Origin of the sequence: Curtobacterium sp. MMLR14_006 (genome assembly GCF_001864985.1) — a bacterium.
GTDB lineage: Bacteria > Actinomycetota > Actinomycetes > Actinomycetales > Microbacteriaceae > Curtobacterium.
Window position 1 is genome coordinate 232,336 of sequence record NZ_MJGU01000023.1, and the last position, 54,778, is coordinate 287,113.

General features: G+C 73.3%; 61 protein-coding genes (1 of these 61 cut by a window edge). 32 read left to right on the top strand and 29 right to left on the bottom strand.

The window, feature by feature from the left end:
• Positions 1–73 precede the first annotated feature (73 nt).
• Entirely contained in the window at positions 74–1,801 is a 1,728-nt protein-coding gene (locus BIU94_RS12880; protein WP_071260894.1) for a glycerol-3-phosphate dehydrogenase/oxidase, read from the bottom strand.
• A 212-nt stretch (positions 1,802–2,013) separates the two neighbouring features.
• On the opposite strand from BIU94_RS12880, the gene BIU94_RS12885 reads away from it, so the two are divergent.
• The 3 genes from BIU94_RS12885 to ald all read left to right on the top strand — a co-directional run bounded on the left by BIU94_RS12885 (position 2,014) and on the right by ald (position 5,200).
• Positions 2,014–2,955, top strand: coding sequence for a sugar-binding transcriptional regulator (locus BIU94_RS12885; RefSeq protein ID WP_139195969.1), 942 nt, complete (start codon positions 2,014–2,016; stop codon positions 2,953–2,955).
• A 60-nt stretch (positions 2,956–3,015) separates the two neighbouring features.
• A complete protein-coding gene (locus BIU94_RS12890; RefSeq protein WP_071260899.1) occupies positions 3,016–3,975 on the top strand; it encodes a helix-turn-helix transcriptional regulator in 960 nt (319 codons plus the stop codon).
• Positions 3,976–4,099: 124 nt separating this feature from the next.
• Positions 4,100–5,200, top strand: a complete 1,101-nt coding sequence (gene ald, locus BIU94_RS12895) for an alanine dehydrogenase (RefSeq protein WP_071260902.1) — start codon at positions 4,100–4,102, stop codon at positions 5,198–5,200.
• 206 nt (positions 5,201–5,406) lie between these two features.
• Here the strand turns inward: ald and BIU94_RS12900 are convergent, their stop codons facing one another.
• A complete protein-coding gene (locus BIU94_RS12900) occupies positions 5,407–6,237 on the bottom strand; it encodes a tryptophan-rich sensory protein (protein WP_071260921.1) in 831 nt (276 codons plus the stop codon).
• A gap of 167 nt (positions 6,238–6,404) precedes the next feature.
• On the opposite strand from BIU94_RS12900, the gene BIU94_RS12905 reads away from it, so the two are divergent.
• From BIU94_RS12905 to BIU94_RS12940, 8 genes are all read left to right on the top strand, one after another.
• Positions 6,405–7,388 carry a magnesium and cobalt transport protein CorA gene (locus BIU94_RS12905; protein ID WP_071260924.1) on the top strand — a complete coding sequence of 328 codons (984 nt, stop codon included), beginning with the start codon at positions 6,405–6,407 and terminating at the stop codon, positions 7,386–7,388.
• A 74-nt stretch (positions 7,389–7,462) separates the two neighbouring features.
• Positions 7,463–9,574 (top strand): alpha-galactosidase, encoded by a 2,112-nt coding sequence (locus tag BIU94_RS12910; RefSeq protein WP_071260926.1) that lies wholly within the window; start codon positions 7,463–7,465, stop codon positions 9,572–9,574.
• Between the two features lie 139 nt (positions 9,575–9,713).
• A complete protein-coding gene (locus tag BIU94_RS12915) occupies positions 9,714–10,997 on the top strand; it encodes a chloride channel protein (RefSeq protein WP_071260930.1) in 1,284 nt (427 codons plus the stop codon).
• Positions 10,998–11,092: 95 nt separating this feature from the next.
• A complete protein-coding gene (locus tag BIU94_RS12920; protein ID WP_071260932.1) occupies positions 11,093–11,305 on the top strand; it encodes an Rv0909 family putative TA system antitoxin in 213 nt (70 codons plus the stop codon).
• Between the two features lie 136 nt (positions 11,306–11,441).
• Positions 11,442–12,734, top strand: coding sequence for an aminotransferase class V-fold PLP-dependent enzyme (locus BIU94_RS12925; RefSeq protein WP_071260934.1), 1,293 nt, complete (start codon positions 11,442–11,444; stop codon positions 12,732–12,734).
• On the top strand, positions 12,731–13,180 hold the full coding sequence (sufU, locus tag BIU94_RS12930) for a Fe-S cluster assembly sulfur transfer protein SufU (protein WP_071260936.1): 450 nt from the start codon (positions 12,731–12,733) through the stop codon (positions 13,178–13,180). The genes BIU94_RS12925 and sufU overlap by 4 nt, the downstream gene beginning before the upstream one ends.
• 135 nt (positions 13,181–13,315) lie before the next feature.
• Entirely contained in the window at positions 13,316–13,783 is a 468-nt protein-coding gene (locus tag BIU94_RS12935) for an N-acetyltransferase (protein WP_083404814.1), read from the top strand.
• A gap of 193 nt (positions 13,784–13,976) precedes the next feature.
• On the top strand, positions 13,977–14,480 hold the full coding sequence (locus tag BIU94_RS12940) for a GNAT family N-acetyltransferase (RefSeq protein WP_071260938.1): 504 nt from the start codon (positions 13,977–13,979) through the stop codon (positions 14,478–14,480).
• Here the strand turns inward: BIU94_RS12940 and BIU94_RS12945 are convergent.
• Positions 14,473–15,285, bottom strand: a complete 813-nt coding sequence (locus BIU94_RS12945; protein ID WP_071260939.1) for a hypothetical protein — start codon at positions 15,283–15,285, stop codon at positions 14,473–14,475. The genes BIU94_RS12940 and BIU94_RS12945 overlap by 8 nt on opposite strands.
• An 18-nt stretch (positions 15,286–15,303) precedes the next feature.
• Positions 15,304–16,356: a zinc-binding alcohol dehydrogenase family protein gene (locus tag BIU94_RS12950; RefSeq protein WP_071260941.1), complete on the bottom strand. Its 1,053-nt coding sequence runs from the start codon at positions 16,354–16,356 to the stop codon at positions 15,304–15,306.
• 92 nt (positions 16,357–16,448) lie between these two features.
• Here BIU94_RS12950 and BIU94_RS12955 point away from each other — a divergent pair, with 92 nt between their 5' ends.
• Positions 16,449–17,024, top strand: a complete 576-nt coding sequence (locus BIU94_RS12955; protein ID WP_071260943.1) for a TetR family transcriptional regulator — start codon at positions 16,449–16,451, stop codon at positions 17,022–17,024.
• On the opposite strand, the gene BIU94_RS12960 is transcribed toward BIU94_RS12955, so the two are convergent.
• Positions 16,978–17,433 (bottom strand): GNAT family N-acetyltransferase, encoded by a 456-nt coding sequence (locus BIU94_RS12960; RefSeq protein WP_071260944.1) that lies wholly within the window; start codon positions 17,431–17,433, stop codon positions 16,978–16,980. The genes BIU94_RS12955 and BIU94_RS12960 overlap by 47 nt on opposite strands.
• Positions 17,434–17,486: 53 nt before the next feature.
• Between BIU94_RS12960 and BIU94_RS12965 the strand changes: the two genes are divergently transcribed.
• A complete protein-coding gene (locus BIU94_RS12965) occupies positions 17,487–18,056 on the top strand; it encodes a uridine kinase (RefSeq protein WP_071260945.1) in 570 nt (189 codons plus the stop codon).
• On the opposite strand, the gene BIU94_RS12970 is transcribed toward BIU94_RS12965, so the two are convergent.
• Complete coding sequence (locus BIU94_RS12970; RefSeq protein ID WP_071260947.1) at positions 18,044–18,526, bottom strand: MarR family winged helix-turn-helix transcriptional regulator; 483 nt, start codon at positions 18,524–18,526, stop codon at positions 18,044–18,046. The two genes, BIU94_RS12965 and BIU94_RS12970, sit on opposite strands and share 13 nt — an antisense overlap.
• 61 nt (positions 18,527–18,587) lie before the next feature.
• On the opposite strand from BIU94_RS12970, the gene BIU94_RS12975 reads away from it, so the two are divergent.
• From BIU94_RS12975 to BIU94_RS12985, 3 genes are all read left to right on the top strand, one after another.
• Entirely contained in the window at positions 18,588–18,956 is a 369-nt protein-coding gene (locus tag BIU94_RS12975) for a VOC family protein (RefSeq protein ID WP_071260949.1), read from the top strand.
• Between the two features lie 375 nt (positions 18,957–19,331).
• Positions 19,332–20,735 carry an LLM class flavin-dependent oxidoreductase gene (locus BIU94_RS12980; protein WP_071260950.1) on the top strand — a complete coding sequence of 468 codons (1,404 nt, stop codon included), beginning with the start codon at positions 19,332–19,334 and terminating at the stop codon, positions 20,733–20,735.
• A 4-nt stretch (positions 20,736–20,739) separates the two neighbouring features.
• Positions 20,740–21,243 carry a GNAT family N-acetyltransferase gene (locus tag BIU94_RS12985; RefSeq protein ID WP_071260953.1) on the top strand — a complete coding sequence of 168 codons (504 nt, stop codon included), beginning with the start codon at positions 20,740–20,742 and terminating at the stop codon, positions 21,241–21,243.
• Here the strand turns inward: BIU94_RS12985 and BIU94_RS12990 are convergent.
• Together BIU94_RS12990 and BIU94_RS12995 are read right to left on the bottom strand one after the other, a co-directional pair.
• A complete protein-coding gene (locus tag BIU94_RS12990; protein WP_071261992.1) occupies positions 21,216–21,971 on the bottom strand; it encodes an SGNH/GDSL hydrolase family protein in 756 nt (251 codons plus the stop codon). The genes BIU94_RS12985 and BIU94_RS12990 overlap by 28 nt on opposite strands.
• A 208-nt stretch (positions 21,972–22,179) precedes the next feature.
• Positions 22,180–22,638, bottom strand: coding sequence for an SRPBCC family protein (locus BIU94_RS12995; protein WP_071260954.1), 459 nt, complete (start codon positions 22,636–22,638; stop codon positions 22,180–22,182).
• Positions 22,639–22,712: 74 nt separating this feature from the next.
• Here BIU94_RS12995 and BIU94_RS13000 point away from each other — a divergent pair, with 74 nt between their 5' ends.
• From BIU94_RS13000 to epsC, 3 genes are all read left to right on the top strand, one after another.
• Positions 22,713–23,750 carry a dipeptidase gene (locus BIU94_RS13000; RefSeq protein ID WP_071260956.1) on the top strand — a complete coding sequence of 346 codons (1,038 nt, stop codon included), beginning with the start codon at positions 22,713–22,715 and terminating at the stop codon, positions 23,748–23,750.
• A 214-nt stretch (positions 23,751–23,964) separates the two neighbouring features.
• Positions 23,965–24,903 carry a cysteine synthase A gene (gene cysK / locus BIU94_RS13005; RefSeq protein ID WP_071260959.1) on the top strand — a complete coding sequence of 313 codons (939 nt, stop codon included), beginning with the start codon at positions 23,965–23,967 and terminating at the stop codon, positions 24,901–24,903.
• A gap of 20 nt (positions 24,904–24,923) precedes the next feature.
• Positions 24,924–25,481: a serine O-acetyltransferase EpsC gene (gene epsC, locus BIU94_RS13010; RefSeq protein ID WP_083404816.1), complete on the top strand. Its 558-nt coding sequence runs from the start codon at positions 24,924–24,926 to the stop codon at positions 25,479–25,481.
• 19 nt (positions 25,482–25,500) lie between these two features.
• Here epsC and BIU94_RS13015 read toward each other — a convergent pair whose 3' ends face one another.
• Positions 25,501–25,800 carry an excalibur calcium-binding domain-containing protein gene (locus tag BIU94_RS13015; RefSeq protein ID WP_217639510.1) on the bottom strand — a complete coding sequence of 100 codons (300 nt, stop codon included), beginning with the start codon at positions 25,798–25,800 and terminating at the stop codon, positions 25,501–25,503.
• A 141-nt stretch (positions 25,801–25,941) separates the two neighbouring features.
• On the opposite strand from BIU94_RS13015, the gene BIU94_RS13020 reads away from it, so the two are divergent.
• Positions 25,942–26,328, top strand: a complete 387-nt coding sequence (locus BIU94_RS13020) for an MmcQ/YjbR family DNA-binding protein (protein ID WP_071260964.1) — start codon at positions 25,942–25,944, stop codon at positions 26,326–26,328.
• 43 nt (positions 26,329–26,371) lie between these two features.
• On the opposite strand, the gene BIU94_RS13025 is transcribed toward BIU94_RS13020, so the two are convergent.
• The gene (locus BIU94_RS13025) at positions 26,372–27,040 is read right to left on the bottom strand and encodes an MOSC domain-containing protein (protein WP_071260966.1); all 669 of its coding nucleotides are present in this window, start codon (positions 27,038–27,040) and stop codon (positions 26,372–26,374) included.
• A gap of 118 nt (positions 27,041–27,158) precedes the next feature.
• On the opposite strand from BIU94_RS13025, the gene BIU94_RS13030 reads away from it, so the two are divergent.
• The 4 genes from BIU94_RS13030 to BIU94_RS13045 are packed head-to-tail and all read left to right on the top strand — an operon-like array spanning position 27,159 to position 28,911.
• Entirely contained in the window at positions 27,159–27,347 is a 189-nt protein-coding gene (locus BIU94_RS13030; protein WP_071260968.1) for a hypothetical protein, read from the top strand.
• 9 nt (positions 27,348–27,356) lie between these two features.
• A complete protein-coding gene (locus BIU94_RS13035; RefSeq protein ID WP_071260970.1) occupies positions 27,357–27,911 on the top strand; it encodes an RNA polymerase sigma factor in 555 nt (184 codons plus the stop codon).
• Positions 27,908–28,606, top strand: coding sequence for a hypothetical protein (locus BIU94_RS13040; RefSeq protein ID WP_071260972.1), 699 nt, complete (start codon positions 27,908–27,910; stop codon positions 28,604–28,606). Before BIU94_RS13035 ends, BIU94_RS13040 begins: the two co-directional genes overlap by 4 nt.
• Positions 28,603–28,911: a hypothetical protein gene (locus BIU94_RS13045; protein WP_071260974.1), complete on the top strand. Its 309-nt coding sequence runs from the start codon at positions 28,603–28,605 to the stop codon at positions 28,909–28,911. The genes BIU94_RS13040 and BIU94_RS13045 overlap by 4 nt, the downstream gene beginning before the upstream one ends.
• A gap of 90 nt (positions 28,912–29,001) precedes the next feature.
• On the opposite strand, the gene BIU94_RS18130 is transcribed toward BIU94_RS13045, so the two are convergent.
• The 7 genes from BIU94_RS18130 to BIU94_RS13080 form a co-directional block, all read right to left on the bottom strand.
• Positions 29,002–29,883, bottom strand: coding sequence for a phospholipase (locus BIU94_RS18130; protein WP_254783008.1), 882 nt, complete (start codon positions 29,881–29,883; stop codon positions 29,002–29,004).
• 279 nt (positions 29,884–30,162) lie between these two features.
• Entirely contained in the window at positions 30,163–30,618 is a 456-nt protein-coding gene (locus tag BIU94_RS13055; protein WP_071260976.1) for a MarR family winged helix-turn-helix transcriptional regulator, read from the bottom strand.
• A gap of 176 nt (positions 30,619–30,794) precedes the next feature.
• Positions 30,795–31,445, bottom strand: a complete 651-nt coding sequence (locus tag BIU94_RS13060; protein WP_071260978.1) for a GntR family transcriptional regulator — start codon at positions 31,443–31,445, stop codon at positions 30,795–30,797.
• A 133-nt stretch (positions 31,446–31,578) separates the two neighbouring features.
• Entirely contained in the window at positions 31,579–32,025 is a 447-nt protein-coding gene (locus BIU94_RS13065; protein WP_071260980.1) for a DUF1810 domain-containing protein, read from the bottom strand.
• Positions 32,022–32,813 (bottom strand): YqjF family protein, encoded by a 792-nt coding sequence (locus BIU94_RS13070; protein WP_071260982.1) that lies wholly within the window; start codon positions 32,811–32,813, stop codon positions 32,022–32,024. Before BIU94_RS13070 ends, BIU94_RS13065 begins: the two co-directional genes overlap by 4 nt.
• Complete coding sequence (locus tag BIU94_RS13075) at positions 32,810–33,208, bottom strand: hypothetical protein (RefSeq protein ID WP_071260984.1); 399 nt, start codon at positions 33,206–33,208, stop codon at positions 32,810–32,812. The genes BIU94_RS13070 and BIU94_RS13075 overlap by 4 nt, the downstream gene beginning before the upstream one ends.
• Positions 33,209–33,248: 40 nt before the next feature.
• Entirely contained in the window at positions 33,249–34,514 is a 1,266-nt protein-coding gene (locus BIU94_RS13080; protein WP_071262008.1) for a phosphopantothenate--cysteine ligase family flavoprotein, read from the bottom strand.
• Positions 34,515–34,575: 61 nt separating this feature from the next.
• On the opposite strand from BIU94_RS13080, the gene BIU94_RS13085 reads away from it, so the two are divergent.
• Entirely contained in the window at positions 34,576–35,388 is an 813-nt protein-coding gene (locus BIU94_RS13085) for an NRDE family protein (protein WP_071260986.1), read from the top strand.
• Positions 35,389–35,448: 60 nt separating this feature from the next.
• Here BIU94_RS13085 and BIU94_RS13090 read toward each other — a convergent pair whose 3' ends face one another.
• Entirely contained in the window at positions 35,449–36,354 is a 906-nt protein-coding gene (locus BIU94_RS13090) for an SDR family oxidoreductase (RefSeq protein WP_071260988.1), read from the bottom strand.
• A gap of 132 nt (positions 36,355–36,486) precedes the next feature.
• Here BIU94_RS13090 and BIU94_RS13095 point away from each other — a divergent pair, with 132 nt between their 5' ends.
• The 3 genes from BIU94_RS13095 to BIU94_RS13105 all read left to right on the top strand — a co-directional run bounded on the left by BIU94_RS13095 (position 36,487) and on the right by BIU94_RS13105 (position 39,448).
• Positions 36,487–37,596, top strand: coding sequence for an LLM class flavin-dependent oxidoreductase (locus tag BIU94_RS13095; RefSeq protein WP_083404819.1), 1,110 nt, complete (start codon positions 36,487–36,489; stop codon positions 37,594–37,596).
• Between the two features lie 104 nt (positions 37,597–37,700).
• Positions 37,701–38,324 carry a hypothetical protein gene (locus tag BIU94_RS13100; protein ID WP_071260990.1) on the top strand — a complete coding sequence of 208 codons (624 nt, stop codon included), beginning with the start codon at positions 37,701–37,703 and terminating at the stop codon, positions 38,322–38,324.
• A 632-nt stretch (positions 38,325–38,956) separates the two neighbouring features.
• A complete protein-coding gene (locus BIU94_RS13105; RefSeq protein WP_071260992.1) occupies positions 38,957–39,448 on the top strand; it encodes a pyridoxamine 5'-phosphate oxidase family protein in 492 nt (163 codons plus the stop codon).
• 173 nt (positions 39,449–39,621) lie between these two features.
• Here the strand turns inward: BIU94_RS13105 and BIU94_RS13110 are convergent, their stop codons facing one another.
• The gene (locus BIU94_RS13110; RefSeq protein ID WP_083404820.1) at positions 39,622–40,860 is read right to left on the bottom strand and encodes a mannosyltransferase family protein; all 1,239 of its coding nucleotides are present in this window, start codon (positions 40,858–40,860) and stop codon (positions 39,622–39,624) included.
• Positions 40,861–41,076: 216 nt separating this feature from the next.
• Here BIU94_RS13110 and BIU94_RS13115 point away from each other — a divergent pair, with 216 nt between their 5' ends.
• A complete protein-coding gene (locus BIU94_RS13115) occupies positions 41,077–41,463 on the top strand; it encodes a RidA family protein (RefSeq protein WP_071260994.1) in 387 nt (128 codons plus the stop codon).
• A 120-nt stretch (positions 41,464–41,583) separates the two neighbouring features.
• Here the strand turns inward: BIU94_RS13115 and BIU94_RS13120 are convergent, their stop codons facing one another.
• From BIU94_RS13120 to BIU94_RS13140, 5 genes are read right to left on the bottom strand one after another with little or no spacing between them, the layout of a single operon-like run.
• Positions 41,584–43,164: an amidohydrolase family protein gene (locus BIU94_RS13120; RefSeq protein WP_071260996.1), complete on the bottom strand. Its 1,581-nt coding sequence runs from the start codon at positions 43,162–43,164 to the stop codon at positions 41,584–41,586.
• On the bottom strand, positions 43,161–43,811 hold the full coding sequence (locus tag BIU94_RS13125; RefSeq protein ID WP_175472222.1) for a bifunctional 4-hydroxy-2-oxoglutarate aldolase/2-dehydro-3-deoxy-phosphogluconate aldolase: 651 nt from the start codon (positions 43,809–43,811) through the stop codon (positions 43,161–43,163). The genes BIU94_RS13120 and BIU94_RS13125 overlap by 4 nt, the downstream gene beginning before the upstream one ends.
• Before the next feature lie 29 nt (positions 43,812–43,840).
• Positions 43,841–44,818 (bottom strand): sugar kinase, encoded by a 978-nt coding sequence (locus BIU94_RS13130; protein ID WP_083404821.1) that lies wholly within the window; start codon positions 44,816–44,818, stop codon positions 43,841–43,843.
• Positions 44,815–45,636, bottom strand: a complete 822-nt coding sequence (locus BIU94_RS13135; RefSeq protein ID WP_071261001.1) for an IclR family transcriptional regulator — start codon at positions 45,634–45,636, stop codon at positions 44,815–44,817. Before BIU94_RS13135 ends, BIU94_RS13130 begins: the two co-directional genes overlap by 4 nt.
• Positions 45,633–46,769: an alanine racemase gene (locus BIU94_RS13140; RefSeq protein ID WP_071261003.1), complete on the bottom strand. Its 1,137-nt coding sequence runs from the start codon at positions 46,767–46,769 to the stop codon at positions 45,633–45,635. The genes BIU94_RS13135 and BIU94_RS13140 overlap by 4 nt, the downstream gene beginning before the upstream one ends.
• Positions 46,770–46,948: 179 nt before the next feature.
• Between BIU94_RS13140 and BIU94_RS13145 the strand changes: the two genes are divergently transcribed.
• Positions 46,949–48,361: an MFS transporter gene (locus BIU94_RS13145; RefSeq protein WP_071261005.1), complete on the top strand. Its 1,413-nt coding sequence runs from the start codon at positions 46,949–46,951 to the stop codon at positions 48,359–48,361.
• 133 nt (positions 48,362–48,494) lie between these two features.
• The gene (locus tag BIU94_RS13150; protein ID WP_071261007.1) at positions 48,495–49,271 is read left to right on the top strand and encodes an endonuclease/exonuclease/phosphatase family protein; all 777 of its coding nucleotides are present in this window, start codon (positions 48,495–48,497) and stop codon (positions 49,269–49,271) included.
• A gap of 265 nt (positions 49,272–49,536) precedes the next feature.
• Here BIU94_RS13150 and BIU94_RS13155 read toward each other — a convergent pair whose 3' ends face one another.
• Genes BIU94_RS13155 through BIU94_RS13165 form a run of 3 tightly spaced genes read right to left on the bottom strand, consistent with a single transcriptional unit; the run spans position 49,537 to position 52,198 of the window.
• The gene (locus BIU94_RS13155; protein WP_071261009.1) at positions 49,537–50,208 is read right to left on the bottom strand and encodes a methionine ABC transporter permease; all 672 of its coding nucleotides are present in this window, start codon (positions 50,206–50,208) and stop codon (positions 49,537–49,539) included.
• The gene (locus BIU94_RS13160; protein ID WP_071261011.1) at positions 50,205–51,245 is read right to left on the bottom strand and encodes a methionine ABC transporter ATP-binding protein; all 1,041 of its coding nucleotides are present in this window, start codon (positions 51,243–51,245) and stop codon (positions 50,205–50,207) included. Before BIU94_RS13160 ends, BIU94_RS13155 begins: the two co-directional genes overlap by 4 nt.
• Complete coding sequence (locus BIU94_RS13165; protein ID WP_071261013.1) at positions 51,245–52,198, bottom strand: MetQ/NlpA family ABC transporter substrate-binding protein; 954 nt, start codon at positions 52,196–52,198, stop codon at positions 51,245–51,247. The genes BIU94_RS13160 and BIU94_RS13165 overlap by 1 nt, the downstream gene beginning before the upstream one ends.
• A gap of 139 nt (positions 52,199–52,337) precedes the next feature.
• Here BIU94_RS13165 and BIU94_RS13170 point away from each other — a divergent pair, with 139 nt between their 5' ends.
• Complete coding sequence (locus BIU94_RS13170) at positions 52,338–52,832, top strand: 2'-5' RNA ligase family protein (RefSeq protein ID WP_071261015.1); 495 nt, start codon at positions 52,338–52,340, stop codon at positions 52,830–52,832.
• A 94-nt stretch (positions 52,833–52,926) separates the two neighbouring features.
• Here the strand turns inward: BIU94_RS13170 and BIU94_RS13175 are convergent, their stop codons facing one another.
• Positions 52,927–54,174, bottom strand: a complete 1,248-nt coding sequence (locus BIU94_RS13175; protein WP_071261016.1) for a D-arabinono-1,4-lactone oxidase — start codon at positions 54,172–54,174, stop codon at positions 52,927–52,929.
• Positions 54,175–54,206: 32 nt separating this feature from the next.
• Positions 54,207–54,778: the 3' portion of an MDR family MFS transporter gene (locus BIU94_RS13180; RefSeq protein ID WP_083404823.1), read on the bottom strand. The gene runs 910 nt beyond the window's last position; 572 of the gene's 1,482 nt are visible here — the last part of the coding sequence; the start codon falls outside the window, past its right edge; its stop codon occupies positions 54,207–54,209.

Here is a 54,778-nt window from a genome sequence, read left to right on the forward strand (position 1 = left end):
GAACGCGACCAGCGGACGGACAGGAGGCCCGGTACCAGCTGGTACCGGGCCTCCTGTCCGTGGGGGACGAGCGCTACGCGAGCTGCGACGCCGACGTGAGCGGCACGATCACGCGGTGCGACTCGCGCAGGACGTCGAGGGTGCGCTGGACCTCGTCCGCGCGCTCCTCGGTCGTCCAGCCGAGCGCCTCGGCGAGCACGTCGGCCAGCTCGTCGAGCAGGTCGATCGTGACGCCGCCGACGAACGCCAGGTTCGTGCGGCGCAGGACGACGTCGACCAGGTGCACGGCCTGCTCGTGGCGGGCGAAGTACGCGACCTCGGCGCGGGTGAGCGACGGGTCCGACTCGAGGGCGTCGACCGGGCCGTCGACCAGGACGTCCACGACCTCGGCCGCGCGGGTGCCGTAGCGCTCGAGCAGGCCCTCGACCAGGGACTCGTCGAGCCCGTGGCCGTGCGCGGTGACCCACAGGGCGCGCTGCGCATCGGTGGTCGGGAACTCCTTGCCACCGCCGATCGGCATGCCGGTCGTGTCGACCGTGCGGGTGACGCCGAGCTTGGTCGTCGCCTCGGTGGACAGGTGCGCCGCGAGGGCGCGGAACGTCGTCCACTTGCCGCCGACGAGCGACAGCACGGTCGACCCGGGCAGCCCGGCGATGGGGGTGTCCACGATCCGGTAGTCGCGGGACACGAAGCCGGGGGCGGTGTCCTCGTGGCGGGGGAGCGGACGGATGCCGGAGTAGCTGTAGACGATGTGGTCGCGGGTGACCTCGATCTGCGGGAACACGTGCTTCACCAGCCCGAAGAAGTAGTCGATCTCCTCGTCGGTGGTGACGACCGGCTTCGACGGGTCGGCGTCGATGTCGGTCGTGCCGATGAGCACCCGGCCCTTGAGCGGGTAGATGAGGACGATGCGGCCGTCGTCGTTCTCGAAGAACAGCTCGCGGCCCTTGGTGGCCTCGAGCAGCTCGTCGTTGTGGACGACGATGTGCGAGCCCTTCGTGCCGCCCATGAACTTCGTCTCGCCGCCGAAGGCCTCGTTCGTCAGGTCGGTCCACGGGCCGGAGGCGTTGATCACGACGTCGGCGGTGAAGACGAACTCGTCGCCGGTCTCGCGGTCGCGGAGCAGGACGCCGCCGTCGCGGGTACCGGCTGCCTCGACGTAGTTGACCGCGCGGGCGCGGTCGGCGCCGGCGGACAGGCCGTCCTTGAGGACGTCGAGGGCCAGGCGCTCGGGCTCGTGCACGCTCGCGTCGTAGTAGGTGCCCGTGTACTTCAGGTCCTTGTTGAGGGCCGGCATGTCCTCGAGCGCGGCCTTCTTCGTGCGGAAGACGTGCTTCGGGACGGAGCCGCCGTCACGCGAGAAGGAGTCGTAGATCGTCATGCCGATCTTGATGAGCATGGCGCCGCGCTCCTTGGTGGAACGCTGCTTGTGCGTCAGCATCCGCAGCGGGGCGTTCATGATGCCGGAGAACGTCGAGAAGATCGGCATCGTCGTCTGCAGCGGCTTCACGTAGTGCGGGGCGATGCGGATGAGGCCGTTGCGCTCCTGCACGCTCTCGCGCACCAGGCGGAACTCGCCGTTCTCCAGGTAGCGGATGCCGCCGTGGATCATGTGGCTCGACGCTGCCGAGGCGCCGCCGGCGTAGTCGCCGCGCTCGACCAGGGCGACGTCGACGCCCTGCATCGCGAGGTCGCGGAAGGTGGCGATGCCGTTGATGCCACCACCGACGATGAGGACCTGCGCGTTCGGGCGCTCGGTGAGGGCGGTCACCGTCTTCCTGGGCTGTGTCGTCTTCGACATGGTTCGTCGCTTCCTTCGTCTGTTCGTGGGGTCACCAACGATCGTGCGCTCCGGCGAGAGAGCGGGCAACTCACGTGCACGAACGTGCAGCACACCTGTCGCGCACCAGGATCGAGCAGCCGGGAGGCGCGACCAGGGTTGCAGAGGCCGTGCACGTCCGTGCATGGTTGCGTTCGACAGATCGGAGCACCATGAGCGATGCGGCTCAGCCCATGCGCACGCAGCAGGCGCTGCGCGCCGCGCACCTCTACTACCTGCAGGACCTGACGATGGACGCGATCGCGGACGAGCTCGGGACCTCGCGGTCGTCGGTGTCGCGCCTGCTGAAGTACGCCAGGGACACCGGGCTCGTGGACATCCAGATCCGCTCGCCCCTCGACCAGGCCGCCGCGCTCAGCCGTTCGATCCGGTCGCGGTTCGGGGTGCACGCGCACGTCGTCCCGGTGCCGGACCACACGAGCGACGTCGACCGGCTCGAGCGGGTCGCGCTGTCGGCCGCGCGCATCCTGACGCAGTACGTCGAGTCGAACATGGTCATCGGGATCTCGTGGGGCTCGACCGTGAGCGCGGTCAGCCGCTACCTCGTGCCGAAGACGACCCACGGCTCGACGATCGTCCAGATCAACGGCGCCGCGAACACCCGGACCACCGGCATCGTCTACGCGTCCGAGATCCTCCGCCGCTTCGGCGAGGCGTACGGCGCGTTCGTGCAGCAGTTCCCGGTGCCGGCGTTCTTCGACGACCCCGACACGAAGGAGGCGCTGTTCCGGGAACGCTCGATCCGTCGCGTGCTCGACCTGCACGAGCGGATGGACCTCGTCGTGTTCGGCGTCGGCGCCCCGCAGGCCCCGGTGCCGTCGCACGTGTACTCCGGCGGCTACCTCGACCCGGCCGACCGCGACGAGCTGTCGACGGCCGAGGTGGTCGGCGACGTCTCGACGGTCTTCTACCGCGCCGACGGCTCGTGGCGGGACATCGGGGTGAACGCCCGCGCGGGCGGCCCGGACCTCGACACGATCAAGCGGGCGCCGCGCCGGGTCTGCGTCGTCGCCGGGCGCGGGAAGGCCGCCTCGCTGCGCGGTGCCCTGGCAGCGGGGCTCGTGACGGACCTCATCCTGGACGAGAGCGTCGGACAGGCGATCCTGCAGCCGTGACGCACGGTGTCGAGCGGCCGCGGACGTCGAATGTCGGTGGCTGCTCGTACGTTCTGGTGCATGGTGCTTTCCATCGATCGACACCCCGGCCGGTACTTCCGGCGGCTCGTCGGCAGTGACTTCGACGAGGCCCTCGCCTTCTTCGGGAGCGACTACGACTTCCGCGCTCCGATCGTCCGGCGCACCCGTCCGCAGTCCCACTGGGACTTCGCCGACGTGGGAGACGGCCGCCTGTCCCTGCGCTCGTCGCGCTTCATGGCGGACCTGCGCACCGAGAGCCGCGTCGACGACGAGTTCGTCGTCGCCTGGCTGCGCAGCGGTGCCGGACGGCTCACCTCGGGCAGCGACACGCACGTCTTCGAGCCGGGGGTGCCGGTCGTCGTGCCCTTCGCCGAGGTCTACTCCCTGCACCACCGCGACATCGGCCTGAACCTCGTGCACCTCGACCGCGACTTCGTCCGGTCCGTCGCGGGCGACGACGACTTCGCGTTCGACACCCTGCAGCGCCCGACGGCGCAGGGGGCCGCCACCTGGCAGGCCGTCGTGCGGGCACACTCGTCGACCTGGCTCGACGTCGACCACCGCCTCGACGCGTCGGGCGAGCGCACCATCGCCGAGGCGTTCGTCACGGCGGCGCTGCAGGCGTTCCCGCAGCGCAGCCGGTGGCGCTCCTCCGTGGCCGGCACCGGTCCGGAGCACGGTCGGCTGCGTCGCGCCCTCGAGTACGTGCACGCCCACGCACGCGAGCCGATCGGCACGCCCGAGATCGCGGTCGCGGCGGGGCTCAGCCCGCGCGGCCTGCAGCAGTCGCTCCGGCGGCACCTGGACCAGACACCGGGCGAGCTGCTGCGCGGCGTGCGGCTCGACGGCGCCCGCGCCGACCTGCTCGACGGCGACCGCGAGGAGACCTCGGTGGCCGACATCGCGCGCTCGTGGGGCTTCGGGCACCTCGGGCGGTTCTCGTCGACCTACCGCGCACGATTCGGCGAGCTGCCGAGCGAGTCGCTCCGCGCGCGCTGACGATCCGGCCGAATCCGATCGCACGAATGGCGCCGAAGTCATCCGGATGTTCGGCTGTAACGTCGCTGCAACGAATCCGGCGCTGAATGGTGGGACGACCGCACCACCCACGAAGGAGTCAGCGATGCGCATCGGCGTCCCCACCGAGATCAAGAACAACGAGTACCGCGTCGCGGCGACCCCGGCGGGCGTCGCCGAGCTGGCGTTGCACGGGCACGAGGTCCTCGTGCAGTCGGGAGCGGGCACCGGCTCGGCGTTCACCGACGACGAGTACCGCGTGGCGGGAGCGTCGATCGTCGACACCGCCGCCGAGGTCTGGGCGCAGGCCGAGATGATCCTCAAGGTGAAGGAGCCGGTTGCTGCCGAGTACCCGCTCATCCGCCCGGGGCAGGTCCTGTTCACCTACCTGCACCTGGCCGCCGACCGTCCCCTCACCGACGCGCTCGTCGCGTCCGGCGCCACGGCGATCGCCTACGAGACCGTGCAGCTGCCCGACCGCTCGCTGCCGCTCCTCTCGCCGATGTCCGAGGTCGCCGGGCGGCTCTCGGCCCAGGTCGGCGCGTTCCACCTCATGCGCACGAACGGCGGCCGCGGGCTGCTGCTCGGTGGTGTCCCCGGCACGCCGAAGGGCCGCGTCGTCGTCATCGGCGGCGGCGTCGCGGGGGAGCACGCCGCGACCATGGCACTCGGCATGGGCGCGGACGTCACCGTGTTCGACATCAGCCTGCCGCGGCTCCGCGCCCTCGACGCCCGGTTCGACGGCCGCGTCACCACGCTCCGGTCATCGGCCCACGCGATCGCCGAGGCGCTGCGCGACGCCGACCTGGTGATCGGCTCCGTCCTCATCCCCGGGGCGTCGGCGCCGAAGCTCGTCACCGACGCGATGGTCGCGGACATGCGCCCGGGATCGGTCCTCGTCGACATCGCCATCGACCAGGGCGGCTGCTTCGAGGGCTCGCACCCGACCACCCACGACGACCCGACCTTCGCCGTGCACGACGCCGTGTACTACTGCGTGGCGAACATGCCCGGCGCCGTCCCGCGCACGAGCACGATCTCGCTGACGAACGCCACGTTGCCCTACGCCGTGGCGATCGCCGACCGGGGTTGGGAGCAGGCCACCGCGGCCGACCCGGCACTGGCCCTCGGCGTGAACGTGCACGCCGGCGAGGTCACGAACGCCGCGGTCGCCGCCGCCCACGGGCTGGTCGCAGCCGCGCGCTGACGTCGGGCCGGATCGCGAAAGCGACACATCCCCGCTGAACATCCGCGGTGAAGTGTCGCTCTCGCGGGGTGGACGAAGGCGGCGCGGCGAGACCTGTCGCTTGCGCGCCACAGACCCCAGCCCCGCCCATCAGCGCCACAGACCCCAGCCCCGCCCGTCAGTGTCACAGCCCCGGCCCCGCAAGCCCGCGACACCCCCCGGCCCCGTCAGCCCGCGACGGACTCCGCCCGGCCGAACCTCGAGGTCGTCGCCAGCCCCTCGCGCGCTCCGGACCACCCGGCGCGCGCCCGGACCGCCACGGTCACGACGACCACGGCCACCGCGGCGACCACGGCCGTCACGGCCGTCGGCACGGAGACGAGCGGCCCGTCGAACCGGGCGACCGCGACCCACGCCAGGCCCCACGCGAGCGAGGCCGCGGGGGCCAGCCGCCCCCGACCCCAGAGGGCGAGCAGGACCCCGACCAGACCGGCCACCGCGGCGATCGCGACGCCCCACACGTCCTGCCCGAGACCGAACCCGCGGAAGCCCGCGGCCGTCAGCACCGCGGCCGTGTTCGCCGCCGTCGCGACGCAGACCCACCCGAGGTAGAGCCCGAACGTGCCGTCGGTCAGCACCGCCTCGACGACGCCCGTCGAGCGGGTCCGGCGCAGGATCGAGAACGTCCACACCAGCACCGCGAGCAGCGCGACGATGATCGGTTCGCTCGCCCACAGCCAGCCGAACTGCACGGACAGGATCCAGGCGGCGTTGAGCAGCAGCGACAGGATCGCCGGCACCACCAGTCGCCCGTGCCGGTCGTCGTTCGCGGTGCGGAAGAGCTGCAGCACGGCGTAGCCGATGAGCCCCGCGTAGACGAGGCTCCAGATCGAGAACGCGGGGCCGTCGGGGGCGATCGCCGTCGAGGACGCAGACAGTGCGCCGCCGGCGGCGTCCTGGATGGGGGTGCCCCCGGCAGCGCCAGAGCCGACGTACGCGCCGATGACGGCGACGACCGCGCTCACGGCGACCGCGACGCGCTTCCAGATCCTCTTCATGACAGTCCCTTTCGTCAGCATGCTGATCATCTGCACCGTAGGCGGCTGAGGAGGGCGGCCGTGCAGCGCACGCACAGGCACGACGCACGCCGACTGGCGGGGGCGGCACGGGCCTCCCGGCCGGCCCCCGGCCACCGGCGTGCCGCGACCCTGCGTACGGTGGTCCCGTGAGCCTCGAGCTGAACACCGTCTACATCGACCGCATCGCCCCGATCGCGAGTCCCTCGCTCGACGACACCTTCCGGATGATGGCCGAGCAGGGCGCGAGCTCCTGCATCGTCCTGCACCAGCCCGACGCCCAGGAGCTCGGCGACGTCGCGGTCGCACTCGACCTGCACGAGCTCGCGGTCGAGGACTCCGCCGAGGGGCACCAGCGACCGAAGCTCGAGCGCTACGGCTCGACGCTGTTCGCCGTGCTGAAGCCGGCGCTCTACAACGACCAGCAGGAGGAAGTGGCGTTCGGCGAGGTGCACGCGTTCGTCGGCGAGGACTTCTTCCTCGCGGTCGTGCAGGCCGACCCGCGGGGCCGGCAGACCGTGCCGCGGGCCCTGCAGCGGATGAGCGGCAAGCCCGGGCTGGTGACGGTGGGGCCGCAGGCGCAGCTCTGGGCGTTGATGGACTCCATCGTCGACGGCTACCTGCCGGTGATCGACGGGCTCGAGGAGGACATCAACCAGATCGAGGACCAGCTGTTCAGCGGCGAGGCCGGGGTGTCCCGTCGCGTGTACGAGCTGTTCGGTGAGGTCGTCGACTTCCAGCGGGCAGCGCGCCCGCTCATCCACATCATCGAGAGCCTGCACCGGGGCGCCGAGAAGTACCACCTGCCGATCGAGATGCAGCGGCGCTTCCGTGACGTGCTCGACCACGCCATCCGGATCGTGGAGCGCCTCGACACGTTCCGGCAGCTGCTGCAGAACGCGCTGACGGTCGACTCGACGCTGGCCGCGCAGAAGCAGAACGACGACACGAAGCGGATCTCCGGCTGGGCGGCGATCCTGTTCGCCCCGACGCTCATCGCCGCGATCTACGGCATGAACTTCACGCACATGCCCGAGCTCGGATGGACGTGGGGGTACCCGCTGGCGATCGTCGCGATGGTGCTCTTCGCCGCGGCGCTCTGGGTGGTGTTCAAGGTCAAGCGCTGGTTCTGAGCCGCGCGTCGGGTTGCGACGCGCGGCTCCGACCCGGAAGGCTCGGACGTGCAACGACGCCGACTGGAGCCCGCATGCCGCACGACATCGTCCACCTGACCGCCGGGGGCGTCTCCCTCGTGCTCGACTGCCGCGACCGGGCGCTCCCCGCCGTCGTGCACTGGGGAGCGGCGCTCGGCCCCCTCGACGCGGCGGCGCTCACCGCCCTGGCGGACGCCGACGTCGCGCCGGTCTCCCCGAACGAGATGGACGAACCCGTGCGGGTCGCCGTGCTCCCGGAGCCGCACCGCGGGTGGAGCGGTCGCCCCGGGCTCGCCGGCCACCGCGACGGCCACGACTGGGCGCCGGCGTTCACGATGCGCTCGCTCGACGTCACCGACACGTCGGTGACCGCGGACGCCGTCGACGACACCGCCGGACTCGCGGTGCGCCTGACGGTCGAGGTCCTCGGCTCCGGCCTGGTGCGCGCCCGCGCCGCCGTCACGAACACCGCCGACGGTGTCTACACGGTCGACGACCTGACCGTCGCGCTGCCGATCCCGTCCCGCGCGCGCGAGGTCCTGGACTTCGCCGGGCGCTGGGGCAAGGAACGCACCCCGCAGCGCCGCGCGCTCGTCGTCGGCACGCACCAGCGCGAGGGCCGGAAGGGCCGCACCGGCGCCGATGCCGCCACCGTGCTCAGCGTCGGCGAGCCCGGCTTCGGCTTCGCGCGCGGCGAGGTCTGGGGCGTGCACACGGGCTGGAGCGGCAACCACCGGCACCACGCGGAACGCCTGGCGACCGGCCGCCAGGTCATCGGCGGCGGTGAGCTCCTGCTGCCGGGCGAGGTCCGGCTCGACACCGGTGCGACGTACGAGGGGCCGTGGGTGTACTTCGCCCACGGCGACGGCCTCGACGAGCAGGCGCGGCGGTTCCACCGGTGGCTCCGGAGCCGTCCCGGTCACCCGCACACCCCGCGGCCGGTGACCATCAACGTCTGGGAGGCCGTGTACTTCGACCACGACCTCACCCGCCTGACCGACCTCGCCGAGCGGGCCGCCGCCCTCGGCGTCGAGCGGTACGTGCTCGACGACGGCTGGTTCCGCGGCCGACGCGACGACCGCGCCGGCCTCGGCGACTGGTTCGTCGACGAGGACGTCTGGCCCGACGGCCTCGGCCCGATCATCGACCGGGTCCGTACGCTCGGCATGGAGTTCGGGCTCTGGTTCGAGCCCGAGATGGTGAACGAGGACAGCGACCTCGCGCGGGCGCACCCGGAGTGGATCATGCAGGCGGACGGCCGGATGCCGGTGCGGTCCCGGAACCAGCAGGTCCTCGACCTCGCGATCCCGGCGGCCTTCGACCACGTGCTCGAGCGGATGACGGCGGTCATCGGCGAGTACGCGGTCGACTACGTCAAGTGGGACCACAACCGCGACCTCGTCGACGCCGGCTTCCCCGGTGGCGGGGCCGCCGTGCACGAGCAGACCCTGGCGACCTACCGGCTCTTGGCGACGCTCAAGGAACGCTTCCCCGCGCTCGAGATCGAGTCGTGCTCGTCCGGCGGCGCCCGCGTCGACCTCGGGGTCCTCGAGCACACCGACCGGGTGTGGGTGTCGGACGACATCGACCCGCTCGAACGGCAGCACATGCACCGGTGGACGCAGCAGCTCCTGCCGCCGGAACTGCTCGGCGCGCACGTCGCGAGCGGGACGAACCACACGACCGGTCGCTCCCACGACCTCGCCTTCCGCGCCGGGACGGCCCTCGTCGGGCACCTCGGCATCGAGTGGGACCTCGCCCGGGCCACCCCGGCGGAGTCGACCGCGCTCGCCGAGTGGATCGCCCTGTACCGGGAGCTCCGCGGTCTGCTGCACGGTGGTGACCTGGTGCGCTCGGACGAGACCGACGACTCCCGGCTCGTCTACGGCACGGTCGCCGCCGACCGTCGGAGCGCGGTGTTCTTCCTGGCGAGCATCGGCCGGTCTGACGTCTCCGGAACCGGCCGGGTCACCTTCCGCGACCTCGACCCGGGCACCTCCTACCGCGTCGACCCGATCGTCATCGGGGACGGGCACGGCCTGGTCCGGCCCGACTGGTGGTCCGGCCCGCGGGTGTTCGACGGACGCGTGCTCGGGAGCGTCGGCCTGCAGCCGCCGCTCATGCCGGCCGACTGCGTGGTGCCGTTCCGGGTCACGGCCGTCTGAAGGCGGGCGGACGGCGCCCGGACGGGAGGCCCGGGTCGGCCCCGCCGGTCGGCACGCCTCCACGAGGTGGCCGCGTCGGCCGCGTGGTCGGCTCGGCCGCGTGCTCGGGTCGGCGGCGGGGATCGCTAGGCTCGTCGTCATGCCGCACTCCGGTCTCGCGACCCCTGTCTGGGCGATCAAGCTCGCGGTCATCACCGCCCTGGTCGGTGTCTCGGGCGGCATCGCCGGGATCGCGGTCTGGCTCGCCCTGCAGCTCATCCAGTTCGTGGCGTTCGGCTCCGGCTTCGGCGGGCACCTCGAGGCCGCCGACGCCCCCTCCGGCCTGAACCGGTTCCTGGCGCTCACCGCCGCGGGCGTGCTGACCGGCGTCGCCTGGTGGGCGCTCCGCCGCTGGGGCCGCACGATCGTGCCGGTCACCGCAGCCGTCGACGGCGGGCGGATGCCGGCCCTGGCGACCCTGGCGAACGCGGGCGTCCAGATCCTGGCCGTCGGGCTCGGCGCGTCGATCGGCAAGGAGGTCGCGCCGCGCGAGGTCGGGGCGTGGCTCGCGCAGGTCGTCACCCGCCGCGCGGGACTGACCCCGCGGGAGACGAGGATCCTCGTCGCCTGCGGCGCGGCCGCCGGTCTCGCCGCCGTCTACGACGTCCCCCTCGGCGGCGCGCTCTTCGCGGTCGAGGTGCTGCTCGGCGAGATCAGCCTGGCGACCGCCCTGCCCGCCTTCGCGACGAGTGCGATCGCGGCGATCACCGCCCGTCTGGTGATCCCGGACGAGGTGCTCTACGACGTGCCCGCGATGCACCTGTCGCCGTCGCTGCTCGTGTGGGCCGTCGTGGTGGGACCGGTGCTCGGGTTCGCGGGCGTCGGCTTCGTGAAGCTCACCAACCGGCTGCAGGGCATCGCGCCGAAGGGCTGGCGCCTGCTCGTCGTGCTCCCCGTGGTGTTCGCGATGATCGGGCTCGTCGCGGTCCCGTTCCCCGAGATCCTCGGCAACGGTCGAGCGCTCGGACTCGTCGCCATGAACACGTCCCTCGACGACCAGCTGCTCGCCGGGATCTCGCCGATCCTGCTGCTCCTGCTGCTCGGGGTCCTGCGGACGGTGACGACCGCGGCCACCATCGGCGCGGGAGCGGTCGGCGGCACCCTGACGCCCTCGATCGCCGTCGGGTCCGCGATCGGCGGCGGACTGGGCGGGGCGTGGCTGCTGCTCTGGCCGGCCGACGGCCCGGGGCTCGCCGCGTTCGCGTTCGTCGGCGCCGCGGCGTTCCTCGCCACCACGATGCGGGCGCCCTTCACCGCCCTCGTGCTGGTCGTCGAGTTCACCCAGCAGGGCGTTGACGTCCTGGTGCCGGCACTGCTCGCGGTGTCCGGCGCGGTCGCCGTCGCACACGTGCTGGCCCGCCGGCGCAGCGCCCAGATGGTGTGAAGACGCCGAACGTGCCGGAACACGGTGCCGTACCCCGGCCTAGCATCGGCGGCACGACGGAGCGACGGGCTCCGCACCGAAGCGAGGAGCAACCGATGGCGGGGTTCGACGACATCACCAAGAAGGCCCAGGAGTTCCTGAAGGACGGCAAGGTCCAGGACGCCCTGAAGAGCGAGAAGGCCGAGGACGTCAGCGACAAGATCCTCGGCGGGGTCGCCGACGCCGTCAAGAAGGCCACGGGCGGCAAGTACGACGACAAGATCGACGGCGCCCGTGACGCCGCCGACGAGAAGATCGGCAACGAGTAACCGACGCCCGACCCGACGGCCCCGGACCACGACGGTCCGGGGCCGTCGTGCTGCCGACTGGACGTGGTCGGGAACAACGGCCACCATGGACGGGTTGCTCCGGACAGCAGCACCAGGAGGACGAGACGTGACAGTCGTGGCGCCGAACCAGCCGCTCACCGAGGCCGAGGTCGAGACGATCAAGCAGGACTTCCCGATCCTCGCGCAGGACGTGAACGGGCACCCCTTGGCGTACCTGGACTCCGGTGCGACGGCCGAGCGCCCGCACCAGGTCCTCGACGCGGAGCGCCGGTTCCTCGAACACGACAACGCCGCCGTCCACCGCGGCGCGCACACGCTCGCGGCGCTCAGCACCGACGCCTACGAGGAAGCCCGCGCCACCGTCGCCGGGTTCATCGGCGCCGCCGGTCCGAACGAGGTGGTCTGGACCGCGAACGCCACGGACGCCCTCAACCTCGTCGCCCACGGCCTGGCCGCCGCCAGCCTCGGGCGCGGCGGCGTCGACGCGGCACGCTTCCGTCTCGGCGTCGGCGACGAGGTCCTCGTGACCGAGGCCGAGCACCACGCCAACCTCGTGCCCTGGCAGGAGCTCGCCGCCCTGACCGGTGCGACGCTCCGCTGGATCCCGGTCGCCGACGACGGCACCTGGACCGCCGAGGACGCTGCCGCACTGATCACCGACCGCACGAGGGTCGTCGCGTTCGCCCACGTCTCGAACGTCACCGGGATGGTCGCCCCCGTCGAGCAGGTCGTCGGACTCGCGCACGCCCGCGGCGCCCTCGTCGTGCTCGACGCGTGCCAGTCCGCGCCGCACCGGCCCCTCGACGTGCAGCAGCTCGGCGTCGACTTCGCCGCGTTCTCCGGGCACAAGATGCTCGGCCCGAACGGCATCGGCGTGCTCTGGGGGCGCAGCGAACTGCTCAACGCGCTGCCGCCGTTCCGCACCGGCGGCTCGATGATCACCACCGTGACGATGGAGCACACGGAGTTCATGCCGGCTCCCGAGCGCTTCGAGGCCGGCACGCAGCCGGTGTCCCAGGCCGTCGCGCTCGCCGAGGCCGTCCGCTACCTGCAGGGCATCGGCATGGAGCGGGTACGCGCCCACGAGGAGCACCTCGCCCGCCGGATGCTCGACGGCCTCGCCGGAGTCCCCGGCGTCCACGTCGTCGGGCCGCCCGCAGGCGTCCCCCGCTCCGGGCTCGTGTCGTTCGACGTCGACGGGGTGCACGCCCACGACGTGTCGCAGTACCTCGACGCCCAGGGCATCGCCGTCCGCTCCGGGCACCACTGCGCGCAGCCCCTGCACCGTCGCCTCGGCCTGACGGCGACGAGCCGCGCGAGCACCTACGTGTACACGACCGAGCACGACGTCGACCGGTTCCTCGCCGCCGTCGGCGAGGTCCGCGACTACTTCGGAGCGACCGCGTGAGCACCCTCGACTCCCTGTACCAGCAGGTCATCCTCGACCACGCGAAGGCCCGGCACGGCGACGGCGAACTCGCCGACGCGGACGCCTCGCACTTCGAGCGGAACCCGACGTGCGGCGACGAGATCACGGTCAGCCTGCGGCTCGAACCCGGCACGGACCGCATCGCCGGGCTCGCCTGGCAGGGCGACGGCTGCTCGATCTCGATGGCCTCGGCATCGGTCCTGACGGACATGGCCGTGGGCCGGACCGTGCCCGAGTTCCTCGCACTGACCGAGGAGTTCCGCACGATGATGCGCTCCCGCGGCGTCGGAGAGCCCGACGAGGACGTCCTCGAGGACCTCGTCGCCTTCCACGGCGTCTCGAAGTTCGTCATGCGCGTCAAGTGCGGCATGCTCGCGTGGGTCGCTGCGGAGGCGGCCGCGCGCGAGGCGACCGCGTCCCGCTGACCCGGACGTGGCTCGCGGTCGTGACCACGTGTCGGACGAGAGGTCACGTGCGGGCACGACCCGTGCCTCCCGTCCGCAGCCGGGGGCCGACCGGTCCGCGGAACGTCCGGGTCGAGTGCCGGACCGGGGACCGCGGTGATCATCGAGACGGAGCACCCCGGCGCGGCCCGGGCCCGGTCGATCGTGCGGGCGTACCTGACCGAGGTCGCGTCGCGGTGGTACGGGCGGGAGGCGACGCCGGCCGAAGTGGAGCAGGCGCTGCTCGACGAGCCCTCCGACGACCTGCAGGGCGACACCGGGGTGTTCGTCGTCGCCGTCGACGGGGGAGCGGTGGTGGCCTGCGCCGGGGTGCGCTTCCTCGGCGACACCGGCGAGCTGACGAAGGTGTTCACCCTGCCGGAGCACCGCGGCCGCGGCGTCGGATCGGCGCTGCTGCGCCACGTCGAGGAGCTGTGCCGGGCGCGCGGGACCACGACGCTGCGCCTGGACACCCGGGCTGAGCTCGCCGAGGCCTGCGCGCTCTACGAACGACTCGGCTTCGAGCAGGTCGCGCCCTTCACCGAGGACCCGTACTCCGACCGCTGGTACGCCCGCGCGCTCTGACGCCGCCGCGCGCGTGCTGTCGTGCCGGGTGCCGGGTGCCGGGTGCCGGGTGCTGTTTCGCGCGTCGGGGGTCGTTCCGCGCATGGGGAGCTGTTCCGCGCGTAGGAGGGCTGGCGAACCGGCCTCCCACGCGCGGATCTGCTTCCCACGTCACGCGCCATGGGAAGGAACGTCGGGCTCGTACGCTTGCCCCGTGACCGATCGCGTGCGTGCCGCCGTCCCCGAGGACCTCGAGGGCCTCGCCGCGATCGAGGACGAGGCGGACAGCGCGCTCGTCGACCTGCTGCACCCCGAGCGCTGGGACCCGGCGCCCTCCGGCGTCGAGCGTGCCGCGCAGCCGGGGTTCGTCCTCGTCGCCGAGGTCGACGGACGAGTCGTCGGCTTCGCCCACGTGCTCACGACGGCCGGGTGGGCACACCTGGAACAGCTCTCGGTGCTCCCCGCGCACGGTCGGCGCGGGCACGGCCGGGCGCTCGTCGAGGCGGCGAAGGAGCGTGCCCGCGCGGAGGGGTACCGGACGATGACCCTGCGGACCTTCGCCGACGTCCCGTGGAACGCGCCGTTCTACGCGTCCGCCGGGTTCGTCGAACAGGAGCCGTCGACGGACGCCGACCGGGCGCTCGTGGACGTCGAGGCCCGCCTCGGTCTCGACCGGCTGGGACGCCGGGTGCAGATGGGGGTCGAGCTGCTCAGCTGATCGCGCCGATCTCACGGAGCGCGTCGCCGACCGTGACGTGCTCGTCGTGTTCCTGCGCTCGCAACCACCGGGCCTTCGCGCGTGCCACGGTGGCGTCGTCGAACCCGAGCAGCTCGTACAGGCCGTCGAGCTCACGGTGCACGAGGTACGCGAGCCGGAGCGGGTACTTCCGCTCCGGGCTCGCGTAGCCCTGTTCCGCGAGCTGCGAGAGGACGTCGGGATCGGTCTCCCGCGCCTCCATGAGCAGGACGACGCTGCGCGACCGGGTCAAGCCTGACAGGAACGCGGACCGGACCTGCGGGTCCGGGTCGGTCGCGAGCACGATCTCGACGGCGAGCGGGAGGTCCTCTTCTCCGGCGAGCCCCCAGCGTTGGCTGGTGTCCCCGCTGATCGCGGTGAGCACGTCGGGGTGCACGCCGAGGCCGCGCTCGCCGCGTGCCGGAGCCGGGGCCGCTGGCGCCGTGCGCCGAGCCGCACCGTCCGAACGCGCCGAGGGGAAGCCGACGCCCGCGTACACGGTGTGCGCGATCGGCAGGAACCGCAACGCCTCGTGCAGCGCGGTCGCCGCGTCCTGCACCGCCGGAGCGGTCACGTCCCCGTGAGCGGCGTCGAGTGCGGCCGCGTAGGCGGACATCGCCGCGTGCTGCTGCTCGACCGCCCCCGCGAACATCTCCTTGCCGCGGACGGTGTCGCCGACGAGCCGCGGGTCGAGGTGCACCGACATCGCGCTCGGGTCCGGCAGGTCGCCACGAGCCGTGGCGCCGCCCGACATCGTCACGGTGAAGGTGTCGTCGTCATCGGTCACCTCGTCGACGGTACCGGGTCAGGGGAGCGTGACGACGAGCTTCCGAGCGGAGACACCGGCGCGGAGCTCGGCGAGGGCGTCCGGGATCGCCGACAGCCCCGTCCCCACGACCGAGGCGGTCGGGGTCGCCTGGTAGCCGCCGCTCCGCAGGGCCTCGGGCAGGAAGTCGCGGTAGATCGCGGGGCCGACCTCGGACTCGGTCGGGCGGCCGCCCCAGATCGCGGTGACGTGCACCCCGTGCCGTCGGGCGAGCCGTGCACGGATCGTCGTCGCCGGCGTCGGGTACGCCGAGGCGAGTCGGCCGGAGCCGGTAGCGGCCCGGACGATCGGGAGCGTGCGGGTCAGCGATCCCTGGCCGAAGGCGAGGGTGCCGGCGAGCTGCCGGTCGGCGAGGGCCTCGACGATGCGGCGGGCGGCGCCGTCGTCGCGGTAGTCGAACACGGCCTCGGCGCCGAGCGACCGGACGAACGCGTGGTTCCGCGGCGAGGCGGTGCCGATCACCGCGTTCCCGGCGGCCCGGGCGAGCTGGACGGCGTTGGCGCCGACGCTCGTCGACGCTCCCCAGACCAGGACGACCTGGCCGCGGTCGACCGGATCGGCCGTCGGGAGCGGCAGGCCGAGCTGGTCCGGCTCGAACAGCCCCGCGGCTGCGGTGGACACCGCGAGCGGGAGGACCGCCGCCTGCTCGGTCGCGAGGTCCTGCGGCACCGGGGTCGTCAGTCGTTCGAGCAGCAGGACCTGGTGCTGGAACGCGCCTTCGGCGGCGCTGTTCCGGTGCTGCTCCTGCCCGGCCGCGTACCCGAGGACCCGGTCGCCCACCTGGAAGCGCTCGACGCCCGGCCCCACGGCGAGGACCGTGCCCGCGACGTCCGACCCGATCACCGTCCGGTACCGCAGCTTCGGGTACACCACGTGGCGGAGGAGCCCGCTGACGGCGTCGACCGGGTTGACGGCGACCGCCTCGGCGCGGACGACGAGTTCGCCGGGGCCGGGCTGGGGGACCGGTGCGGGTCCGACGGTGAACCGACCGCTCGACGAGGTCCAGAGTGCTGCGTTGCCCGATGGTGCCATGGTGTCCGGTTCCCTTGCTCGCTGCGAGTGATGACACGACGTGTCATCGCCCATTCAACCACGACACGACGTGTCATCACTACTGTGGACCCATGCGTTGGACTCCGGATGCCCGCGGGCGCCTCGAGCGGGCGGCGTTCGAGCTCTTCACCGAGCAGGGCTACCAGGCCACGACGGTGCCGCAGATCACCGCGCGGGCCGGGCTGACCACACGCACCTTCTTCCGGTACTTCGCCGACAAGCGCGAGGTGGTCTTCGCCGGCGACGAGATCCCGGTGCTCGCCCGCGACGCCATCGAGGCGGCCCCGGCCGGGCTCGACCCGCTCGACATCGTCGTGCACGGCCTGCGCCGGGTCGCCGACGAGCGGTTCGAGGGTCGGCACGACGAGGTCGGTGCGGTGCGGCGGGTGGTGCTGTCCGAGCCGTCCCTGCGGGAACGTGACGCCCGGAAGCGCGCCGACCTGACGGACGCGGTGCGCGAGGGGTTCGTCGACCGGGGCGTCGACCCGACCGAGGCGGCCGTGATCGCCGAGACGGCGGTGATGCTGTTCCACCTGGCGCTCGAGTCCTGGCTCACGGGCCCGGGCGGGCGCCGCATGGCCGACGTCGTCGACGAGCAGCTCAGCGTGCTCCGGACGCTGCTCGACCGGCACCGCGCAGGGTCATGAAGACGTCGACGCCGTCGTCGCTGTCGGGCGCGAACCCGTGCCGCTCGTACAGGCGTCGGGCAGGGCTGCCGGTCAGCACGTTGAGCCGGGTCGGCCCGGCGTGCGGTTCGTCGAGGACCGCCCGGAGCACCGACGACCCGACCCCGCGGCCCTGGACGTCCGGCGCGAGGTAGAAGTGCTCGAGCCACCGCGTGTCGCCCTCCACCCGCACGGTGACCGATCCCACGTCGTGCCCGTCGACCACGACGATCCGGGTCAGCCGCGGCTCGAAGGCGTCGCGCAGGCGCTGCCGGACGCGCGTCTCGTCGAACACCCCGAGCCGGGTCAGGTCGTCGCGGAGCACCACGGCCCGGAGCTCGACGAGCCACTCGAGGTCGTCCGGGGTGCTCGCGCGCAGTACGACGTCCACCCGACCAGCCTACGGAGACGGGGGCCGCGTCGCCGACCTCGTACGCTTGCCCGATGGACCACGACGGCGTCACCGACCTGCTGCGGTCCCGTGTCGCGTCGGCGCAGCACCCGCTCGTGGTCGGTGTCTCCGGGTACTGCGGATCCGGCAAGTCCACGCTCGCCCGCCGGCTCGAGCAGGTGCTCCCCGGGGCGGTCCGGATCCGGGGCGACGACTTCCTCGACCCGGAGCGGTCCCACCGACGATCGACCGACTGGGACGGTGTCGACCGGCAGCGACTGGTGTCCTCGGTGCTCGCACCGCACCGAGCCGGACGGGCGAGCACGTTCCGGCGTTTCGACTGGTCGGTGCGCGCGCTCGCTCCGGCGGAGCCGCTGCCGCGGGCCGAGGTGCTCGTCGTCGACCTCATCGGGCTGTTCCACCCCGAGGTCCTCCCGCACCTGGACGTGACGGTCTGGTGCGACGTCGACCTCGACACCGCGGTCCGCCGGGGTCTCGCCCGCGACCGGGCACTCGGCCGCCGGCACGAGGCCCTGTGGCGGGACGTGTGGGTCCCGAACGAGCGCGACTTCGCGGAGCGGTACGCGCCCCGGGACCGCGCAGCCGTGCGCTACGAGGGCTGATCCGGCTCGGCCGCGCTCGGTGCGCTGCCGCCGCGCAGCGACCCGACCATCGCCCGCAGCACCCGGCGGGCGTCGGCGCGCTGGTCCTCGGTGAGGCCCCGGAGCATCCGCTGCTCGACCTCGCGGACGGCTGCGCTCGCCTGCGCCAGGCTGCGCCGCCCGCTCGCCGTCAGCTGGGTGGGCAGCGCCTTGCCGACCGACGGCTCGGACGCCCGCGTGACGGAGCCGTCGCGTTCGAGGGCCTGCAGCAGCACGTTCATGGACTGCCGGGTGACGAAGGTGCCGCGCGCCAGCTCGGAGTTCGACAGCCCGGGCCGTTGCGCGAGCAGCTCGAGGCACGAGTAGTGCGTGATCGTCATGCCGAGCGGCCGCAGCACGGCCTCCATCGACGCGCGGAGGGCGCTCGCGGCCTCCTTGAGGAGGTACCCGATCGAGGTCTCGAGGTCGATGCCGTCGGCGTCTTGACTCATGTCAGTAGTCTGACATACTCTTCTGTGTGTCAGAAGACTGACATCAACAAAGGAGCACCCCATGCCCGTCACCGGCCCCGACTTCATCTCGCTGCAGACCCGCGACCTCGCCGCGTCGCAGGCGTTCTACGAGCAGTACCTCGGCCTCGTCCGCTCGCAGGCCGGCCCGCCGCACGCCGTCGTCTTCGAGACGACGCCGATCGCGTTCGCCCTGCGTGACCTCGTGCCCGGCACCGACCTCGACGCCGTCCCCCAGCCGGGCGTCGGCGCGGCGATCTGGTTGCACGCGACCGACGTGCAGGCGATCCACGACACCCTCGTCGCCGACGGTCACCGCATCGTCTCCGCGCCGATCGACGGTCCCTTCGGCCGGACCTTCACGTTCGCCGACCCCGACGGCTACCACGTCACGCTGCACGACCGCGCCTGAGCCGCGGGGCCGATCTCCCGTCCCATGATCGGAGTGCCTTCGCGCCGTGCGATCGCGCGGTTCCGGAACACTCCGCTCGTGCGCCGCGCACACCCGGGCCGGCGGCCACGCGCAGGCACCCGCGCGGCGGCCCGGCGGAGGCGCCCGCCGCGCTCGCCGCGCCCACAGCGCCCGCCCGGCCGGGTCGGCAGAGGTGGCACCCGACGGGTGCCGCCCGGACGGCGGGCGCGAGCGGGTACCGGACGGGAGGCCCGTGGCGGACCCGCACCGTGCCTCCCGTCCGTCCGTCGGTCGCCGTGCACCCGTGCACCCGCCATCGTCACGCTTCGTCACGATCCGTGACGGTCGCAGGTGGCGGACGTAGCGTCTCGACCCGTGAGCAGCAGCAGCGAACACCGGCAGATCCGCTTCAACGCGTTCGACATGAACTGCGTCGCGCACCAGTCCTCCGGACTGTGGCGGCACCCGCGCGACCGGTCGCGGGACTACCGCGACCTGAGCTACTGGACGGACCTGGCGAAGACGCTCGAGCGCGGCGCGTTCGACGGCATCTTCATCGCCGACGTGCTCGGGACGTACGACGTGTACGGCGGGTCGAACGAGGCCGCGCTCCGCACCGGGTCGCAGGTGCCGGTGAACGACCCGGTCCTGCTCGTGTCGGCGATGGCGTCGGTGACCGAGCACCTGGGCTTCGGGATCACGGCCGGCACCGCCTACGAGCACCCGTACCCGTTCGCCCGACGCATGTCGACGCTCGACCACCTGACGAAGGGCCGCGTCGGCTGGAACGTCGTCACCGGGTACCTGCCGAGCGCGGCGCGGAACATGGGGCAGGCCGACCAGCTGTCGCACGACGACCGCTACGACGTCGCCGACGAGTACCTCGAGGTCCTCTACAAGCTGTGGGAGGGTTCGTGGGAGGACGACGCCGTCGTCGCGGACCGCGAGTCCGGCGTCTTCACCGACCCCGCGAAGGTGCACCCGATCGAGCACCACGGCGCGCACTTCGACGTCCCCGGGATCCACCTGTCCGAGCCGTCGGTGCAGCGCACGCCCGTCATCTACCAGGCGGGCGCGTCGCCGCGCGGCATCCGCTTCGCCGCGGAGAACGCGGAGGCGGTCTTCGTGGGCGCACCGACCGTCGAGCAGCTCGCGTCGACCGTCACGAAGGTCCGTGACGCCCTGGAGGCAGCTGGTCGCGACCGGTACGCCGCCCGCGTCTACACGCTGCTCACCGTGATCACGGACGCCACCGACGAGCTCGCCCAGGCGAAGTACGAGGACTACCTGTCGTACGCCTCGGAGCTCGGCGCCCTGGTGCTCAACTCGGGGTGGATGGGCGTCGACCTGTCGCAGTGGGACCTCGACGAGCCCCTCGGGGACGTCGAGTCGAACGCGATCCAGTCGGCCGCGGCGAACATCGCGGCGGCCACCGGCGAGGACGGGTCCTCGTGGACGATCCGCGACCTCGCCCGGCACACCGCGATCGGCGGGCTCGGACCGGTGGCGGTCGGCGGGGGAGCGACCATCGCCGACCGGCTGCAGGAGATCCAGGAGCTGACCGACGTCGACGGGTTCAACCTCGCCTACGCGGTGACGCCCGGGACGTGGGAGGACGTCATCGAGTTCGTCATCCCGGAGCTCCGGGCCCGCGGGGCCTACCCGGAGGAGTACGAGCAGGGGTCGCTCCGGCAGAAGCTGCACGGCCGCGGGGACCGGCTGCCCGACGAGCACCGTGGGGCGTCGTTCAGGATCGGCAGCCGCACCGCCGTAGGCTGACCGGGTGATCGAGTCGTCCGTGGTCGTGCGTCCTGCGACCGGGGACGAGACCGACACCTGCATCGACCTCTGGGCGGCAGCAGTCGCCGAGCGTGACGGCGTCGCCGAGGACCCGGCCGTCCGGGAGCGCGCACGGCAGAAGTTCGCCGCGGAGCACGTCGCCTGGCTCGTGGTCCCCGGCGCTGACGGCGCGATCGACGGCTTCGTCCTGGTCACGGCGCCGGGGACCGGTCGGTCGACGGACCCGTCGGACGCCGCCTACCTGTCGTTGCTCGCGGTGCGCCCGGGCGTGCAGGCCCGCGGGGTCGGGCGCTCCCTGCTCGCCGAGGCCGTGCACGACGCCCGCGCCGCGGGGCACCCGCGCGTGGTGCTGCACGTGCTCGGTGACAACGACCGCGCGGTGCGGCTGTACGAGGCGGGCGGCTTCGCACCGACCGGCGACGAGTTCGCCCACGCCCTGACCGGCGGGACGACGCGGGTCTACGCGACCGGCGTCCACGTCGGGTAGGTCGCCGACCGGCCGTCGCCGGACGAGCGCCGGGTGACCCGCCGCCCGACCCACGGCAGGACGTACTCGCGGTAGTAGCGGGCCTCGGCCCGGAAGCCGGTGCGGCCGGCGTGCACGGACGCGGGGTCGGCCGCCGCGGGGCCGTCCAGGACGGCGTGCAGCGCCAGGTCGGCGACGCGCTGGTGCCCGGTCGCGTTCATGTGCAGGCGGTCCTCGGACCAGAACTCCGCGCGGCGCAGGTGGGGGTCGCGGGAGACGTCGACGAACGGCAGGCCGCGACGGCGGGCCAGCTCGCCGAGCGCTCCGGCCCAGGCGTCACCGCGACGGTTGATGAGCGTTCCGAGGGGCAGCCGCGCGCTCGGGTCGGCCGGGCTGAGCAGTGCCATCCGCGCGCCGCGCGCCTCGACCCGGTCGACGCCGGACTCGACCCGGCCGATCAGGGCGTCGACGTCGAAGCGGGGGCGGAGCAGGTCGTTCCCGCCGGCGCAGAACGTGATGAGCGTCGGCGCCGGGTCGAGGTCGAGCGCTGCGTCGAGCTGCCCGTCGAGGACCCCGGCGAGCAGCCGTCCGCGCACCGCGAGGTTGGCGTAGGAGACGTCGGCGTCCGACGCAGCCGCCATCGCGCTCGCGAGTCGGCCGGTCCAGCCGGGGAGCGGAGCGGGACCGGCGTCGCCGATGCCCTCCGAGAAGCTGTCGCCGATCGCGACGTAGCGGATGGTCTCGTGCATGTGCTCATCATCGTGCACATGGCTGTGCAGGTTCCAGGTGCTGTGCGGTACGTCCACGAGCAGCGCTCGGCGTCGCTCAGCCGAGTCGCTCGGAGCGGTCGTTCGGGCCGCGCGCTTCGTGAGCAGGAACGGTCGGGTCGCCACCCGGCACTCGACCCTTCCTGCTCACGAAGGGTACGGGCGGCTCCGGGCAGGTGTGGACGCCGGGTCAGCGCGCGGCGTCGAGCTCGGCCGCGAGCGACGCGTTGCGGTCGGCGATGAGCCGCGGCATGTACCGGGCCAGCGCGAGCACCTCGGCCAGACGACCCAGCGGGCCGAGCGGTGCGCGGAACGTGATCGTGTCGACCATGCGCGTGCCGCCGGCCGACGGCTCGAAGCGGTGCTCGTGGTGGAACCGGGCGAACGGTCCACGCACCTGTTCGTCGACGAACCGGTGCGGTGCCTCCAGGGCGGTGATCCGACTCGTCATCCGCCAGACGACCCCGAAGTGGCGCGCCCGCCAGGTGACGGTCTCGCCCAGGCCGATCGTGCCGGACGTGGTGCCGGCGACGGCGCGTTCGCCGCTCGCGGCCATCGAGCGCTCGTGCGCGCCGATGTCGAGCGAGAGCGCGAAGGCGCGCTCGGGGGAGCAGGCGAGCTCGGTCTCGAGCCGGAAGGAAACGGTCACCGGACCGTCCGGTCCGTCGGCGTGTTCGCGGAGGCCACCCGACGATCGTAGCGACGGGCGGTAGCGTCGCAGGCATGACGTTCGACACGCTCCCGTTCCCGGTCATCGACGGCCACAACGACCTGCCCTGGGAGCGTCGCGAGACGCACGACTCCGGCGTGGAGGGCATCGACTCGGAGCAGGACAGCCTGCACACCGACCTGCCGAAGCTCCGGGCCGGCGGGGTCGTCGGCCAGTTCTGGTCGGTGTTCGTGCCCGCCGACGACGCCGACCCCGTCCGGACGACGCTGCAGCAGATCGACCTCGCGCACCGCATCGTCGAGCGGTACCCGGACACGCTCGCCCTGGCCCGCACCGCGGCCGAGGTCCGTGCCGCGATCGACTCCGGTCGCATCGCGTCGCTGCTCGGCGCCGAGGGCGGACACTCCATCGGCGACGACCTGGCGGTGCTGCGGGCCTTCGCACGCCTCGGCGTCCGGTACATGACGCTGACGCACAACGACGACACCCCCTGGGCGGACTCGGCGACCGGCGCGCGGGCGCACGGCGGTCTCACGGACCGGGGCCGGCAGGTCGTGGCCGAGATGGAGCGCCTCGGCATGCTCGTCGACCTGTCGCACACCGCCCCGTCGACGATGCGGGACACCCTCGACGTCGCGACCCAGCCCGTCGTCTTCAGCCACTCGTCCACGGTCCACGTGGACGACCACCCCCGCAACGTCCCCGACGACGTGCTCGCCCGCCTGGCGGACAACGGCGGCGTGGTCATGATCACCTTCGTGCCGAAGTTCGTGCCGCGGGCCTGGGCGGACTGGGAGGAAGCCGGTCAGGTCGGCGAGCCGCCCCTGGTCACCGTGTCCGACGTCGCCGACCACGTCGAGCACGCCCGCGACGTCGCCGGGGTCCGGCACGTCGGCCTCGGTGGTGACTACGACGGCACGCCGGTGCTCCCACCGGACCTGCGGGACGTGTCCCGCTACCCGGTGCTCGCGGCGGAACTGCAGCGGCGCGGCTGGGGCGAGCAGGACCTGCGGGCGCTCGCCGGGGGCAACGTGCTGCGTGTCCTCGAGGCGACGGACGAGCGGTTCGCACGGACGGCGTCCGTGCGCTGACGCGGAGGGGCGCGCGGACGCCGTCCGTGCGCTGCACACGCCACGCCACGCCTCGCCTCGTCGGCCCGGACGGCGACGGCCCGGAGGCGCGGGTCGTGCCCGGCGTGCGGCTCCCGTCACGAACGGGTCGAGCAGGGCTGCGGTCGCTAGGATCGGGCGACACCGCGCCGCCGGGAAGACGGCGGCGCGACCTGAGCTGCAGAGGACGGACCAGATGAACGGCACCATCCACGACAACATCTCGCAGGCGTTCGGCAACACCCCGCTGGTCCGCCTCAACCGGCTGCCGAAGCCCGGCGGTGCCGAGGTCCTCGCGAAGCTCGAGTTCTACAACCCCGGCGCGAGCGTCAAGGACCGCCTCGGCGTCGCGATCGTCGACGCCGCCGAGGCCGCTGGGGCGCTGCAGCCCGGCGGGACCATCGTCGAGGGGTCGTCCGGCAACACCGGCATCGCGCTCGCCCTGGTCGGCGCCGCCCGCGGCTACCGGGTCGTCATCACGATGCCGGAGACGATGAGCGTCGAGCGTCGTGCCGTCATGCGCGCCTACGGCGCCGAGATCGTGCTGACCCCCGGCCCCGAGGGCATGAAGGGCGCCGTCGCCCGGGCCGAGGCGATCGTCGCGGACACCCCCGGCGCGGTCCTCGCCCACCAGTTCGAGACCGCTGCGAACGCCGCGATCCACCGGAAGACCACCGCCGAGGAGATCCTGCGCGACACCGAGGAGCACGTCGACGTGTTCGTCGCGGGTGTCGGGACCGGCGGCACGATCACCGGTGTCGGCCAGGTCCTCAAGGAACGCGTTCCCGGCGTGCAGATCGTCGCCGTGGAGCCGAAGGACTCGCCCCTGCTCTCCGAGGGCAAGGCCGGCCCGCACAAGATCCAGGGCATCGGCGCCAACTTCGTGCCGGAGGTCCTCGACCGCAGCGTCATCGACGAGGTCTTCGACGTCGAGCTCGACGACGCCCTGCGGGTGGCACGGGCACTCGCGACGCAGGAGGGCATCTTGTCCGGCATCTCGTCCGGCGCGATCGTGCACGCCGCACTCGAGATCGCGGCTCGGCCCGAGAACGCCGGCAAGCGCATCGTCGCCATCGTCTGCGACACGGGCGAGCGCTACCTGTCGACGGTGCTCTTCGAGGGGCTCACTGCGTGAGTCGTCCTGGTCGACCAGGCGTGCTGCGGACCATCCGGGAGGACCTGGCCGCGGCACGCCGCGGTGACCCCGCCGCGCGGGGGGACCTGGAGAACGCGATCGTCTACTCCGGGCTGCACGCGATCTGGGTGTACCGGCTGACGCACCGGCTCTGGACGGCGCAGGGCCTGCCCGGCTCGCGGTTCGCCGCGCGGGTGCTCGGCCAGCTCGCCCGCTCGCTGACGGGCATCGAGATCCACCCCGGGGCCCGGATCGGGCGCCGCTTCTTCATCGACCACGGCATGGGTGTCGTGATCGGCGAGACCGCGGTGATCGGCGAGGACGTGCTCGTGTTCCACGGGGTCACGCTCGGGGGCCGGGGCGGGGACAGCCCGCGGGCCCGGCGGCACCCGGTGGTGGGGGACCGGGTGGTCCTCGGCGCGGGGTGCTCGCTGATCGGCGGCATCACGGTCGGGTCCGACTCAGTTGTCGGTGCCGGCACGGTCGTCACGAAGGACGTCCCCGCTGGCTCGGTCGTGACCGGTGTCGCGGGCACCGCTCGGCCGCGCTCCGGCCACGAGGGCGTGCCGACGCTCTAGGACGTCGGCACGCGCCGGCTCAGCTCTTCTCGCAGGCGATGCCGTCCTTGTCGCGGTCGAGCTTCGTGTTCGCGCGGTAGAGCGCGTCGTCCTTCTTCACGGTGCCCTTGAGCGCACGGTAGGTGGTCTTGCCGCCGGAGACGACCTTGTTCTTCGTGACGGACTTCTTCGCGATGCCACCGGAGTACACCTTGTGCACGGCGGTGCAGTTCGCGTAGCTCTTCGGCGCGGCCTGCGCGCTGGTGGCGCCCCCGACGACGACGGTGGTCGCGAGGACGGCGGTGGCGGCGGCGACGCCGAGGGTTCGGATGATGCGCACGGGTTCCCCCTGGAACGGTTCGTGGTCGTCGCGGGCGACGGCCGCGTCGGGTGCGCGGCGAGGCGATCCTACGACCTGACCGTCCCTCACGACCTACCCCCGAACGGGGATCGTGCGGGATCGGTGCGGCATCCTGGGGAGATGGACGGCGAGCAGCTGCACGAGGTCGCGATCCGCACGGCGGCCGGGTTGCCCGCGGTGCGCGAGACCGAGCCCTTCGGCGAGGGCGCCCTGGTGTTCAAGGTCGTCGACAAGATGTTCCTCATGGCCACCGCCCTGCGCGGGGTCCCGATCGTGAACCTCAAGTGCGCGCCGCCGCACGGTGCCGCACTGGTCCGCGACCACGACGAGATCTGGCCGGGGTGGCACATGAACAAGCGGCACTGGATCACGATCGCTCCGGGGGACGGCGTCGACGAGACCCTGGTCGAGGACCTCGTGGCGAACGCCTACGACCTCGTGGTGGCCGGCCTGCCGCGTGCGAAGCGTCCGCTCGACCCGGCCCGCCGCGACGGCAGCGCTCACTGAGCGGCGTCGGCCGGTGCGTCGCCGCGCACCCGACCGGCCCGGTTCACGGAGCGGTCGCCCCCGACCGCGCGCCGGACCGGGCGCCCGACCGGCCCAGCGCCTTCGAGACGTCCCGGACCACCTTCGGCGCGAGCCGCTCGCCCGACTCCAGCACAGCGCGGGCGCGCTCCGGCGTGAGCCCCGCGAAGATCTCGCCGATCGTCACGCCGTGCGCGGGCCGGTGGGTCACGACCACGGGGTCGCCCGCGGTGACGGTGCCGGAGCGCACGACCCGCAGGTAGGCACCCGGACGCCCCTCGTCCGTGAAGCGCCGGACCCACTTGTCCTCGCGCATCCGCCGCGCGAACGTGCCGCACGGGATCCGGGGGATCGTCACCTCGAGCTCGAGGGTCTCGCCGACACGCCAGCGTTCGCCGGTCACGGCTCCCGTCACGTCGACCCCGCTCGTGCGCAGGTTCTCGCCGAACAGCCCGGGCGCGACCTCGCGGTCGAGCGCATCGGCGAAGTACGCGGCGTCCTCGTCGGCGTAGGCGTAGACGGCCTGGTCCTCGCCGCCGTGGTGCTTCCGGTCCGCCTGGACGTCCGCGTACAGGCCGAGGGGCCGGACCCGCACGCCCCCGGTGACCGGGCGCTTGTCGATGGCGGTGACCCCGATCGTCCCCGAGTCCGGGAGCAGGCGGTCGACGCGGCAGACGGCGGTGACGAGCGACATGGTTCCACTCTCGCGCACCGACCGCTGCGACGGAAGCCGAGCGGGGTGTGACGAAACGGCTCGTCGGTGCGTCCCACCGGTGAGGATCCAGACCCGCTGGTCCGACACAGGAGTCACCATGCTCGAACCCGACACCGTCCGGACGACGTCGCACGGCCGTGCGGCGCCCGCGCACCTGCTGGCGCAGGCACGGGTGCACGCGCTCACGGTCCGGCCGGTCGGTCCGTTCCGGGTCGCGCACGCCGGTGCGTCCGGCCGACCGCGCTCGCACGGCCGTGCCCAGCTGAACCCCATCCACCACCAGTAGAAGGAAGTCGTGCACCACCAGCCCCTCGACGAGCTCGACGACGCGGTCCTCGCCGGCCGTTCGTCCGACGGCGACGTCCGGGCCTTCGAGGTCCTCATCCGTCGCTACACCCCACTGCTCCGCGCCTACGCCCGTCGCACCCTCGGCTCGACGGACGAACTCGACGACGTCGTGCAGGAGACCTTCATCACCGCGTGGGACCGCCTGGACGGGCTGGTCGAGCAGGCCCGCGTGAAGTCGTGGCTCATGCGGATCCTGAGCCGGAAGTGCCTCGACCGCATCCGTGCCCGACGCGACCACGACGACGTCACCGAACTCGAGGTGGCAGCACCCTCCGACGACGCCCCGGAACGCGTCGCCGAGGCCCGGTCCCGAGAAGAAGCGGTGGAGCGCGCGCTCGCCGAGCTCCCCGACGCACAACGACGGTGCTGGATCATGAAGGAGGTGCTCGAGTACCGGTACGAGGAGATCGCCGCCGAACTCGACCTGCCGCCCTCGACGGTCCGCGGGCTCCTGTCCCGAGCGAGGAAGAACATGATCCGACTCATGGAGGCCTGGCGATGACCGCCCCCGACGGAACCCGGCTCGACGCGCTCGAGCCCGACGACCTCGACGGTCACACGATCGACGAGCTCGCCGACTACCTGGACGCCGGCATGCGCCCGGCCGACCCGAGCATCGACGACTCCGCGGCCTGTCAGAACGCCCTCGCGGCGATCCTGCGGGTCCGGCAGGCGTCGCACGGTTCGCTCGAGGCCGCGGCACTCGTCGAGGCCCCGGCCGACGAGTCGTGGATCGGCAACGTGCTCGCGAACATCTCGATCGAGAGCCGCTCCGGCCGCGACGTGCCGCTCCGCCCCCGGTCGGCGTCCGAGCAGCCGGTGATGACCGAGGGCGCGATCCGGTCGCTCATCCGTCGCACCGGCGACGGCGTCCCCGGTGTGCTCATCGCCCGCTGCCACCTGGACGGCGACGTGACGGTGCTCGGGTCGCCGGTGCGGGTCGTCGTCGAACTCGCGATCGTGCCCGGCGCGGCGATCCCGTCGACCGCCGACCTCGTCCGCGGCGCGGTCGCCCGGGCCGTGTCCGAGCAGACCGACCTGGTCGTCGAGGGCGTCGACGTCGTGGTCCGCGACCTGCTGCCGGAGACGCCCACCGCGGCCGAGCCGGAAACGCCCACCGCGGCCGGGCCGGAGACCGCCGCCGCGGCCGGCACCACCGACGACACCGACACCACCGACACGGAGGGGACCCGATGAGCACCACCGACGACGTCCTCGCCGCCCTCGAACGCGCGATCACCGGTGTCCCCGGCGTCGCCGAGCTCTACCGCGCCCGACCCACGGTCGCGAGCGCCGTCCAGGCCGTCCGCGGGCTGTCGACGAGCAGTGCGCCCGCCCGCGTCGTCGTCGACGGCGACGTCCTCCGGGTCGTCATCGGGACCGACGGCGTCCGGCCGGCACCCGACGTCGCGTGCGACGTCCACGACGTCGTCCTCGACGCGGCCGCCGAGCACGGGCTGCCGCTGTCCCGCGTCGACGTGCGCGTCGCGCGGGTGGGGTGACCCCGGCGGGCTGGCGGCCGGGAGGCCCGTGGTGCGCGGTGCGCCGCGGCGTCGGTCCGGCACGCGGTCACCGCGCACCCCGGGGTCGGCTCAGTAGAAGTTGCTCGCCTGCGAGTGCGCCCACGCGGCGCACGGCGTGCCGTACGCCTCGCTGATGTAGCGCAGCCCCCAGGTGATCTGGGTGGTCGCGTTCGTCTGCCAGTCCGGAGCGATCGTCGCCATCTTCGAGCCGGGGAGCGCCTGCGGGATGCCGGTCGCGCCGCCGTTCGGGTTGACGGCCCGGTAGTCCCAGCCGGACTCCTTGGTCCACAGGTTGTCGAGGCACTGGAACTGGTCCGCGCCCCAGCCGTACCCGGACGACGCGAGCGAGGTCGCGGTCGCCTTCGCACCCGCGACCGTGTTGCCGGCGGCCAGGGCGCGTGCCCGCTCGGCGGCCTCGGCGGCGGCACGCGCACGGGCGGTGGCCTTCGCCGCCGCGGCGGCCTTCGCGTCGACGTCCCGTCGGTCCTGCGTCGCGCTCGCCTGCTCGACGTGGGCGGTGGAGGCGACGGTCGACGAGATCCGGGTCGTCAGCGCGGCGCCGGACAGCTGCCGGTAGTCGCTCAGGGCGTCGACGCGGCGGGCGAGCGCGCTCGTGTCCGTCTTGTCGTTCGCGGTCCGCATGACGGTCCGCGCGGTGGAGATCGTCGCGGCGGCCTGCGCACGGTCGAGGGCGGTGCCGCTCAGGGCGGGTCGGGGCGTCGCCGCGGCCGAGGCGCTGGCGGAGCCGCTCGGCAGTCCGAGCGCCTCGCCGATCGCGGGCTGTGTGCCCACGGTGAGGGCGCCGCCGGCGATCGCGAGGACCGCGGCACCACCGGCGACGAGGGTCGCACGGTGGCGGAGTGCCCGGCGAGCCCGTCGGGCGGGGGTGTTCAGCGCCTCGCGTCGAGTCGAGGCGGTGGTCGGGGTGGGTTCGGGGGTGTGTCCTGACATCGGTTCCGGTGGTCGGGCGGCTCGTCGGCGGACTCCTCGCGCGCCCTGCGGGGGCACACGTCGACGCCGCGCTCGGCACGGTCGTCGTGGGGAGGTCCGCCAGCCGGGGAGGACCGGACGGTGGTGTGGGGCCCGTCCGTCCGCCCGGGCGGCCGTGGGGGAGGCAGCCGGTGGGCGGAGCCGACACCATGACGCGTCGGGCTGGACAGCGCGTCCAGGGTCGCTGGCAGAACCGTCCGTCCACCCGTCGGTAACGGTTCGGTAACGGCCGATCAGCGGTCAGGACGTGTGAGGTTCCTGGACGCCGTCGCCCTGCGCGACCCGCTCGAGAGCGTCGAGCGCTCCGGCGATGGCCGAGACGTCCGATTCGTCGAGCTCCGCGATGAGCTCCGCGACGATCCCGGTGCGGTCGGAGCGTGCGCGTTCGACCGCCGCGATGCCCTCGGGGGTCGCGGTCACCATGAAGGCGCGGCCGTCCGTGGGATCGGCCTCGCGCTCGATGAACCCGCGCTGTTCGAGCTCGGTCAGGATGCGCGTCATCGTCGGCTTCGTGACCACCTCGATCCGCGACAGGTCGCCGGGGCGCAGGGGTCCGTCGCTCTGGATCGTCGCCAGGGCGGACACGAGTCCGTAGCCGAGCGAGGCCGAGTCGGACCGGGCTCGCCGGTTGATCTTGCCGACCGCCTGGGCCAGACGTGCGGCGACTGCGGTTCGGTCCGTCGATCGGGGACTCATGTGGTGCTCCGGGTGGGCGATCGGGTGGTCCGGCCGATGCTACCGGCTGGCCGGACCCGGACTCTGTGAGCGGCTGCGCGACGGTCCGGACGTGTCGACCGGGAGGCCCGTGGTGCGCCCGCTGCCCGTCCTGCGACGGCAGGACGGGCGGTTCCTGTACGAGGGTACAGGCAGACTCAGCGCTTCTCGCCGGGGAGCAGGTGGATCGCCTCGGTCGCCATCTCGGCGGCGACGTTGTCCCCGGACTCGGTGGCGGCTCGCAGGCGCAGGAAGTCCTCGGTCATCTGGTCCCAGTCGACGAGCTCGTCGAGGTTCGGCAGCCGCAGGCGGAAGGCCAGGCCGTCCATGGTGTCGCGGCAGACCCGCTGCAGGTTCGCGTTGCCGCACTCGGCGACGTACAGCGCGAACACGTCGAGGGCGTCGTGGTTGACGGCACCGACGTCGTGCGCCCGGAAGTCGGCGACGGTCTTGTCGAGCTGCGCGAGGATCTTCTTCCGCGCGCCGGCGCCCAGGCGCGGCACGGCCAGGCGGACGACGCCGCCGAACAGCACGCCGAGGGTCTGGATGGCCTCGACGACCTCGTCGGGCTTCGGGGTCGTGACACGCGTGTAGCGGTTCGGCGCCATCTCGATCAGGCCGGCGCGGGCGAGCTGGCTGAGGGCCTCGCGGATGGGCGTGCGGGAGACGCCGAGCCAGGCGATGAGCTCGTCGTCGTTGAGCCGCTCGCCGGGGACCAGCGTGCCGTCCATGATCGCGTCGTGGATCTTGTGGCGGACGGTGTCGCGGAGCAGCTGGTGTTCGGTCGGGGCGCTGCTGGGGACCGGCATGCGGGTTCCTTCGTGGTCGTGGCGCCGGGGGCGTCGGTTCGGGATCGGATGGCGCAGCACTGCGCCGTCCGGCATCACCGTACCTGATATACGACCGGTGTTGCGCTCGGCACTCCGGTGCCGCGGGGTGGTGTCAGCGGTCCCCGAGCAGCCGGAGGGTGGCCGGGTCCTCGTCGCCGTCGTACCAGCGGTCGAGCACCGCTCGGAACGGCGACGGCTCGTCGGCGACCCGGGCGAACAGCGTGGCCGACGACCGGAGCTTCAGCGCGTCGGTCGCGCCGAGCAGTTCCTCGACGGTCCGCGCGGGTGCCGCGGCCGCGACCCCGGCGGCCTCGCACAGCCGGACGCCGAGCACGGGGTGGGCGAGGTACGCCCGCGCCTCGTCGGGCCCGGAGATCCCGTACCGCAGAGCGGTCGCGCTCCGGCCGAGCCCCGCGAGCTGCGGGAACACGAACCACATCCAGTGCGAGGTCTTCCGACCGCGCCGCAGCTCGTCCACCGCCGACCCGTGCACCCCGTCCTGCGCCCGGACGAAGCGGTCGAGGTCGAACGGGTCGTCGTCCGCACGTCGCCCGGTCACCGGACCACCCCGCCCCAGCCGTACCGGACGGTCGTGCCGTCGACCACGAGCAGCGAGTCCGGTTCGCGGTCGAACAGCCCGGGCAGGCCGACCGCCGCGGGCAGGTCGCCCTCGAGCTGGTCGAGCCGTGCGGACCGGACGGTGAGCGGCGCGTGCTGGCGTTGCCAGAAGAGGGTCTGCGTCAGGTAGCGGGCGTGGATGCCGGCGCGGGTCGTGAGCTCGGCGGCGAGGGGCGTGTCGACGACGTCCCCGGCCTGCACCCGCACCGAGGCGGCCCCTCGGTGTCGGGGGACCCCCGTGGGTCGGTCCCGGCGCAGCGAGCGTGCCCACCGCAGTGGGGACCGGACGCGACCGCTGTGCCGGACGGAGCGGTGTGCGACGGTGTCCCCGCGCCGTCGCGACCCGGCGCGTGCGAAGGTGTACGGCACGCCGAGGAGCGCGTGCGCGGCGACGATCGCCGGGACGTTCGCCGTGTCGACGGTCCGGTAGGTCACACCGTGCCGTCCCTGGTCGTCGACCGTCAGCACCTCGAGCGTCACCTCGGTCATCCGGCCGAGCCGGCCCGCCGACGGGAACGGCGGCACGCGTGTCTCGTCGAACACGTAGGCCGAGAGCCCCACCCAGGCGCTGCCGTCCACGACGTCGGGCCGGGTGCCGCGGGGGACGAGTCGTGCGAGCGCCCCGGGGTCGCCGCGCCAGTGCGCGAAGACGATGTCCTGCCAGGCGTGCACGGTGACCGGGCGGTGCAGCAGCGGCCCGGCGGCGCGCTCGCGCGCCCGGTCGGTCACCGCTTCGGCGCGTGTCGGCCCACGCGCACGGCCCAGAGCACGAGGGGTGCCTGCAGGGGGAGACGGAGCACCGAGACGATCCGCATCGTCCGGCTCGACCGGGGGTGGTCGAGCACGTCGGCCGCCATCTTGACGTTCGCGGGGAACACCGCGGCGAACAGCGCCGCGGCCGCCCACCCCGACGCCCGTCGGGTGGCCGGGAACGCGAGCCCCGCCGCGATGCCGAGCTCCGCGACTCCGGACGCCACGGTCGTCAGGCGCGGCGGGAGTGCGTCCGGCACGATCCGGTCGTAGCCGCGCGGCCGCAGGAAGTGGGTGGCCCCGGCGCCGCCGAGCAGCACCGCGAGCACGGTGGCGGTCCGGGTGGCACGTCGGATCCGATCGCGTCGTCGCATGTCCCCATCGTGCCCGTCGCGCCTCGGGAGCGCCCGGAGGTCAGACGAGCGCCGTCGCGACGAGGTCCAGGACCGCCGTCGCGACCTCGGCCTTCGTGCCCGCGGTCTCGCGGACGACCTCGCCGCCGGGCACGAGCACCTCGATCGCGTTCTCCTCGCGTTCGAAGCCGGCCGACCAGCCGACGTGGTTCACGACGAGCAGGTCGGCTGGCTTGCGGGCGATCTTGGCGCGACCGAGCTCGATGCGCGCGGCACGGTCCGGTTCGGTCTCGGCGGCGAAGCCGACGACGACCTGTCCGGCGCGCCGCGCGGCGACGAGGTCGGCGAGGACGTCGGGGTTCCGCACGAGCTCGAGCGACATCCGCTCGCCCTGGGCGTCCTTCTTGAGCTTCTCCTCGAGCACCTCGGCCGGTCGGTAGTCGGCCACCGCCGCGGTCATCACCACGACGTCGGCCTCGGCGGCGGCGGTGTGCACGGCGTCGGCGAGTTCGAGCGCGGACCCGACCGGCACGACGGTCGCGTCGAGCCCCTGCAGGAGCCCCGCCTCGATGTTCGCCGACACGAGCGTGACCTCTGCGCCGCGGGCCGCGGCCGCCGCCGCGATCGCCAGGCCCTGCCGTCCGCTCGAGCGGTTGCCGACGAAGCGGACCGGGTCGAAGGGCTCGCGCGTCCCGCCGGCACTGACGACGACGCGGACGCCGTCCAGGTCGCCCTGCTCGCCGCGGGCACCGCCGGACGTCGGGAGCCGGTCGTCGCCGGTGCGCCGACCCGGCGTGGTCGGCTCGTCCAGCACCGCGAGCGCGGCGGTGACGATGTCCTCGGGCTCCGCCATCCGCCCGATGCCGGCGTCGTCGCCGGTCAGCGCACCCACCACGGGACCGACGAGGTGGACGCCGCGCGCGCGGAGCGTGGCGACGTTCGCACGGGTCGCCGGGTGCTCCCACATCTGCGGGTGCATCGCGGGTGCGACGACGACCGGGGCGTCGGTGGCGAGCAGGGTCGTGCCGAGCAGGTCGTTCGCCAGGCCGGCGGCCATCCGCGCCAGGGAGTCGGCGGTGGCGGGCGCCACCACGACGAGGTCCGCACGACGGCCGAGGGCCACGTGGCGGACCTCGGCGACGTCGTCCCAGACGCTCGTGGTGACGGGGTTCCGGCTCAGGGCCTCGAGCGTCGGCAGCCCGACGAAGCGGAGGGCGCCCTCGGTCGGGACGACGTGCACCTCGTGGCCGCGCTTCACGAGGTCGCGGACGACGCCGACGGCCTTGTAGGCGGCGATCCCCCCGGTGATCCCCACGATGACGGTCAGGGCGCGCTCTGCTGCTGCGTTCACGTCGATCACGCTACCGGCGCGTGCGAGGATCGTCGCCATGTGCACCGTCGTCGTCCGCGTCGAGCCCGGGTCCCCGTGGCCCGTCACCGTGCTCGCCCTGCGCGACGAGTCACCGGAGCGCCCGTGGGACCCGCCCGCCGCGTGGTGGCCCGACCGCGACCCGGACGTCCGCGGTGTCCGCGACCGTTCCGCCGGTGGCGCGTGGCTCGCGGCCTCGGACCGGGCCGGTCTCGCGGTCGTGCTCAACCGCTCCGAACCCGTCCCGAGCGACGACGGGACGTGGACGACCCGGGGCGTGGTGCCGGTCGACGCCGTCGCGGACGGTCTGCTCCCCGGGCACGACGGCACGCTGCCGACCACCCGGGCCTTCAACCTGGTGCGGGCGACGGCCGAGGGTGCGACGGTCCTGACCTGGGACGGCACCGCGGTCCGCACCACCGACCTCGGTCCCGGCGTGCACATGGTCACCCACGGCGAGGCCGACGACCCCGGGGCGCCGCGCATCGGCCGCTGGCTCGAGGCCTTCCGGGCCGTCGACGCCCCGACGGGGCCACCCGAGGTCGGACCCGCTGACGAGCTCCGCGCGCTCGGACGCGGCGGCGCCGACAGCGACACCGACACCGACCCCGGCGACGGGTGGAGCGGCTGGTTCGGGGTGCTCGCCGACTCGGCAGCGCTGCCGGTCGACCACCCGGACGCGATCCTGCGCGACGTGCACGAGGCCGAGGGTCACATGACGACGCTCTCGGTCGTCGCCGCGGCGATCGGTCCGGACCGGACCGTCCTGCAGCACGCACGACTGGTCGAACCCGGCCGGCTGGACACGGCGGTGGAGCTGCACCGCGCCTGAGGCGACCGGCGGGGCGGGCGGGGCACGGGCCTCCCGGCCGACCGCCGCCACCCACCCGGGTCAAAGCGGCGGACGCGTCCCGGTGAGGTCCTCGGCGACCGCCCAGAGCGAGCGCGCCAGGTCGGCGCTGCGCGCCGAGCCCGGGATCGACGCGGACGTGGTCGGACCGGTCATGCCGAACGCGCCCGACGGGCCGTAGTAGGCGCCGCCCACCGCGTTCGGACCGACGGCGGCGTAGAGCAGCGGCTCGGTGCCCTGCTCGACGTCCTGCGCGAAGGGCATCGGCCGGTTCGCGCGTGCCGGACCGGAGCGCCCGAGCGACCGGCCGGCCGTCATGAGGTTCGTGCGGGTGATGCCGGGGTGCGCGGCGGTGCTCACGAGCGGGACGTCGGCCTCGACCGTCAGGCGGTGCAGGTGCAGCGCGAGGAGCAGGTCGGCGAGCTTCGACTGCCCGTAGGCGCGCCAGCCGTTGTAGCCGCGCTCCCACTGCAGGTCGCGGAAGCGGATGCGGCCACCCATCGCGGCCAGGCTCGACATCGTCGTGACCCGGGGTGCCTCGGCACGCAGGAGCGAGGGCAGCAGCAGGTTCGTCAGCGCGAACGGGCCGAGGAAGTTCGTGCCGAACTGCAGCTCGAAGCCGTCGACCGTCTCGAACCGCTTCGGGGGAGCCATCACGCCCGCGTTGTTGACGAGCACGTCGACGGGGCGGTCCTCGCCGACGATGCGCTCGGCGAAGGTCCGCACGCTCGCCAGGTCGGCCAGGTCGAGCTCGCGCACCTCGACGTCGGCGGTGGGGTGCGCCGCACGGATCTCGGCGGCGGCGGTCTCGCCCTTCGCGACGGTGCGGACGCCGAGCACGACGCTCGCGCCGGCCTCGGCGAGGCGCAGTGCGGCCTCCTTGCCGGTGCCGCTGTTGGCGCCCGTGACGACGATGCGGCGTCCGGTCTGGTCGGGGAGTCTCGGCATGCCCGTGACCGTACTCGGGGCGGCTGGCGGCTGGCGGCTCGTGCCGTCCTCGTGGTGGTTCGTGCTGCCCCCGTGGTGGTTCGTGCTGCCCTCGTGGTAGTTTTATGCAAACGCATCGAACTGGAGGCTCGCATGAGCAACGCATTCGGCACCGACCGTCCCTCGGACGTCCCGCCGCCCGCACCCGACCGGGTCGGCCCCGTGCAGCTCGGCCTCGACACCTTCGGCGACGTCACCGAACTGCCCGACGGCTCGGTCAAGTCCGACGCGCAGAGCATCCGCGACGTCGTCGAGCAGGCGGTCCTCGCCGACCAGATCGGCATCGACTTCATCGGCGTCGGCGAGCACCACCGCGCGGACTTCATCGTCAGCGCGCCCGAGGTCGTCCTCGCCGCGATCGCCGCGTCGACGTCCCGCATCCGGATGGGCAGCGCCGTCACCGTGCTCTCGTCGGACGACCCGGTCCGCGTCTACGAGCGCTTCGCCACCGTCGACGCGATCTCGGACGGACGCGCCGAGGTCATCCTCGGCCGCGGCTCCTTCACCGAGTCGTTCCCGCTCTTCGGCTACGAGCTGTCCGACTACGAGGTCCTGTTCGAGGAGAAGGTCCAGCTCTGGGCCGCCCTGCGCGGCGGCGACAAGGTCACCTGGTCCGGCACCAAGCGCGCACCGCTTGTCGAGCAGGACGTCTTCCCGAAGCTCGAGCACGGCCCGATCCCGACCTGGATCGGCGTCGGCGGCTCGCCCCAGTCCGTCATCCGCGCGGCCTCGTACGGCATGCCCCTGTTCCTCGCGATCATCGGCGGGCAGCCCGCCCAGTTCGCCCCGTTCTCGCGGCTCTACCGCCAGGCGCTCGCCCAGCTCGAGCTGCCGCAGCAGCCCATCGCGATGCACTCGCCGGGCTTCATCGCCGAGACCGACGAGGAAGCCGCGGAGCGCTACTGGCCCTACCACAAGGCCGTCACCGACCAGCTCGGCCGGGAGCGCGGCTGGCCGCCCCTCGACGTCGCCGGCTACCGCGCAGGCCTGTCGGCCGGCGGCTCGCTGTACGTCGGGTCGCCGGAGACCGTGGCGCGCAAGATCGCCCGCAACATGCGCATCCTCGGGGTCTCCCGGTTCGACATGCGCTACGCGACGGGCCGCCTGCCGCACGACGACATGATGCGCTCCATCGAGCTCTACGGCACGCGGGTCGCCCCGCGGGTGCGCGAGCTGCTGGCCGAGGCCGTCCCGGTCGCCTGACGTCTGGCGCTTCTTCCGGGGCGCAGCCAGCGTCGCGGGACGGCCGGGAGGCCCGGGGCGCGTCCGCGACGCCGCTCACGGGCGCCGCGGGTACGGTCCAGGGCATGTCGCCACGCTCCACCGCACCAGAACGCCGGTTCCGAGGACGCATCATGGGCGTCGGCACGACGTCCGGCGTGCGCATCGTCGTGGGGATGTGGGAGCGGTCGCCGTTCGGCGCATTCACCGACGTGTTCCTCGAACTGCCGGACGGCACCAGCGTGCTCCTGGCCCCGGACGAGATCGTCGCCGCCTACGTCTCCGGCACCTACCGCTTCGACACCGTCTCGGTGGTCGACGTCCGCACCCGCCGCACCGCCCGCGGGCTGGAACTGTCGGCCGGAGCCCTCGAGGCGTCGATCGACGTCGGAGCGATCTCCCCGCTCGGGCGTCTGCTCCGCATCGTCCCGAAGCCCATCGCCCGCGACCCCCGGTGGCTCGCCGCGATCGACCCCGTCGCCCGGCTCGTCGCCCCCGGGTCCGGTACGGCCGGCTCGGCGGGCAACGGCCGTCGCGAGTACTACGGCGTGACCGGGGCGCACGACGTCACCGGCGTCCGCGGCACCTGGGCGGGGGAGCCGCTCGGGTCACTCGCCCCGCTCAACCCGCCCGTCGCGTTCGGCTTCGCCTCGATGCCGAGGATCCCGCAGGTGGTCGACGTCGAGACCACGATCCGCGAGCCGGCCTGACCCTCGGGGCGGTGCGGGTTCTGCGGCCTGTCGCCTGGGGTGCGTTCCGTCCCATCGCGTGTGGTGTGGGAAGCAGATCCGCGCGTAGGAGGTCGTTCGTTCGGGCTTCCCACGCGCGATTCGTCTTCCTACGCGCGGGACTTCCGCCGACGGCGCCGGCCGGGCACGGCTGACCGTAGTGTCCGGGCGTTCGCTCCGCCACGAGGTCGTGCCCGCGGTCGTTCTGTCCCATCGCGTGTGGTGTGGGAAGCGCTTTCGCGCGTAGGAGGTCGTTCGTTCAGGCCTCCTACGCGCGGTTCGTCTTCCCACGCGCGGAACTGCCCACCGCCCGCGCCGGCCGGGCGCGGCTGACCGTGGTCCCCGGGCGTGCGCTCCGGCCACGGCGTGGTGCCCGCGGGTGTTCTGTCTCATCGCGCGTGGTGTGGGAAGCAGATCCGCGCGTAGGAGGTCGTTCGTCCGGGCCTCCTACGCGCGATTCGACTCCCCACGCGCGAAAGCGCCCCCGCGCCGCCCACCGCCCCGCCACACACCCCCGCCCCAGACACACCCGCCCTCGGAGGGGCACACTGGACGCAACGGTTCGGCTCCGTCAGCCCTCGGGCACGGCGGGGCGCACGACGCAAAGGAGCATCATGACCGACACGCAGACCGACCAGCGCGCCGCCATCTCGGACATCGTCCACGGGGCCCACACCGCACTGCTCACCACCGTGAGCGAGGACGGGCACCTGCACGCCCGTCCGCTCGCCGTGCAGGACAAGACCTTCCACGGGACGCTGCGGTTCCTGGTGCAGGACGGCAGCGAGAAGGTCGAGGACATCGCCCGCAACCCGCACGTCAACGTCGCCATCGAGTCGCAGGGCGGCTACCTGTCGATCGCCGGCACCGCCACGGTCACACAGGACGACTCGGTCGTCGACGAGCTGTGGTCCCCGTTCGCCGAGGCGTGGTTCCCCGAGGGGCGGCAGGACCCGTCGATCCGACTCCTCACCGTCGAGGGCGTCTCGGTCGAGTACTGGACGCAGGACACCGGTCCGGTCGGCAGCCTCGTGCAGATGTTCAAGGCCGCGATCGGCAAGCAGAGCCAGCCGGACACCGGCGACCACGGCACCGTCGAGCTCTGACCGCGGAGCGCCGACCGCGGAGCACTGCCCGGCCGGCCAGACGCAGGACGACGAGATCGACGTCGTGCGACAGCGATCTCGTCGTTCTGCGTCCGCACGGGGCCACCCCCGCGTCCGCACGGGCCATCCCTGTCCGCACGGGGCCACCCCTGCCCGGACGGTGCAACCGCTGCCTACGGCGGGCCGAGCAGCCAGAGCACTGCGACGAGCACGGGCTGCCCGGCCAGCGCGGCGGTGACGAGGGTCCGGCGCATCCAGGGCCGTGCGACCAGCTCCGGTGAACCGAACAGCGGCGCCAGCGGCATGAGCAGGCGGGGCGTCGAGGCCATCGGCAGCGAGACCGCGAACACGTAGAGCGCGTAGGCCGCCGAGTACAGCACGGTCGTCTGGCCGAGGCGCAGCGTCGACCGGCGGAGCAGCCACACCGGGTAGCCGACGAGCAGGAACAGGACGATGAGCACGCCCCCGACGCCGAGCCACCGCGACGCGATGAGGAACCACGGCGTCATCGGCACGAAGTCCACGCGTCCGATGAAGTTCACCCACCACGACATCTCGGTCTCGAGGTAGGCGTTCGGCATCCCGGTCACGTGCGACGCGATGACCGGCCAGGCCAGCCCCGCAGCACCCATCGCGAGGCCCGCGGCGACCACCCGGACCTGCTCGCGCAGCGGGAAGGTGTCGAGGAGCCGTCCGTCCGACCGCCGAGCACGGACCCAACGGATCAGCGCCACGACCCCGAGGACGAGCGGGATGGCGAGGGCCCCGGGCCGCGTGAAGGCCGCGACGACCCCGAGCAGCGTGAGCAACCCGTACCGGCGGCGTTCGAGGGCGAGCAGCGCCCCGAACGACAGCGCGAGGAACATGCTCTCCGCGTAGCCCACCTGCAGCAGGAACGACAGCGGCCCGCAGGTGAAGAAGAAGACGGCCCACATGGCGGCGGCGTGACCGGCCCGGTCGCGGACCAACCGGTGCAGCAGGAACGCGGCGACCAGCCCGGCGACCAGCGCGACGAGCGGCGCACCGATGGTGAACGGCACCCCGGTCGAGGCCGTCAGCATCCGGATCGTGAACGGGAACGCCGGCAGGAACGCCCAGGCGTTCTGTGCGACGTTCCCGGCGGCGTCGACCGGCAGCACGGCGGGGTAGCCGTGCAGCGAGATCTGCTCGTAGTACTGCCCGTCCCACGCCGAGAGGAACGCCCCGAACCCGTGGCCGTTGCCCCAGATCGCGTTCTCCGGCAGCGCGCGACCGATCAGTGGGTACGCGAGCGCCAACCAGAGCGTCGAGAGCAGACGACCGCCGGTCCACACGAGCAGGACCGCGGCCCACGCCGGCAACGACGCCACGGTGTCGAGCACTCGACGCCGTCCGGGCGCGACGGCGACGGCGTCGCCGTCCAGGCGGCTCACGCGCGGGCTCCTCGGCGGGCGGGCATCGGGGTCGGCACCGGGACAGGCTAGCCGGTCGACCCGCGTGGTCCTCACGGAACGCGCGGGTGTGCGGGCGTCGGACGGGAGGCCCGTCCAGCGTTCTGCATGTCGGAACGCGTCCGTCCCGTGGTCGGCTCCGGAGCGAGCGGCCCGCCTAGCCTGGAGTCCTCATCCACCGACTGACGAGGAGCCACCGTGCCGAAGACCGCCATCGTGACCGACAACGCCCCGAAGCCCGCCGGCCCCTACAGCCAGGGCATCGTCGCCAACGGCTTCATCTACACCGCCGGCTTCGGCCCGCAGGACCCGTCGACCGGCGCGATCGCGGACGACGTCGCCGGCCAGACCGCGCAGGTGCTCGCGAACGTGGCCGCGGTGCTGGCGGAGCACGGTGCCACCCTCGACGACGTCGTGAAAGCGACCGTGCACCTCGAGCACTCCGACCGCGACTTCCCGGCCTTCAACGAGGAGTACGCCAAGCACTTCTCGCAGCCCTACCCCGTCCGGACCACCGTGCAGTCGCACCTGGCGAACATCCTGGTCGAGATCGACGTCGTCGCGGTGCTGCCCTCGGCTGAGTAGATCCGCACCCGGCGCGTCCGCTCGGAACGCTTACCCGCGGGAGCCCGCACGAGCGCGCCCCCGTGCGGACGTCGTGCCCCGAGAAGTCGGGACGCGACGACCGTACGGGGGCGCGGGTCGTCAGGTGCTCGTCCGGCGGAGACCGGCTCCGGGCGTCGCGTGTGTCAGGGTGCCGTCGCGCAGGACCGGGACGCCCGCCACCAGGACGTCGTCGATGCCCTCGGCCAGGCGCATCGGCTCGGCGTAGGTCGACCGTGCCGCGACGCGCTCGGGGTCGACGACGACGAGGTCGGCCGTCCACCCCGGTGCGACGACGCCCCGGCGACCGAGCCCGAATCGCTCCACCGACCGGGTGGAAAGGTGTTGCTGCGCCGCGGCCCAGGACAGCAGGCCGGCGCGGGCGTACTCGCCGAGGTAGCGCGCGAACGTGCCGTACGCCCGCGGGTGCGGGTGCGTGCCGACGAAGATGCCGTCCGACCCGCCGGTGTGGCCGTCGTGGCGGAAGAGTCCCGCGAGCTGCGCGGGGGTGCGGGGACGCGGCACGCGCATGACGACCGTGACCTGCAGGTCGGAGTCGACCAGGACGTCGAGCGCGAGGTCGACCGGGTCGGTCCCGGTGGCGTCGGCGGCCTCGGCGAGGGTCCGTCCCTGCAGCACGTGGAACTCGGCGGCCGGCACGTGGGAGAGCGTGATCTGGTCCGCCCACCCGGTGCCGAGGTCCGCTCGACCGAGCACCCGGTCGAGCACCGCGGCCCGGATCTGCTCGCGACCCCCGGCGGTGTCGAGCGCCCGGGCCAGGTCGTCGGTGCCGGGGCGGGCGAGTTCGGCGGGCAGGAGCAGCATCGACAGGATCGTGCAGCCGCGTGAGTACGGGTAGGCGTCGAAGGACAGCGCGACGCCCCGGTCGGCGGCGCGGTCGAGTTCGGCGAGCGCGAGCTCCACCGGCGCGTGCAGGTGCGAGATGTGAGCACTGCCGCCCGCCGTGCCGGCGATGGCGACGATTTCGTCGATGCCCGCTGCCGCGTTCGTCTCGTACCCGCCGCGCATGTGGGTGACGTAGGGGACCCCGGCCGGTGCCGCCTCGGCGGCGAGCTCGGCGATCTCGTCGGTGCCGGCGAAGAGCCCGGGCACGTAGTCGAGACCGGTGGCGAGACCGACGGCGCCGTCGGCCGTGCCCTGTCGCACGAGGGCGCGCATCGCGTCGAGCTGTCTGCGGTCGGCCGGTCCCTGCTGGTCGCCCATCACCTCGTGCCGCACGGTGCCCGCGGGGACGAGGGTCGCCACGTTCAGCGCGGTGGTGCCGTCGTAGGTGGCCAGCAGCCCGGCCACGCCGTCGCCGCGGTACGTCGGGTGCGGCCCGTCGATCGCCGCGAAGTACCGGGCGGCGTACGACCCGTCGCCCGGTGCCGGTCCGACGCCGTCCTGGCCGGTGATGATCGTCGTCACGCCCTGGCGGAGGAGCGCGAGCTGGACCCCGTCGTCGAACACGAGCGACCCCGCGTGCGAGTGGGCGTCGATGAAGCCCGGCATGACCACGCGGCCCGTGCAGTCGACGACCTCGGCGTGCTCGGGGACGTCCAGCCGTGTGCCGACGGCGGCGACCGCACCGTCGACGACGAGGACGTCCGCCCGACGGAACGCGCCGTCGTCGCCGACGACGGAGCCGCCGGCCAGGTGCACCGGTGCCGCGGTCGCCGTCATCGGCGCAGCGCCGCGACGAGTCGTCCGGCCCGGGCGCGGAGGGCGTCGAGGTCGCCGTCGCGCAGGGCGTCGCCGACGAGCGGTGAGCCGAGACCGACCGCCACGGCCCCCGCTGCCAGGTAGTCGGCGGCGTCGTCCACCCCGATGCCGCCGGTGGGGATGACGTCGACGAAGTCGAGCGGGGCGAGCACCTGCTTGAGGAACCCCGGCCCGCCGAGCTGCGCAGCCGGGAACACCTTCACCGCGCGGGCGCCGTGCTGCCAGGCCGTGACGATCTCGGTCGGCGTGGCGGCACCGGGGTACCAGCCGAGACCGCGTTCGTGGGCCCGGTGCCCGATCGCGGGGTCGGTGTGCGGGCTGACCGCGAAGGACGCCCCGGCCGCTGCTGCCTCGTCGAGCTGTCGTGGCTCGAGGACGGTCCCGACCCCGATCGCCGCCGACCGGCCGTACTGCTCGGTGGCCCAGGCGATGCCCTCGCGCCAGCGCGGGGTGTTCGTGGTGATCTCGATCGCGCGGACCCCGGACTCGACGAGCACGCCGATGACGTCCTCCAGGTGCTCGCCCGTCCCGCCGCGGAGGATCGCGATCGCGGGGCCGGCCTCGTGGCGGTGGCGGGGCGGTGCTGCGGCGGGCGTCGTGTCGGTCACGGGGGCCTCTCGGTTCGTGGGCGGGACCATCAGCGGTCCACCCGGTCGTGCACGGTGTGGTCGGTGTCGGGGGCGTCCTCGACGGAGACCAGGGCGTCGGGGTCCGGTCGGCCCCAGTCGCTCGCCACGCTGCAGGCGAGCGCACCGGCGTCGGCCGCACGGTCGAGCGCGGTGGTGGCGTCCGTGCCGGTGAGCACCGCGGCGAGCCAGCCGGCCACGAACGCGTCGCCGGCGCCGACGGGGTCGACGACGCGGACGGGTGTCGCGGCCCGCCGGTGCAGGACGCCGTCGACCGAGGCGACCGCGCCGCGGGAGCCGAGCTTCACGACGGCCGTGCCGTCGGCGAGTGCGGCGAGGTCGTGCGCGAGGGCTTCTTCGTCGTCCGGGCGCTCGTCGCGGCCGAGGACCAGCCGGGCCTCGTCGTCGCCGGCGAACACCACGGCCGAGCGGGCGACGACGTGTCGGTAGCTGGCACGGGCCCGTTCCGGGTCGATGAGCTTCGGGCGGTGGTTGACGTCGAACGACACCGGGACGCCGGCGGCAGCGGCGCGGTCGAGCACCGCGTCGACGGTCGCCCGCGCCGTGTCCGACAGGGCCACCGTGATGCCGGTCAGGTGCACGAGCGCAGCCTGCTCGACGATGCTCGCGGGCACGTCCGTCGGGACGAGTGCCGAGCCCGCCGAGCCACGGCGGTGGTACGTCACCCGCGTCCGACCGTCGGTGAGCCGTTCCTTCATCATGAGCCCGGTCGAGTGCTCCGGGTCCGGGACGGCGACGACGTCGACCCCGGCGCCGCGCACGTCGGCGAGGACGCGGTCGCCCGCGGGGTCGGTGCCGACGCGGCCGACCCAGGTCGTCGGGACGCCGGCGCGGACGAGCCCGATCGCGACGTTGCTCTCGGCACCGCCCGTGTCGATCCGCATCGCGTCGAGGTCGGGCACGGCGCCGACGGCCTGCCCGCTCAACAGCAGCATGGTCTCGCCGACGGTGACGACGCGGCCGGTCACCGTGCGGACCTCGTCAGGGCGAGCTGCGCCGAGGACGAACCGAGGGCGACGGAGATCTCGTGCGCCGTGCGCACCACGCCCGCCCCGAGCTCGCGCACCGCGGCGGCGGGGAAGCGGGACGCCAGCCCCGAGATGCTCATCGCGCCGACCACCTGGTTCGCGTGGTCGAGGACGGGCGCCGCGACGCACCGGATGTCCGGTTCGTTCTCGCGGTCGTCGACGCCGTAGCCGCGGCCGTGGGTCCGCTCGACCTCGTGCCGCCAGCGCTCGTCGTCGGTGATCGTGTGGTCGGTCATCGCCCGAGCGGGTTCGGCGAGCACCCGGGCGAGCAGGTCCGGCTCGCCGAAGGCCACGATCGCCTTGCCGGAGGCGGTGTTGCGCATCGGCAGGCGGTTGCCGATCCGCGACCCCATCCGCACGGTGCCGCGGGTCTCGACCTTGTCGACGTACACGATGTCGGTGCCGTCCGGGACGACCAGGTGGCACGTCAGGCCCGTCTGTTCCGCGGTGCGGCGGAGGAACGGCGCGGCGGCCGCCCGGAGGTCGATGCCCTCGAGGTAGCTCTGGCCGAGTAGCAGCGCGCCGAGCCCGAGCGTGAACCCGGTGTCGGCGGTGCGTCGGAGCAGGTCGGTCTCGACCATCGGTGCGGTCAGGCGGAGCACGGTCGACTTCGAGGTGCCGAGTTCGTCCGCGAGGGCGCCGAGGCTGACCGAGACCTCGCCGTTCCGGGTGCGGTCGGCGATGCAGTCCAGCAGGCGCAGCCCGCGCCGGAGCGACAGTGCGGCGTTGCGCACGGGGACGTCGGGCGGCGTCGTCACCGGAACTCCGTCTCGATGGTGTCCGTCACCGTGTCGTCGTCGGCGAGGACGAGCACCCGTCGCCACTTGTCGAACACCGTGCAGGGGTGGGAGATGCCGAGGACGACCACGTCACCCGGCGTGATCGCCGGCGCCGCGTCCGTCAGCCGCAGGTAGCAGTGCTGGTCGTCGAGGCGGGCGACGGTGACCGACCCGGGGGCGGGGGCGACGGGGCGGGCGTGCGCCGTGCCTCCCGGCCGGAGCTCGCGCACGACCGGCAGCCCCTCGTCGAAGCTGATGTCCCGCTTGCCGACGGCCACGATGGCCAGGCCGGCCTCGGGGGTCGAGGTGACCCGGCCCCAGACCCGGATCGCGGACTCGAGCCGGCCTTCCTCCGGGTGCCGCCCGAAGGGCGTGCGCTCGGCGTAGAAGCCGTCGTCGTGGGTGAGCGAGGCGCCGGACCGCAGCAGCACGTCGACGTCGTCGGGGCGGTCGGCGACCGCGTCGACGACGGCGTCGAACCAGGCGCTGCCGCCCATGCCGAGCAGGGTGCGGGGAGCCGTGACGAGCGAGCGGACCGCCTCGGTCGCGCCGAGCACGCCGCGGACGTACTCGCGCGCCTCGTCGGGACCGGGCAGGCCGCCCTCGTAGCCGGTGACGCCGCGGACGTCGAGGCCCGCGTCACGTGCGGTGCGGGCCAGGGCGACACCGGCCTCGGGGGAGCGCACGCCCGTGCGGCCCCCGGGGAACCCGATCTCGACGAGCACGGGGAGCGCGCCGTGCTCGGCCGCCGCTGCGACCCCGGCCGCGGAGTCGACCTGGAAGAGCACGTCGGCCTCCGGGTCCTCGGCGCGCCGGCCGGCGATCCAGGCGAGGCCGGCCGGGTCGAGGACCTCGTTCGCGATGAACACCCGGTGGATGCCGTGGCGCCACGCGACGAGCGCCTGCTGCACGGAGGCGACGGTGACGCCCCACGCGCCGAGGTCGATCTGCCGTCGGGCGAGGGCCGGGGCCATGTGCGTCTTCATGTGCGGGGCGAAGAGCAGGCGGTGGCGGTCGACGTACGCCTGCATCACGGCGGCGTTCGCGGCGAGCGCCGACTCGCGGAGCGTCATCGCGGGCAGCAGGACGTCGTCGAGCACGTGCTTCGTCATCGGGCCTCCTCGTGCTGGTGCGGGTGCTGGTCGTGCTGGTGCGGCGTGCCAGCGGGTGCTGGTCGTGCCAGCCTCGCCGGGTCCCCGTGCCGCCGACAACGCCCGCACCCCGACCATTCTGCAACGCAGAACGCAGGGCGGCCGGGGTGCTCCGGGGCGGGCATACGATCGCCTGTGACATGACGACGACGACATCGACGCCCAGCCGGCGACGGGCCGGCAGCACGGCGGTCGCCGTGCTCGTCGCGGGGACCTTCTTCATGGAGCTCCTCGACGGCACGATCCTCGCGACCGCCGCCCCGGCGATGGGACGCGACCTCGGGGTCGACTCCGCGGCGGTCGGCGTCGCGATCACCGCGTACCTCGTCACGCTCGCGGTGTTCATCCCCGTCTCCGGTTGGCTGACCGACCGCGTCGGGTCCCGCACGGTGTTCGCCGGCGCGATCGCCCTGTTCACCGTGGCCTCGGCACTGTGCGCGATGTCGACCGGACTCGTCGACCTGACCCTGTGGCGGATCCTGCAGGGGCTCGGCGGGGCGCTCATGGTGCCCGTCGGTCGGCTCGTGGTGCTCCGCAGCGCCGGACGCGAGCAGCTCGTCACGGCGATCGCGATCCTCACCTGGCCGGCCCTCGCCGCGCCGATCATCGCCCCGTTCGTCGGCGGCGTGCTCGTCGACACCCTGTCGTGGCACTGGATCTTCCTCGTCAACATCCCGCTCGGCGTCGTCGCGTTCGTCGCGGCGCTCGTGCTCGTGCCACAGGAGCGCGCGGCGCAGCGGGTGCCGTTCGACTGGTTCGGGTCCCTGCTCGCCTGCTTCGGGCTCGGCTCGCTCGTGGTGATGGCGTCGCTGCTCGCCCTCGACACGATCCCGGTCGCCGCCGTCGTGGTGTCCGGGATCGTCGGCGCCGTGTGCACCTGGTTCGCGATCCGCCACTTCCGTCGGGCGCCGCACCCGATCATGGGGCTCGACGCCTTCCGGCTCGAGACCTTCCGGGTGTCGCACGCCGGCGGCAGCCTGTTCCGCCTGGCCGTCTCGGCGGTGCCGTTCGTGCTGCCCCTGCTGTTCCAGGACGCCTGGGGGTGGAGCGCCGTGCTCGCCGGTTCGGCGGTGCTCTGGGTCTTCGTCGGCAACCTCGGCGTCAAGCCGATGACCACCCCGTTCCTGCGCTGGTTCGGCTACCGGCCGGTGATCATCGTGTCGTCGGCCGTCGCGGCCCTCACCGTCGTCGCGATGGCGTTCATGACCGAGGACACCCCGTTCTGGCTGCTCGCCGTGCTGCTCGTGGTGAGCGGCGCCGCACGCTCGGTCGGGTTCACCGCGTACAACACCATCGCCTTCGCCGACGTCGAGCAGGCCGACATGACCCCCGCCAACACGCTGTCCTCGACGCTGCAGCAGACCGCCGCCGGCTTCGGCGTCGCGGTCGCCGCCGTCGTCATCCGGGCCGCCGGCGGACTCGGCGGTGACGGCCCCTACGCCGTCGCCTTCTGGGTGATCGCCGTGCTCCTCGCCGTCGCGTGCGTCGAGGGGGTCCTGATGAGTCGTACAGCGGGGGAGACCGTCCGCCCGGCACGCCGCGTCCGGGCCTGAACCGGCCGGTGTCCGTTTCCGACGCGGGCGCTCCGAGGGACGCCGACAGGCGTTACAGTCTCAGCAACTGTTTGTGGACCCCGAGTACGGTTGCCGCGGCAGGGTGACCGGACCACCCGGACAGGAAGGCAGCATGGCCGCGCCAGATCAGCAGAGCACGACGGCAACCGACGAGCCCGTGCAGCCGACGTCCCTCCGCGTCGTCAGCTACAACCTGCGCGAACACACCGCGAACAGCGAGCTCGCCGCGTTGGCCGAGTCCTCCGAGGCCGACGTCCTCTGCGTCCAGGAGTGCGACAGCAACGACCTGGCCCCGTCGATCGGCGGCCTGTCCCTCGCTGCGTCCACCCGGACGAACCGCCTCGGCCTGGCCATCTACAAGCGCGACGACCGCTTCGAGGTGCAGGACTTCAGCATCCACTCGCTGCAGAAGTCCCTGCACGACCGCGTGCTCGCCCCTGCGCACGAGCGGCTCATCGCGATGCACCTGCGCGACACCGAGGCCGACGCCGAGGTCGTCGTCGCGTCGTTCCACGCCTCACCGCTGACCGCGACGAACTCCCTGCGCCGCAAGCAGATCGAGGCGGCGCACCAGTTCCTCCGCGAGCTGGCGAAGGACGTCCCCGCGGTCATGGTCGGCGACTTCAACTACCCGTGGTTCCAGACGAACCTGCGCCGCAAGATCGAGCAGCACGGCTTCGCGCTGTCCCTCTCCGACCAGCCGACCTACCTGCGCTACCGCAAGTTCACCGGCCACTTCGACTTCGCGACGAGCGTCGGCCTGCACATCGCAGGGGTCGAGACCCTGCCCGCCGGCATCTCGGACCACCGTCCGATCCTGGTCCGCGCGCACTACGAGCACCCCGGCGAGACCGGCACCGTCGCCACGATCGAGTCCCCGGCCGCCTGACCTGGGTCGTCGGCCGCTGGCTGGTCGGCACCGAGGTCGCACGACGTGCCGCGTGCGCGGCGTTGAGTGGTCGGGAACCGTCGGTCGCGCGGCCGTCGGGCAACGGTTGGTGCGACCTCGGCGGAGCTGAGCGGGGAGTCGTGACCGCTCGGCGGACGACTCTGGGCGCGTCCGTCGAGGCGGCGACGCGCCGGAGGCCCGGTGTCGGTCCCGTGGACCGGCACCGGGCCTCCAGGCGGTCGCCCGCAGAACCCGCGCGCCCGCGTCAGCGCCGCAAGGTCGCGCGGGCCAGACGGTTGCCGACGAACTGGCCGAGCTGCACGATGACGACGATCGCCGCGACCGAGACGTAGACGATCCACCAGTCGTAGCGCTGCGAGCCGTAGGTGATCGCGTACTCGCCGAGCCCGCCGCCGCCGACCAACGCACCCTGCGCCGTCATGTCGACGATGCCGATGTAGATGAACGTGTAGCCGAGGATGAGCGGGCCGAGGCCCTCGGGGATGAGCACCGTCAACAGGATCGACACCGGGTGCGCGCCCGATGCCCGAGCCGCCTCGACGACGCCGGGGTCCACCGCGAGCAGGTTCTGCTCGACGATTCGGGACACCGCGAAGGCCGCGGCCAGCGAGATCGCGAACGTCACCGCGGGCACGCCGATCGTGGTCTGCACCACGACGCGCGACAGCGGGGCGATCGCGGCGAGGAAGATCACGAACGGGATCGGCCGGACCAGGTTCACGACGACGTTGATGACGGTGTACGCGGTGCGGTTGCCGAGCAGGTTGCCCGGCCGGGTCGCGTAGAGCAGCAGCCCGAGGGCGAGGCCGATGACGCCGGCGATGACGAGCGACACGAGCGACATCACGATGGTGTCGCGCGTCGCCGCCAGGAAGACGTCGAACGTGTCGATCACGCTCTGGAACGAGTTGTTCACGCGGCTGCCTCCTCGTCGGTCGTGACCCCGTCGGCGCGCAGGGCGGCGACGGCCCGGTCGACGGCCGCCGGCTCGTCGGCCGTCAGCTCGTACGTGAGCGAACCGATCCGGCGCTCGCGGATCTCGCCGACCCCGCCGTAGACGAGCTCGGCGCTGACCCCGGCGGACCGGAAGACGCGGTCGATGCGGTTCTGCAACCCGGCCTCGTCGGTGATCTGCACCGTCACCAGGCGGCCCGGGTGGCGTTCGCGCAGGCGGGTGAGCGTGTCGGTGGAGGGCCGGTCGTGCAGCGCGGTGCGGACGAACCGCTGCGCCGCCGGCGTCTGCGGCGATGAGAAGACGTCGTAGACGTCCCCGACCTCGACGACGCGTCCCCGTTCCATCACGACGACCCGGTCGGCGATCTGCCGGACGGCGTCCATCTCGTGGGTGATGACGATGATGGTGACGCCGAGCTCCTGGTTCACGCGGCGGAGCAGCCCGAGCACCTCGGAGGTGGTGTCCGGGTCGAGGGCGCTCGTCGCCTCGTCGGCGAGCAGCAGGTCCGGCGAGGCCGCGAGTGCCCGGGCGATGCCGACGCGCTGCTTCTGCCCGCCGGAGAGCTGCTCCGGGTAAGCGTGGGCGCGGTCGAGGAGCCCGACGAAGTCGAGCAGTTCGGCGACGCGTCGGTCGCGCTCGGCCTTCGGGACACCGGCGACCTTGAGCGGGTACGCGACGTTGCCGGCGATGGTGCGGGACCGGAACAGGTTGAACTGCTGGAAGATCATCCCGATGTTGCGACGTGCCAGACGGCGGTCCCGCTCGGGGATGGCGGTGAGTTCCCTGCCCGCCACGGTGACCGTCCCGGAGCTGGGGAGCTCGAGGGCGTTCACCAGCCGGACGAGGGTGGACTTGCCGGCGCCGGAGTACCCGATGACGCCGAGGACCTCTCCCTGGTGCACGTCCAGGGAGACGTCCTCGACGGCCACCACGGTCTCGCCGGTGTCGGCGCGGCGGTAGTGCTTCGAGACGCCGCGGAGTTCGACGAGGACCGGCACTACTGCTTGGCCGCCTTCGCGTCCTGCTCGACCTTCGCGAGCTCGGCCTGCAGCTCCGAAGCGCTCTCGTCGCGGGAGACGGCCTCGGGCAGGTCCTTCGCGAAGGCCTCCTGCACGGCGTCGTCCTGGAACAGCTTCGCCAGGTCGAGGTAGGTCTTGTTGTCCTTGTCCTCGTCGCGGGCGGCGAAGACGTTCACGTACGGGGCGGCGCTCGCGCTCGAGGGGTCGTCCTGGTAGATCGCGTCCGAGATCGGCAGGCCTGCTGCGGTCGCGAAGTTGTTGTTCACGACGGCGGCGGCGACGGAGCCCTGCTGCAGCGCGTTCGCGGTCTGCGAGGCCTCGAGCGGCTGGATGTCGACCTTCTTCGTCTCGATGTCCGAGGTGGTCGAGAACGCCGAGCCGCCGTCCTTCAGCGTGACGAGGTCCGCTGCCTGCAGGATGAGCAGCGCGCGGGCCTGGTTGATCGAGTCGTTCGGGATGGCGACCTTCGCGTTCGCGGGCAGGTCCGAGGGCTCGTCGTACTTCGTCGAGTACAGCGGCAGCGGGTAGACGGCGGTCGAGCCGATCGGCTGCAGGTCGTCGTCCGAGGTGACGTTGTAGTCCGCCAGGTACTGGATGTGCTGGAACTGGTTGAGGTCGACCTGGCCGTCCTTCAGCGCGGGGTTCGGCAGCGAGTAGTCCGCGAAGTTCGTCAGCTTGACGGTGACGTTGAGCTTCTCCTTCGCGAGCTTCGTGTACGTGCTCCAGTAGGACAGCGACTTGTCCGCGACACCGATCGTGACGGTCTTCGGGGCGGCGTCGCCGGCAGCAGCGCCACCCTCGTCGCCCCCGGAACGGACGGCGGCGACCACGACGGCGACGACGATCGCGAGGACGACGACCGCTGCGGCGACGATCCAGCCGATCGGGCGCTTGCCCTTCGGCTTCTCGGGCAGGACGGGTGCTGCGGACATGCTGGTGCTCCTCGTGGGGGGATGCTGCGGGGACACCGCGGTGGTCCGCGGCGTGCAGTCGAGTGTGGCCGGACCACGGGCGCGGTGCGACTTGCGTTCCGCCGTGTTACACGCAGCCGACCCGAGCAGACTCGGTCGGGTGCGCAGCATCGAACTCGTCCTCGACGGTCCCTCGGACGCAGCGGTCCGGGCGCTCTGGCAGACCCTGGTCGCCGCGGAGCTGCCGAGCCTCGGCCACTCGGGCACGAACGACCCGCACGTCACCCTCGTGGCGGGCGAGGCGCTGCCCGTCCCGACGGACCTCGACGCCCCGGTGCCCGGGGACCTGCGCGTGGCCGGCGTCCTGCTCTTCCCCGCCGGGCCCGGGCGGCACGTGCTCGGGCTCGGTGTGGTCGTCGACGGGCCGCTCGCACGCTTCCACCGCGCGGTCGACGCCGCCGCTCCGGGATCGACCGACTCGTCGCTGCCGGGCCGCTGGGCGCCGCACGTCACCCTCGCCCGTCGCATCCGCGACGTCGACCTGCCCGCGGCGCTCCGGGTCCTCACGGCCGACGCACCCCTGCCCGAGGTGCTCACGGTGGGCGGTCTCCGCCACTGGGACGGGGACGCGAAGGTGGTCACCCGCCTGCGGTGACCGGCCTGGCGGACCGGCACCGGGCCTCCTGGACGGCGCCGACGCGGAACCTGCGTTCCGCAGGCCAGCAGCCTGCGCGGCCGGGAGGCCCGGTTCAGGTCCCGAGCACCCGCTCGCCGAACGCGGATGCGAACGTCCGATCCGGGTCGGCGCGCGCGACGAGTTCGCGGAAGTCCGGCAGTCGTGGGTACAGCGCGGCGACCGCGTCGCGGTCGAGCGAGCTCATCTTGCCCCAGTGCGGCCGGCCGTCGAACGGCGCGAGCCGCGCCTCGAGGTCGGGCAGCAGCGCCGCGACCTCGTCCGGGTGCTTCTGCCAGGTGAACGCGATGCACAGGACGTCCTCGCCCTGGGTCGGGCTGAGCCACAGGTCGTCGGCGGCCGTCGTCCGCAGTTCGCAGACGTGCAGGTGCGGCTGGATCCGGTTGGCGAGCCCGCGGAGTGCGTCGAGCGCGGCGGCGGCGTGCCGGAGCGGGACGAAGTGCTCGCTCTGCACCTCGGAGCCGTGGCTCGGCACCGACTCGATCGGGAAGTGCGGCAGGCGGTCCCACCACGGTCCGACGGACCCGTCGCGGGCGGTGTGGTGGCCGTCGCCGGGGGAGCCGGGCAGCCGCGGGGCGCCGAACAGCTCGTCGGGGACCGTGACGTCGTCGGCGTCCGCCGGCACCCGGGTCTTCACCAGGACCTCGCGCACCTCGTCGCCGAACACCGTGTACGCGCAGACCGAGGTACCGGCCGCGTGGACCTCGGCGACGTGGTCCAGGAAGGTCCGCCAGGGGAGCGGGCCGTAGGTGTCCTGTCGCATCCGCCAGGACGGTTCGACGTCGAGCGTCACCCGGGTGACGATGCCGGTCAACCCGAGGTGCAGGACCGCGCCGTCGAACCCGGGGTCGCCGCGGCTGACGGTGCGCGGGGTGCCGTCCGGACCGAGCAGCTCGAGCGCACGGACGGCCGTCGTCAGCGATCCGAGGGCCGTCCCGGACCCGTGGGTGCCGGTGGCCGTGGCGCCGCCGATCGAGATGTGCGGCAGTGAGCCCATGTTGTGCAGGGCGAACCCGGTGCGGTCGAGGTCCGGAGCGACCGTGCCGTACCGGGTGCCGGCGCCGACGGTGGCGGTCCGTGCGTCCGGGTCGACGACGAGGTCCGTCGGGATCCCGGTCAGGTCGAGCAGCACGCCGGGGGCGTCCGCGACGTCGTTGAACGAGTGCCGCGTGCCGAGGCCGTGCACGCGGCGGTTCGCGGCGACGATCTCGGCGGCCTCGTCGACGGAGCGCGGTCGCAGCACTCGTTCGGCCCCGTAGGTGACCGTGCCGGACCAGTTCAGTTCGCTCGACGTCGACCGCATGGGGCCCACCATGCCACGCGGGGCAGTGGGCGTCAGTGCGCGGGCGGGGGCGTCGGTGCGCCCTCGGGGACCTCCGGACGCCGGACGAACAGCGACGCCACGATGCCGGCGAGCGAGATGAACGCGCCGACCAGGAACGCCGTCCGCACGCCCGAGGCGGTCGCGCTGGCCACGGCGTCGGCCCCGGCGCCCGTCGCCGCCGTGGCGGCACCGATCGTGAGCAGCGTGACGAACAGTGCGGTCCCGGCCGCGCCGGCGAGCTGCTGGGCGGTGCCGAGCACGGCGCTGCCGTGGGAGTACAGCTTCGGCGGCAGGCCGCCGAGCGCCGCGGTGAACAGCGGCGTGAAGGTCAGGGCCAGGCCGATGCTCAGCACGACGTGGGCGCCGAGGACGAACCAGACGCTCGTGTCGGTGCCGACCGTCGCGAGTGCCCAGAGCACCGCGCTGACGATGACCGAACCCGGGACGAGCATGACGCGCGGGCCGTACCGGTCGTAGACGCGACCGACGACGGGGGAGAGCAGGCCCATGAGCAGCCCGCCGGGGAGCAGCAGGAGGCCGACGTTGAGGACCTCGAGACCGAGGACGCGTTCGAGGTAGATCG

What these genes read in the sequence shown, in the direction of transcription:
- BIU94_RS13120 (WP_071260996.1), bottom strand. Translation starts at nt 43,164, where the DNA reads ATGACGGCGACCGCGGCACCGGTGCACCTGGCCGGCGGCTCCGTCGTC.
- BIU94_RS13045 (WP_071260974.1), top strand. Translation starts at nt 28,603, where the DNA reads ATGAGCACCACCGACGACGTCCTCGCCGCCCTCGAACGCGCGATCACC.
- BIU94_RS13175 (WP_071261016.1), bottom strand. Translation starts at nt 54,174, where the DNA reads ATGCGGTCGACGTCGAGCGAACTGAACTGGTCCGGCACGGTCACCTAC.
- BIU94_RS13055 (WP_071260976.1), bottom strand. Translation starts at nt 30,618, where the DNA reads ATGAGTCCCCGATCGACGGACCGAACCGCAGTCGCCGCACGTCTGGCC.
- BIU94_RS12900 (WP_071260921.1), bottom strand. Translation starts at nt 6,237, where the DNA reads ATGAAGAGGATCTGGAAGCGCGTCGCGGTCGCCGTGAGCGCGGTCGTC.
- BIU94_RS13025 (WP_071260966.1), bottom strand. Translation starts at nt 27,040, where the DNA reads ATGTCGCTCGTCACCGCCGTCTGCCGCGTCGACCGCCTGCTCCCGGAC.
- BIU94_RS12990 (WP_071261992.1), bottom strand. Translation starts at nt 21,971, where the DNA reads ATGCACGAGACCATCCGCTACGTCGCGATCGGCGACAGCTTCTCGGAG.
- BIU94_RS13060 (WP_071260978.1), bottom strand. Translation starts at nt 31,445, where the DNA reads ATGCCGGTCCCCAGCAGCGCCCCGACCGAACACCAGCTGCTCCGCGAC.
- BIU94_RS13100 (WP_071260990.1), top strand. Translation starts at nt 37,701, where the DNA reads ATGTCGCCACGCTCCACCGCACCAGAACGCCGGTTCCGAGGACGCATC.
- BIU94_RS12920 (WP_071260932.1), top strand. Translation starts at nt 11,093, where the DNA reads ATGGCGGGGTTCGACGACATCACCAAGAAGGCCCAGGAGTTCCTGAAG.
- BIU94_RS12915 (WP_071260930.1), top strand. Translation starts at nt 9,714, where the DNA reads ATGCCGCACTCCGGTCTCGCGACCCCTGTCTGGGCGATCAAGCTCGCG.
- BIU94_RS12975 (WP_071260949.1), top strand. Translation starts at nt 18,588, where the DNA reads ATGCCCGTCACCGGCCCCGACTTCATCTCGCTGCAGACCCGCGACCTC.
- BIU94_RS13140 (WP_071261003.1), bottom strand. Translation starts at nt 46,769, where the DNA reads ATGACGAAGCACGTGCTCGACGACGTCCTGCTGCCCGCGATGACGCTC.
- BIU94_RS13085 (WP_071260986.1), top strand. Translation starts at nt 34,576, where the DNA reads ATGTGCACCGTCGTCGTCCGCGTCGAGCCCGGGTCCCCGTGGCCCGTC.
- BIU94_RS13145 (WP_071261005.1), top strand. Translation starts at nt 46,949, where the DNA reads ATGACGACGACGACATCGACGCCCAGCCGGCGACGGGCCGGCAGCACG.
- BIU94_RS13030 (WP_071260968.1), top strand. Translation starts at nt 27,159, where the DNA reads ATGCTCGAACCCGACACCGTCCGGACGACGTCGCACGGCCGTGCGGCG.
- BIU94_RS12950 (WP_071260941.1), bottom strand. Translation starts at nt 16,356, where the DNA reads ATGGCACCATCGGGCAACGCAGCACTCTGGACCTCGTCGAGCGGTCGG.
- BIU94_RS12880 (WP_071260894.1), bottom strand. Translation starts at nt 1,801, where the DNA reads ATGTCGAAGACGACACAGCCCAGGAAGACGGTGACCGCCCTCACCGAG.
- BIU94_RS13090 (WP_071260988.1), bottom strand. Translation starts at nt 36,354, where the DNA reads ATGCCGAGACTCCCCGACCAGACCGGACGCCGCATCGTCGTCACGGGC.
- BIU94_RS13165 (WP_071261013.1), bottom strand. Translation starts at nt 52,198, where the DNA reads ATGTCCGCAGCACCCGTCCTGCCCGAGAAGCCGAAGGGCAAGCGCCCG.
- BIU94_RS13095 (WP_083404819.1), top strand. Translation starts at nt 36,487, where the DNA reads ATGAGCAACGCATTCGGCACCGACCGTCCCTCGGACGTCCCGCCGCCC.
- BIU94_RS12955 (WP_071260943.1), top strand. Translation starts at nt 16,449, where the DNA reads ATGCGTTGGACTCCGGATGCCCGCGGGCGCCTCGAGCGGGCGGCGTTC.
- BIU94_RS13105 (WP_071260992.1), top strand. Translation starts at nt 38,957, where the DNA reads ATGACCGACACGCAGACCGACCAGCGCGCCGCCATCTCGGACATCGTC.
- BIU94_RS13000 (WP_071260956.1), top strand. Translation starts at nt 22,713, where the DNA reads ATGACGTTCGACACGCTCCCGTTCCCGGTCATCGACGGCCACAACGAC.
- BIU94_RS13150 (WP_071261007.1), top strand. Translation starts at nt 48,495, where the DNA reads ATGGCCGCGCCAGATCAGCAGAGCACGACGGCAACCGACGAGCCCGTG.
- BIU94_RS12910 (WP_071260926.1), top strand. Translation starts at nt 7,463, where the DNA reads ATGCCGCACGACATCGTCCACCTGACCGCCGGGGGCGTCTCCCTCGTG.
- BIU94_RS12885 (WP_139195969.1), top strand. Translation starts at nt 2,014, where the DNA reads ATGCGCACGCAGCAGGCGCTGCGCGCCGCGCACCTCTACTACCTGCAG.
- BIU94_RS13020 (WP_071260964.1), top strand. Translation starts at nt 25,942, where the DNA reads ATGGACGGCGAGCAGCTGCACGAGGTCGCGATCCGCACGGCGGCCGGG.
- BIU94_RS12890 (WP_071260899.1), top strand. Translation starts at nt 3,016, where the DNA reads ATGGTGCTTTCCATCGATCGACACCCCGGCCGGTACTTCCGGCGGCTC.
- cysK (WP_071260959.1), top strand. Translation starts at nt 23,965, where the DNA reads ATGAACGGCACCATCCACGACAACATCTCGCAGGCGTTCGGCAACACC.
- BIU94_RS13075 (WP_071260984.1), bottom strand. Translation starts at nt 33,208, where the DNA reads ATGCGACGACGCGATCGGATCCGACGTGCCACCCGGACCGCCACCGTG.
- BIU94_RS12970 (WP_071260947.1), bottom strand. Translation starts at nt 18,526, where the DNA reads ATGAGTCAAGACGCCGACGGCATCGACCTCGAGACCTCGATCGGGTAC.
- BIU94_RS12965 (WP_071260945.1), top strand. Translation starts at nt 17,487, where the DNA reads ATGGACCACGACGGCGTCACCGACCTGCTGCGGTCCCGTGTCGCGTCG.
- BIU94_RS18130 (WP_254783008.1), bottom strand. Translation starts at nt 29,883, where the DNA reads ATGTCAGGACACACCCCCGAACCCACCCCGACCACCGCCTCGACTCGA.
- BIU94_RS13040 (WP_071260972.1), top strand. Translation starts at nt 27,908, where the DNA reads ATGACCGCCCCCGACGGAACCCGGCTCGACGCGCTCGAGCCCGACGAC.
- ald (WP_071260902.1), top strand. Translation starts at nt 4,100, where the DNA reads ATGCGCATCGGCGTCCCCACCGAGATCAAGAACAACGAGTACCGCGTC.